Origin of the sequence: Burkholderia sp. JKS000303 (assembly GCF_002563755.1) — a bacterium.
GTDB lineage: Bacteria > Pseudomonadota > Gammaproteobacteria > Burkholderiales > Burkholderiaceae > Burkholderia > Burkholderia anthina_B.
On sequence record NZ_PDBZ01000003.1, the window covers coordinates 913,102 to 969,027 of the forward strand.

The 55,926-nt window shown below is 68.1% G+C and carries 53 protein-coding genes (2 of these 53 cut by a window edge); 24 read left to right on the forward strand and 29 right to left on the reverse strand.

Annotated elements, in window-relative coordinates; translation table 11 throughout:
* Window positions 1–173, reverse strand: partial view of an ornithine cyclodeaminase gene (locus BX604_RS32095; protein ID WP_098554808.1) — the start only. 907 nt of this gene lie to the left of the window's left edge; 173 of the gene's 1,080 nt are visible here — the first part of the coding sequence; the start codon lies at window positions 171–173; its stop codon lies off the left edge, out of view.
* Window positions 174–467: 294 nt separating this feature from the next.
* Here BX604_RS32095 and BX604_RS32100 point away from each other — a divergent pair, with 294 nt between their 5' ends.
* On the forward strand, window positions 468–899 hold the full coding sequence (locus BX604_RS32100; RefSeq protein WP_006479718.1) for an Lrp/AsnC family transcriptional regulator: 432 nt from the start codon (window positions 468–470) through the stop codon (window positions 897–899).
* A gap of 175 nt (window positions 900–1,074) precedes the next feature.
* Here the strand turns inward: BX604_RS32100 and BX604_RS32105 are convergent, their stop codons facing one another.
* From BX604_RS32105 to BX604_RS32115, 3 genes are read right to left on the reverse strand one after another with little or no spacing between them, the layout of a single operon-like run.
* On the reverse strand, window positions 1,075–1,956 hold the full coding sequence (locus BX604_RS32105; protein ID WP_098554809.1) for an NAD(P)-dependent oxidoreductase: 882 nt from the start codon (window positions 1,954–1,956) through the stop codon (window positions 1,075–1,077).
* Complete coding sequence (locus BX604_RS32110) at window positions 1,953–3,191, reverse strand: MFS transporter (RefSeq protein ID WP_098554810.1); 1,239 nt, start codon at window positions 3,189–3,191, stop codon at window positions 1,953–1,955. Before BX604_RS32110 ends, BX604_RS32105 begins: the two co-directional genes overlap by 4 nt.
* A 53-nt stretch (window positions 3,192–3,244) precedes the next feature.
* On the reverse strand, window positions 3,245–3,829 hold the full coding sequence (locus BX604_RS32115) for a TetR/AcrR family transcriptional regulator (RefSeq protein WP_179894931.1): 585 nt from the start codon (window positions 3,827–3,829) through the stop codon (window positions 3,245–3,247).
* 301 nt (window positions 3,830–4,130) lie between these two features.
* Here BX604_RS32115 and BX604_RS32120 point away from each other — a divergent pair, with 301 nt between their 5' ends.
* Window positions 4,131–4,577: a hypothetical protein gene (locus BX604_RS32120; protein WP_098554812.1), complete on the forward strand. Its 447-nt coding sequence runs from the start codon at window positions 4,131–4,133 to the stop codon at window positions 4,575–4,577.
* A gap of 36 nt (window positions 4,578–4,613) precedes the next feature.
* Here BX604_RS32120 and BX604_RS32125 read toward each other — a convergent pair whose 3' ends face one another.
* Window positions 4,614–6,053: a sensor histidine kinase gene (locus tag BX604_RS32125; RefSeq protein ID WP_098554813.1), complete on the reverse strand. Its 1,440-nt coding sequence runs from the start codon at window positions 6,051–6,053 to the stop codon at window positions 4,614–4,616.
* On the reverse strand, window positions 6,040–6,705 hold the full coding sequence (locus tag BX604_RS32130) for a response regulator transcription factor (RefSeq protein WP_098554814.1): 666 nt from the start codon (window positions 6,703–6,705) through the stop codon (window positions 6,040–6,042). The genes BX604_RS32125 and BX604_RS32130 overlap by 14 nt, the downstream gene beginning before the upstream one ends.
* 237 nt (window positions 6,706–6,942) lie before the next feature.
* Here BX604_RS32130 and BX604_RS32135 point away from each other — a divergent pair, with 237 nt between their 5' ends.
* The 4 genes from BX604_RS32135 to BX604_RS32150 all read left to right on the forward strand — a co-directional run bounded on the left by BX604_RS32135 (window position 6,943) and on the right by BX604_RS32150 (window position 10,052).
* Complete coding sequence (locus BX604_RS32135; RefSeq protein ID WP_098554815.1) at window positions 6,943–7,968, forward strand: ABC transporter substrate-binding protein; 1,026 nt, start codon at window positions 6,943–6,945, stop codon at window positions 7,966–7,968.
* Window positions 7,969–8,074: 106 nt separating this feature from the next.
* Entirely contained in the window at window positions 8,075–9,385 is a 1,311-nt protein-coding gene (locus BX604_RS32140) for an MFS transporter (protein WP_098554816.1), read from the forward strand.
* 95 nt (window positions 9,386–9,480) lie between these two features.
* The gene (locus BX604_RS32145) at window positions 9,481–9,756 is read left to right on the forward strand and encodes a YlcI/YnfO family protein (protein WP_098554817.1); all 276 of its coding nucleotides are present in this window, start codon (window positions 9,481–9,483) and stop codon (window positions 9,754–9,756) included.
* Window positions 9,753–10,052, forward strand: a complete 300-nt coding sequence (locus BX604_RS32150; protein WP_098554818.1) for a type II toxin-antitoxin system RelE/ParE family toxin — start codon at window positions 9,753–9,755, stop codon at window positions 10,050–10,052. The genes BX604_RS32145 and BX604_RS32150 overlap by 4 nt, the downstream gene beginning before the upstream one ends.
* 57 nt (window positions 10,053–10,109) lie before the next feature.
* Here BX604_RS32150 and BX604_RS32155 read toward each other — a convergent pair whose 3' ends face one another.
* Window positions 10,110–11,906 carry a sensor histidine kinase gene (locus BX604_RS32155; protein WP_098554819.1) on the reverse strand — a complete coding sequence of 599 codons (1,797 nt, stop codon included), beginning with the start codon at window positions 11,904–11,906 and terminating at the stop codon, window positions 10,110–10,112.
* On the reverse strand, window positions 11,903–12,550 hold the full coding sequence (locus BX604_RS32160; RefSeq protein WP_098554820.1) for a response regulator: 648 nt from the start codon (window positions 12,548–12,550) through the stop codon (window positions 11,903–11,905). The genes BX604_RS32155 and BX604_RS32160 overlap by 4 nt, the downstream gene beginning before the upstream one ends.
* Before the next feature lie 307 nt (window positions 12,551–12,857).
* On the opposite strand from BX604_RS32160, the gene BX604_RS32165 reads away from it, so the two are divergent.
* Both BX604_RS32165 and BX604_RS32170 read left to right on the forward strand, forming a co-directional pair.
* Complete coding sequence (locus tag BX604_RS32165; RefSeq protein ID WP_098554821.1) at window positions 12,858–13,310, forward strand: hypothetical protein; 453 nt, start codon at window positions 12,858–12,860, stop codon at window positions 13,308–13,310.
* A 102-nt stretch (window positions 13,311–13,412) separates the two neighbouring features.
* Entirely contained in the window at window positions 13,413–15,431 is a 2,019-nt protein-coding gene (locus BX604_RS32170) for a VTT domain-containing protein (protein WP_098554822.1), read from the forward strand.
* Window positions 15,432–15,446: 15 nt separating this feature from the next.
* Here BX604_RS32170 and BX604_RS32175 read toward each other — a convergent pair whose 3' ends face one another.
* The 6 genes from BX604_RS32175 to BX604_RS32200 form a co-directional block, all read right to left on the reverse strand.
* Window positions 15,447–15,776: a helix-turn-helix domain-containing transcriptional regulator gene (locus tag BX604_RS32175; protein WP_047901651.1), complete on the reverse strand. Its 330-nt coding sequence runs from the start codon at window positions 15,774–15,776 to the stop codon at window positions 15,447–15,449.
* Complete coding sequence (locus BX604_RS32180) at window positions 15,773–16,105, reverse strand: type II toxin-antitoxin system RelE/ParE family toxin (protein ID WP_098554823.1); 333 nt, start codon at window positions 16,103–16,105, stop codon at window positions 15,773–15,775. Before BX604_RS32180 ends, BX604_RS32175 begins: the two co-directional genes overlap by 4 nt.
* A 360-nt stretch (window positions 16,106–16,465) precedes the next feature.
* Window positions 16,466–17,020 carry an arsenate reductase/protein-tyrosine-phosphatase family protein gene (locus BX604_RS32185; RefSeq protein WP_098554824.1) on the reverse strand — a complete coding sequence of 185 codons (555 nt, stop codon included), beginning with the start codon at window positions 17,018–17,020 and terminating at the stop codon, window positions 16,466–16,468.
* A 191-nt stretch (window positions 17,021–17,211) separates the two neighbouring features.
* A complete protein-coding gene (locus BX604_RS32190) occupies window positions 17,212–19,692 on the reverse strand; it encodes an alpha/beta hydrolase fold domain-containing protein (RefSeq protein ID WP_098554825.1) in 2,481 nt (826 codons plus the stop codon).
* On the reverse strand, window positions 19,679–21,412 hold the full coding sequence (locus tag BX604_RS32195; RefSeq protein ID WP_098554826.1) for a GMC family oxidoreductase: 1,734 nt from the start codon (window positions 21,410–21,412) through the stop codon (window positions 19,679–19,681). The genes BX604_RS32190 and BX604_RS32195 overlap by 14 nt, the downstream gene beginning before the upstream one ends.
* The gene (locus tag BX604_RS32200) at window positions 21,409–21,651 is read right to left on the reverse strand and encodes a hypothetical protein (RefSeq protein WP_098554827.1); all 243 of its coding nucleotides are present in this window, start codon (window positions 21,649–21,651) and stop codon (window positions 21,409–21,411) included. The genes BX604_RS32195 and BX604_RS32200 overlap by 4 nt, the downstream gene beginning before the upstream one ends.
* 142 nt (window positions 21,652–21,793) lie before the next feature.
* Between BX604_RS32200 and BX604_RS32205 the strand changes: the two genes are divergently transcribed.
* The 3 genes from BX604_RS32205 (at window position 21,794) to BX604_RS32215 (ending at window position 24,914) form a co-directional block, all read left to right on the forward strand.
* Window positions 21,794–22,831: an AraC family transcriptional regulator gene (locus tag BX604_RS32205; protein ID WP_098554828.1), complete on the forward strand. Its 1,038-nt coding sequence runs from the start codon at window positions 21,794–21,796 to the stop codon at window positions 22,829–22,831.
* An 87-nt stretch (window positions 22,832–22,918) separates the two neighbouring features.
* Window positions 22,919–23,428, forward strand: a complete 510-nt coding sequence (locus tag BX604_RS32210; protein WP_098554829.1) for a GNAT family N-acetyltransferase — start codon at window positions 22,919–22,921, stop codon at window positions 23,426–23,428.
* 235 nt (window positions 23,429–23,663) lie between these two features.
* On the forward strand, window positions 23,664–24,914 hold the full coding sequence (locus BX604_RS32215) for a YbfB/YjiJ family MFS transporter (RefSeq protein ID WP_098554830.1): 1,251 nt from the start codon (window positions 23,664–23,666) through the stop codon (window positions 24,912–24,914).
* 42 nt (window positions 24,915–24,956) lie between these two features.
* Here BX604_RS32215 and hpaC read toward each other — a convergent pair whose 3' ends face one another.
* Complete coding sequence (gene hpaC / locus BX604_RS32220; RefSeq protein ID WP_098554831.1) at window positions 24,957–25,502, reverse strand: 4-hydroxyphenylacetate 3-monooxygenase, reductase component; 546 nt, start codon at window positions 25,500–25,502, stop codon at window positions 24,957–24,959.
* 318 nt (window positions 25,503–25,820) lie between these two features.
* On the opposite strand from hpaC, the gene BX604_RS32225 reads away from it, so the two are divergent.
* Window positions 25,821–26,453 carry a response regulator transcription factor gene (locus tag BX604_RS32225; protein ID WP_098554832.1) on the forward strand — a complete coding sequence of 211 codons (633 nt, stop codon included), beginning with the start codon at window positions 25,821–25,823 and terminating at the stop codon, window positions 26,451–26,453.
* A 161-nt stretch (window positions 26,454–26,614) separates the two neighbouring features.
* Here the strand turns inward: BX604_RS32225 and BX604_RS32230 are convergent, their stop codons facing one another.
* From BX604_RS32230 to BX604_RS32250, 5 genes are read right to left on the reverse strand one after another with little or no spacing between them, the layout of a single operon-like run.
* Entirely contained in the window at window positions 26,615–27,358 is a 744-nt protein-coding gene (locus tag BX604_RS32230) for an SDR family NAD(P)-dependent oxidoreductase (RefSeq protein ID WP_098555207.1), read from the reverse strand.
* A 56-nt stretch (window positions 27,359–27,414) separates the two neighbouring features.
* Complete coding sequence (locus tag BX604_RS32235; protein WP_098554833.1) at window positions 27,415–28,539, reverse strand: amidase; 1,125 nt, start codon at window positions 28,537–28,539, stop codon at window positions 27,415–27,417.
* Between the two features lie 42 nt (window positions 28,540–28,581).
* Window positions 28,582–29,115: a nuclear transport factor 2 family protein gene (locus BX604_RS32240; protein WP_098554834.1), complete on the reverse strand. Its 534-nt coding sequence runs from the start codon at window positions 29,113–29,115 to the stop codon at window positions 28,582–28,584.
* An 8-nt stretch (window positions 29,116–29,123) separates the two neighbouring features.
* A complete protein-coding gene (locus tag BX604_RS32245; RefSeq protein ID WP_011356094.1) occupies window positions 29,124–29,501 on the reverse strand; it encodes a hypothetical protein in 378 nt (125 codons plus the stop codon).
* Window positions 29,502–29,555: 54 nt separating this feature from the next.
* Window positions 29,556–30,749: an acyl-CoA dehydrogenase family protein gene (locus tag BX604_RS32250; protein WP_098554835.1), complete on the reverse strand. Its 1,194-nt coding sequence runs from the start codon at window positions 30,747–30,749 to the stop codon at window positions 29,556–29,558.
* Between the two features lie 136 nt (window positions 30,750–30,885).
* Between BX604_RS32250 and BX604_RS32255 the strand changes: the two genes are divergently transcribed.
* Complete coding sequence (locus BX604_RS32255; RefSeq protein WP_098554836.1) at window positions 30,886–32,442, forward strand: ATP-binding protein; 1,557 nt, start codon at window positions 30,886–30,888, stop codon at window positions 32,440–32,442.
* A 77-nt stretch (window positions 32,443–32,519) separates the two neighbouring features.
* Here the strand turns inward: BX604_RS32255 and BX604_RS32260 are convergent, their stop codons facing one another.
* Complete coding sequence (locus tag BX604_RS32260; protein ID WP_098554837.1) at window positions 32,520–32,906, reverse strand: 2-hydroxymuconate tautomerase family protein; 387 nt, start codon at window positions 32,904–32,906, stop codon at window positions 32,520–32,522.
* On the opposite strand from BX604_RS32260, the gene BX604_RS38745 reads away from it, so the two are divergent.
* Window positions 32,905–33,225: a hypothetical protein gene (locus BX604_RS38745; protein ID WP_143748161.1), complete on the forward strand. Its 321-nt coding sequence runs from the start codon at window positions 32,905–32,907 to the stop codon at window positions 33,223–33,225. The genes BX604_RS32260 and BX604_RS38745 overlap by 2 nt on opposite strands.
* Here BX604_RS38745 and BX604_RS32265 read toward each other — a convergent pair.
* Window positions 33,200–33,703 (reverse strand): aromatic-ring-hydroxylating dioxygenase subunit beta, encoded by a 504-nt coding sequence (locus BX604_RS32265; RefSeq protein WP_098555210.1) that lies wholly within the window; start codon window positions 33,701–33,703, stop codon window positions 33,200–33,202. The genes BX604_RS38745 and BX604_RS32265 overlap by 26 nt on opposite strands.
* Window positions 33,700–34,983 (reverse strand): aromatic ring-hydroxylating oxygenase subunit alpha, encoded by a 1,284-nt coding sequence (locus BX604_RS32270; protein WP_098554838.1) that lies wholly within the window; start codon window positions 34,981–34,983, stop codon window positions 33,700–33,702. The genes BX604_RS32265 and BX604_RS32270 overlap by 4 nt, the downstream gene beginning before the upstream one ends.
* Window positions 34,984–35,122: 139 nt before the next feature.
* On the opposite strand from BX604_RS32270, the gene BX604_RS32275 reads away from it, so the two are divergent.
* Window positions 35,123–36,040 carry a LysR family transcriptional regulator gene (locus tag BX604_RS32275; RefSeq protein WP_098555213.1) on the forward strand — a complete coding sequence of 306 codons (918 nt, stop codon included), beginning with the start codon at window positions 35,123–35,125 and terminating at the stop codon, window positions 36,038–36,040.
* A 60-nt stretch (window positions 36,041–36,100) separates the two neighbouring features.
* Here BX604_RS32275 and BX604_RS32280 read toward each other — a convergent pair whose 3' ends face one another.
* Both BX604_RS32280 and BX604_RS32285 read right to left on the reverse strand, forming a co-directional pair.
* Entirely contained in the window at window positions 36,101–37,081 is a 981-nt protein-coding gene (locus tag BX604_RS32280; RefSeq protein ID WP_098554839.1) for a PDR/VanB family oxidoreductase, read from the reverse strand.
* Window positions 37,082–37,235: 154 nt separating this feature from the next.
* Window positions 37,236–38,633, reverse strand: coding sequence for a spinster family MFS transporter (locus tag BX604_RS32285; RefSeq protein ID WP_098554840.1), 1,398 nt, complete (start codon window positions 38,631–38,633; stop codon window positions 37,236–37,238).
* Between the two features lie 407 nt (window positions 38,634–39,040).
* Between BX604_RS32285 and BX604_RS32290 the strand changes: the two genes are divergently transcribed.
* Window positions 39,041–40,171 (forward strand): porin, encoded by a 1,131-nt coding sequence (locus BX604_RS32290; RefSeq protein ID WP_098554841.1) that lies wholly within the window; start codon window positions 39,041–39,043, stop codon window positions 40,169–40,171.
* Window positions 40,172–40,203: 32 nt separating this feature from the next.
* Here BX604_RS32290 and BX604_RS32295 read toward each other — a convergent pair whose 3' ends face one another.
* Together BX604_RS32295 and BX604_RS32300 are read right to left on the reverse strand one after the other, a co-directional pair.
* On the reverse strand, window positions 40,204–41,235 hold the full coding sequence (locus BX604_RS32295) for a LysR family transcriptional regulator (protein WP_098554842.1): 1,032 nt from the start codon (window positions 41,233–41,235) through the stop codon (window positions 40,204–40,206).
* On the reverse strand, window positions 41,232–42,206 hold the full coding sequence (locus BX604_RS32300) for an AraC family transcriptional regulator (RefSeq protein ID WP_098554843.1): 975 nt from the start codon (window positions 42,204–42,206) through the stop codon (window positions 41,232–41,234). The genes BX604_RS32295 and BX604_RS32300 overlap by 4 nt, the downstream gene beginning before the upstream one ends.
* A 149-nt stretch (window positions 42,207–42,355) precedes the next feature.
* Between BX604_RS32300 and BX604_RS32305 the strand changes: the two genes are divergently transcribed.
* Together BX604_RS32305 and BX604_RS32310 are read left to right on the forward strand one after the other, a co-directional pair.
* Window positions 42,356–43,462: an NAD/NADP-dependent octopine/nopaline dehydrogenase family protein gene (locus BX604_RS32305; protein WP_098554844.1), complete on the forward strand. Its 1,107-nt coding sequence runs from the start codon at window positions 42,356–42,358 to the stop codon at window positions 43,460–43,462.
* Window positions 43,459–44,469, forward strand: coding sequence for a 3-hydroxybutyryl-CoA dehydrogenase (locus BX604_RS32310; protein ID WP_098554845.1), 1,011 nt, complete (start codon window positions 43,459–43,461; stop codon window positions 44,467–44,469). Before BX604_RS32305 ends, BX604_RS32310 begins: the two co-directional genes overlap by 4 nt.
* Window positions 44,470–44,495: 26 nt before the next feature.
* Here the strand turns inward: BX604_RS32310 and BX604_RS32315 are convergent, their stop codons facing one another.
* Window positions 44,496–45,833: an MFS transporter gene (locus tag BX604_RS32315; protein WP_098554846.1), complete on the reverse strand. Its 1,338-nt coding sequence runs from the start codon at window positions 45,831–45,833 to the stop codon at window positions 44,496–44,498.
* A 240-nt stretch (window positions 45,834–46,073) separates the two neighbouring features.
* On the opposite strand from BX604_RS32315, the gene BX604_RS32320 reads away from it, so the two are divergent.
* From BX604_RS32320 to BX604_RS32330, 3 genes are read left to right on the forward strand one after another with little or no spacing between them, the layout of a single operon-like run.
* The gene (locus BX604_RS32320; RefSeq protein ID WP_098554341.1) at window positions 46,074–46,343 is read left to right on the forward strand and encodes a PAAR domain-containing protein; all 270 of its coding nucleotides are present in this window, start codon (window positions 46,074–46,076) and stop codon (window positions 46,341–46,343) included.
* Window positions 46,344–50,201, forward strand: a complete 3,858-nt coding sequence (locus BX604_RS32325; protein ID WP_098554847.1) for a type VI secretion system Vgr family protein — start codon at window positions 46,344–46,346, stop codon at window positions 50,199–50,201.
* A gap of 1 nt (window position 50,202) precedes the next feature.
* On the forward strand, window positions 50,203–51,057 hold the full coding sequence (locus tag BX604_RS32330) for a hypothetical protein (protein ID WP_098554848.1): 855 nt from the start codon (window positions 50,203–50,205) through the stop codon (window positions 51,055–51,057).
* Window positions 51,058–51,299: 242 nt separating this feature from the next.
* Here the strand turns inward: BX604_RS32330 and BX604_RS32335 are convergent, their stop codons facing one another.
* Complete coding sequence (locus BX604_RS32335; RefSeq protein ID WP_098554849.1) at window positions 51,300–52,190, reverse strand: LysR family transcriptional regulator; 891 nt, start codon at window positions 52,188–52,190, stop codon at window positions 51,300–51,302.
* A gap of 102 nt (window positions 52,191–52,292) precedes the next feature.
* On the opposite strand from BX604_RS32335, the gene BX604_RS32340 reads away from it, so the two are divergent.
* The 3 genes in view from BX604_RS32340 to BX604_RS32350 are tightly spaced (at most 11 nt apart) and all read left to right on the forward strand, a layout consistent with a single transcriptional unit that may run on beyond the window.
* Window positions 52,293–53,846, forward strand: a complete 1,554-nt coding sequence (locus BX604_RS32340; RefSeq protein WP_098554850.1) for an AMP-binding protein — start codon at window positions 52,293–52,295, stop codon at window positions 53,844–53,846.
* An 11-nt stretch (window positions 53,847–53,857) separates the two neighbouring features.
* The gene (locus tag BX604_RS32345; protein WP_098554851.1) at window positions 53,858–55,045 is read left to right on the forward strand and encodes an acyl-CoA dehydrogenase family protein; all 1,188 of its coding nucleotides are present in this window, start codon (window positions 53,858–53,860) and stop codon (window positions 55,043–55,045) included.
* Window positions 55,042–55,926, forward strand: the 5' portion of a protein-coding gene (locus tag BX604_RS32350; RefSeq protein WP_098554852.1) for a CaiB/BaiF CoA transferase family protein. Its footprint extends 270 nt past the window's final position; the window shows 885 of its 1,155 coding nt (coding positions 1–885); its start codon is at window positions 55,042–55,044; its stop codon lies off the right edge, out of view. The genes BX604_RS32345 and BX604_RS32350 overlap by 4 nt, the downstream gene beginning before the upstream one ends.

The window sequence follows — 55,926 nt, forward strand, 5'->3', positions numbered from 1 at the left end:
ATCAGTTCGATCACGCCATTACGCGAATGGCAGGCCACGCGCGGCGACTTGTCGAAGTCGGCCCAGTGCAGGTAATCGGCGCGCAGCGTGTCGACGAGTTCGCGCAGGAACGGCGTGACGCCGGTTTGGGCGATCAGTCGGGCGGTGGCGGGAACGTCGAGGAAGCGGGTCATCGGTTTGTCTCCATTTTTTGCCGGATCGGATGTCCGGCGTTCTGGTCGACCGGGGCGGGCGCTGCGGCCCGGGCCCCGGCTCCATGAAAAGCGGCGTCGCGGCGGGTTCTGCCGGTCGATAGAGTCATTATTTCCGGGAGTCGAGCCAACAAAAAGACGGCAAAAGTGGCAGATTTATCGCTAGACTTGTCAAATTGCTTGCCATATCCGGCAGTTTGCTCAATTCATGCTGGTCGGAATGCGCAATGTCCGGCACGCTTGCGGCCGGTTCACGCTCAACAGGAAGGTTCGTTCATGATTACGCTCGACGACGTCGACCGGCAGCTCATCGCGCTGCTGCGCGATAACGCGCGGCTGCCGGTCGTCGCGCTGGCGAAGGAACTGCGCGTCGCGCGCGCGACCGTGCAGAACCGGCTGACGCGGCTGGAGAAGAACGGCGTGATCGTCGGCTATACGGTGCGACTCAAGCCGGCGGCCGAGCGGCACCGGATCCGCGCGCTGATGTCGATCGCGGTGCAGGGCAATCGCGGCGCGGAAGTGGTGAAGGTGCTGCGCGGGCATCCGAACGTCGCGTCGATCCACAGCACGAACGGGCGCTGGGATCTGGTCGCCGAGCTGCACGCCGATTCGCTCGAGCATTTCGATCGCGTGCTCGGCGCGATCCGGCTGATCGACGGGATCGCGAATACTGAGACGAGTATTTTGTTGTCGACGCACAAGGCGTGACGCGGCGGCCGCGGCCCGGCGTTTCCGGCGATGCCGGCCAGTGGCGCCCGCGGGCGCATGGCCGGGCCGATCGTATCGGGCAGCGTCGGACGCCGTGTTCGGCCGTGGCCGCGAGCCGGTTGCGGCAGCGCTTCGACTCAGGCTCGGACAACGCAGCGCCGCCACCGCCGCCGCTTCATGCGAGAAACGACGCGGCCATGTCTTTATCGCCGTGCCCCGCGTCGGCGGCTCGCTGAAAGCGCGCAAGGCTCGCATTCGCGATGTCCGCCTGCATGCCCGCGTCCCGGGCGGCCTGCGCGATCAGCGTTGCATCCTTCACCGCGTTGACGATCGTGAACGCGGGACGGAAGTCGTCGTTCAGGATCAGCGCACCCTTCGCCTGGACGTACGCGTTGTCCATCGGGCCGCCCGACACGACGTCGATCACGTGGCGCGGGTCCGCGCCGAGCGAACCGGCCAGCTTCAGGCTCTCGGCTACCGCGTGCGTCAGCGCGAACGCGTAGTGATTGAGCGCGAGCTTCAGCCGGCTGCTGGCGCCCGTCGACCCGTCGTCGGCGACCCAGACCGTGCGCCGGCCGATCGCGTCGAACACCGGTTGTACCTGGGCGCGCGCCGACGCCGGGCCGGATGCGAGCACCACGAGCTGGGCCTGCTCGGCCGGCTGCCGCGATCCCTGCACGGGCGCATCGTAGAACACGAGCCCGTGTGCCTGCGCAAACGCGGCGAGCGACGCGATGCCGCGCACGCCGACCGTGCTGATCTGCACCCACGGCGTGCCGCGCGCGAGTGCCGGCGCGGCGGCCTGCATCGCCTGCAACACGCTGTCGGCGTCGTTCAGCACGGTGACGACGACGTGTGCGCCGTCGACGGCGCCGGCCGGTGTATCGAAGGCTGCGACGCCGTCGATGGCGAGCGCGTCGGCCTTCGCGCGCGTGCGGTTCCACGCGCGGACGACGAAGCCCTTGCGGGCGAGGTTGCGGGCGATGGGCGTGCCCATCACGCCGACGCCGAGGACGGCGACCTGCGTGCGATTTTGCTGCGTCGTGGACGTGCTCATGAGGTTGCTCCTGTCGAACCTGTGGATGAATCGGAAGCGGAATCGGAAGCGGAAGAGGCGTCCGGGCGCATGGACGCGAGCGCGAGGATCAGGGCCAGCGCGGCGAGCGCGACGCCGACCCAGACCGACGACACGAAGCCGAGCCCGGCATTGATCGCCACGCCGCCGAGCCAGGGGCCGACGGTGTTGCCGACGTTGAAGGCCGACGTGTTGGCCGTCGTCGCGAGCGTCGGCGCATGCGGCGCTTCCGCGATCGCGCGGGCCTGCAGCGCGGGATTGATCGAGAACGCCGCCACGCCGAACGCGGCCAGCGCGGCGATCGCGCCGATCGGGCTGTGCGCCAGGATGCCGAACGCGGCCATCGTGACGGTCAGGGCCGCGAGGCCCGCGCAGAGGATGCCGCGCGGATGGCGATCGGTATAGCGGCCGCCGACGAGGGTGCCCGCGAAACAGCCGATCCCGAACAGTGCCTGCAAGGCCGGCACGCTCGCGCGGGAGAAGCCGCCGACCTCGGTGAAGATCGGCGAGAAGTAGCTGTACGCGGCGAACAGCCCGGCCTGGCTCAGCGCCGAGATGCCGAGCGCGAGCCACAACCGTGGCCGCCGGAACGACGCGAATTCGCGCGCGACGCCGTGATAGGGCGGTCGCGCCTGGGCGGGCACGACCCACGCGGTCGCCGCGAGGCTCAGCAGAGCCAGCACCGTGACGGCCCAGAAGCTCGCGCGCCAGCCGTACTGCTCGCCGATCAGCGTGCCGAACGGTGCGCCCGCGATGTTGGCGATCGTCAGGCCGCCGAACATGACCGCGAGCGCACGGCCTTTCGCGCCGGGGCCGGCGAGATCGATCGCGAGCAGCGAGCCGATCCCGAAGAACGCGCCCTGCGCAAACGCCGCGACGACACGCGAGATCATCAGCAATGCATAGCTCGTCGCGACCGCGCCGAGCGCCTGGCCGACCACGAACACGCCGAGCAGCACGAGCAGCGCCGTCTTGCGGCGCACGCGCAGAAACGCGAGCGTCATCGCCGGGCCGCCAACCACTACGCCGGCTGCATAACCGGAGATCAGCAGGCCGGCCGTCGGGATCGACGTGCCGAATTCATGCGCGAGCAGCGGCAGCAGCCCCGACACCATCACTTCGGTGGTGCCGATGCAGAACACGGTGAGGCCGAGCACGAAGACCGCGAACGGCAGCCGTGCCGCGGGGCGTGAAACGGAAGAAAGCGAGGCATCCATCGGGTTTCCTTTTTTGTGGAACGATCATTCCATAACAGGGCAAAATTTTTTGCTCAGCCGAGCGCGCGCAGTGTCCGGTCCACGATGGCGACCAGCCGCTTCCGGTCCTTGCCGACCGACGTTTTCGCGAGCACACGCAGCCCCTGCATCGCGTTGAACACGAACCATGCGAGATCCTCGGGGTGGCCGGCGGCGTCGATTTCGCCGGTTGCCTGCCCGCGCTCGATGGCCTCCTGGATGCCCGCGCGCATGATCCGGAAGTTCTCGCGCACCAGTTCCGCCACATGTGTGTCGCGGCTCGCGCGCTCGATCGCCGTATTCGTCGCGAGGCAGCCGCGTTTCCCGGCTGCTTTCAGATCGTCGTCGATCACGCCGACCAGCAGCGTGCGCAAGCGGTCCAGCACGGGGCCCGGCCCGCGCAGCAGGTCGACGTTCTCATGCGAGCGCCGGTTGTAGCGCAGCATGGCCTGCTCGAACAGGCCGTCCTTGTTCGTGTACGCCGCATACAGGCTGCCGCGGCCGAGGCCGGTGGCCTGCACGAGATCCTGTGCGGACGTCGCCTCGTAGCCGTAGCGCCAGAAGGTGTCCATCACGGCGTCGAGCACGGCGTCTTCGTCGAATTCCCTGGGGCGCGCCATCACATTTTCCGAGTTGTTGAATGACCATACCATAATCGGTAGGCACGCGGCCGTCAAGCGGGATGGCGGCGCCGGAAACACCGGTTCGCCCGGTGTCAGCATCAGCCGGTTCGCCCACGCGAAGATCGCGATGGCGTGCGACAGGTCGAGCATGTCCTCATGTGTCAGACCTTCGGCTTCGAGCGCGGCGATGTGGCTTGCGTCTACCGCGTCGGGCCGTTCGGTCAGCGCGGTCGTGCGCGGTGAAATGTGGAGTAGATTAGCGTTCTGTCGCGATCGACGCCACGGAGACTACCGCGCCATGTTGACCTATTCCACGCAGAAAGTCGGCTACGACTACAACCAGCTGGATCCCGAGGGCGCGACGGACTACGCGTCGTTCACCCAGGCCTTCGATGCATTCCCGTGGGTCGCGCAGCATACCGAATGGAACGTATTGCAGGACGGCCCGTTGCCCGCGCTCGTGCTGCAGCATGCCGGCGATCAGCGTGAATTGTGGATCAGCGCGCTGAGCGACGCGCATGCGGACGGCTTCCAGTTGAATGCCGTTTCCATGCGGATGAAGAAGGGGCTGTTCGGCATGGGCAAGGCGAAGCTGGAGCAGTACGTCGAAACGATCGACGTCAGGAAACGCGTCGACGTCGACACGTTGTGCCGCCTCTTTTGCGACCGCCACTATGACGAGCTGGACCGGCTGGTGGCACGACATGCGGAGCGCAACGCCGACGCTCGCGACAGCGGCAACTGAACGCCTGTCGCCCGTTGCCGTTCGACCGACCCCGCGTCAGGTCGTCCGGCGAACCGGCGCTTTGCTTGCGCGGGCCGTCGCCGGCTGCGGAAACGTCAGCACCACGGCAAACCCGCCCGCATCGGGAAACGCGAACCCCACCCGCCCGCCGTGCGCCTTCATCACTTCCTGCACGATCGCGAGCCCGAGGCCCGACCCGGTGCGACGCTCGGTGCCATCCGGCGCGATCCGCACGAACGGCTGCAATGCCGCATCCCAATGCTCGCGCGGAATGCCTTGCCCGTTGTCGGTGACGGTCAGCGTCACCGTATCGTCCGCGTTGCCAGCGGTGGCGACCGATACAACGATGTCGTCCGCATGCCCATGCAGCAGCGCGTTGTGCAGCACGTTCGACAGCGCTTCCTGAAGACTGATCGCATCGCCGTCGATCCACGCATGCGGTGCATCGCTCGCGAATGCAACGGCCACGTCGCGTTCATCGGCGAGCGGAATCGCGCGGCCGAGCACGTCTTTCGCGAGCGCGACGAGTTCGACGGGTTGCAGCGGCACGGCCTCGGTGCGATGGATCACCATCGCATGATTGAGCAACTGCCCGGTGAGCCGTCCGACATCCGAGCAGGTCGCACGCAGCGCATCGAGTCGCGCCGCGTGACGTGCCGGGTCGGCCTCGCCGTCGAGCAGTTCGATCTGCGCGTCGAGTCGCGCGAGCGGTGTGCGCATCTGGTGCGCGGCGTCGGCGATGAAGCGCTGCATCGCGTTGATCCGCTCGGCGAGGCGGCGCATCAGCCCGTTGATCGAACCGATGATCGCGTCGATCTCGCTCGGCGTGTCGACGGCCACCGGCCGCAGGTCGGCCGGATCGCGCGCGGCGATGATCGCGCCGATCTGCGCGAGCGGGCGCAGCCCGCGCCGGATCGCGAGGCCGCTCGCACCGATCGCGAGCACGCTCATCAGCAGGATCAGCGTCCACACCTTGATGCTCATGTCGTTGGTCAGCTGCTGGCGCGCGTTGGTTGTCTGCGCAACGGTGACGAGCGCCCAGCCCGGCGTGCTTTCCTCGGGCATGTAGCGCGCGATGGTCGCGGTGCGGATCCGGTGCCCCTGGTACACGGCGTTCGCGAACGCCGGGCCCTGTTTCGCGGCGGCGAGCGCCACGGGGCTCGCGAGATCGTTGTAGCCGGCCACCACGACGCCGCGCGAATCGACGACCTTGTAGTAGACGAGGTCGTAACGCGACAGCGTCGACAATGCGGCGACCGGCGGGTTCAGCGCGAGTACGCCGCCCTGGACGTACAGGTTCTCCGCGACCTGGATCGACGCGCCGGCAAGCAACTGGTCATAAGCGCGTTCGGCCGCGACGCCCGCGTAGTAGCGTGCGATCGCGGCCAGCGCGAGCGCGCCGGTCGCGACGACGAGCGCGATGAACAGCAGCGTGCGCCCGAACAGCGTCTTCGGGAACCAGTCAATGCGCGGCAATCTGATACCCCATCCCGCGCGCGGTGCGGATCTCGACCGAGCTGCCCTGCAGCTTCTTGCGCACGCGCGTCACGTATTGTTCGACGGCGTTTGCGGTCGGCTCGTTGCCGAAGCTGAACAGCTGGTTCAGCAGCTCGTCTTTCGAGAAAATCCGCTGCGGGCGGCTCGCGAGAATCTCGAGCAGCGCGAATTCCTGGCGCGACAGCGACAGCGGCTGGCCGTCGAGTTCCGCGAGGCGGCTGCTGCGGTCGATCACGAGGCCGCCGAGCGTCAGCACGTCGTTCGCATGGCCGCTGTTGCGGCGCAGCAGCGCCTGCACGCGCGCGTCGAGCTCGCGGTAGTCGAACGGCTTCACCAGATAGTCGTCGGCGCCGAGGCCGAGGCCGCTCACGCGGTCGTCGATCGCGGAGCGTGCGGTAACGAGCAGCACCGGCGTCGTGCTGCCCGATGCGCGCAGGTTGCGCAGCACCGCGAAGCCGTCTAGGCCGGGCAGGTTCGCATCGAGCACGACGAGATCGAAGCGTTCGACGCGCAGCAGGCCGTTCGCGGTCGAGCCGTCGGTTTCGAGATCGACGGCATGGCCGAGCCGCGTCAGGCGGCTGCGGATCGCCGCGCCGATTTCGGCATCGTCCTCCACGACGAGAATGCGCATGGTGCCGGTTCGCAGGTAGATGGGTTAGGGGTTTTCCCGGGGCCGGGATGTCAGCATTTTCTCAGACTCGCTCGATAACCTGTGTCGAGCCGGAACAAGCGAAGACGGCATTAATACCAGAGGAGACGGCAACATGCAGCATGTCACGGACCCGACGACCACGCGGCCGGATGCGTACGCAAGCGCGACGCCGGCGGTCGCGTTGCGGTCGGCCGTCTTCGGTCGCCGGGCGCGCGCATGACACCGTCGCTACGCCGCCGCGGGTTGATCGCAGCCGGCCTCGGCGTGCTGGGCGTGCTCGGGGCGCCGGCGCTCGTGCGCTCGACGCCGCGCACCGTGCGGATCTCGAAAGGCTATGGGGTGCTGTACCTGCCGCTGCTCGTGATGGAGAAGCAGCGGCTGTTCGAGCGGCACGCGGCGCGGCACGGCCTGCGCGAGATCGCGGTCGACTGGGTGCTGCTCGACGGCGGCAATTCCGTCAACGACGCGATGATGGCCGGCACGCTCGACTTCGCGGGCGCCGGCGCGCCCGGCTTCATCGAGCTGTGGGCGCGGGCGCGCGGCATTCCGAACGTCGAGGTGATCGGCATCAGCGGGCTGTCGACCACGTCACTGTCGCTCAATGCGAACCGTCCCAGCCTCGCGACGCTGCACGACTTCACGCGCGCCGACCGGATCGCGGTGCCGGGCATTCGCACATCGCTGTCGGCGGTCGTGCTGCAGATGGTCGCGAGCCGGCAGCTCGGTGCGCAGCATTTCGCGCAGCTCGACTCGATCACCGTGAACCTGCCGCATCCGCAGGCGATGCAGGCGCTGATCCGCCGCGAGAACGGCATCACCGCGCACTTCACGTCGCCGCCGTTCTCGACGCTCGAGTTGCGGCAGCCGGGCATTCATCGCGTCGTGAATTCGGTCGACGTGCTGGGCCCGATGACGCTCGACGTCGTGTTCGCGCCGAAGCGGCTCGTCGATGCGGAGCCCGCGCTGGCCGTGGCCTTCCTCGGCGCGCTCGACGAAGCGAATCGCCTGATCGCGCAGGATCCGCGCGCGGCGGCTGCGCTGTATGCGGCGTCGTCGGGCGTCGGCGTGTCGCACGACGACGTGATGCAGATGCTCGCCGCGCCCGACACGCGCTTCTCGGTGCGACCGAACCAGCTGATGGACTACGTCGAATTCCTGTATCTCGCCGGCACGATCAAGGCGAAGCCGCGCGCGTGGCACGAGATGTTCGCGCCGATGCTCGACGACTACCGGTCGGGCTGAGCGCCGCACGCCGCCCCCCATTCATCGACACATTTCCGCACCCGCGCGCGCGTCGTGCGCGGTGCCGATTCAACCGACAAGCAACCGATTCACGGAGGAGCCCATAGTGAATGCCACCGAAACCCTGGACCCCGCGTCCGCCGAAGAGCAGCGCATCATGTCGAAGATGGCGCGACGCCTGTTGCCCATCCTCGTCGTGATGTTCCTGATCGCGTTCATCGACCGGCAGAACGTCGGGTTCGCGAAACTGCAGATGGTGCACAGCCTCGGGATGACCGAAGCGGCGTTCGGCCTCGCGTCGTCGCTGTTCTTCATCGGCTACCTGCTGTTCGAGGTGCCGAGCACGCTCGCGCTGCATCGCTTCGGCGCGCGCGTATGGCTCGCGCGGATCATGCTGACGTGGGGCCTCATCACCGTGCTGATGGGCTTCACGACGTCGATGCCCGCGTTCTGTTCGCTGCGTTTCCTGCTGGGGATCGCCGAGGCCGGCTTCTATCCCGGCGTGATCTATTACCTGACGCTGTGGTTCCCGCAGAGCTACCGCGCGAAGGTGCTCGGCATCTTCACGCTCGGCAGCGCGCTCGCGAACATGCTCGGCTCGCTGGTCGGCGGCGTGCTGCTGGGCCTGAACGGCGTGTGGGGTCTGGCGGGCTGGCAGTGGGTGTTCGTGGCGACGGGCATCCCGGCGGTGATCGTCGCGATCGTCGTGTTCCGCGTGTTGCCGGCATCGTTCCGCGACGCGCCGTTCCTCGATGAACGCGAGAAGCAGATCGTCGCGGTCGCGCTCGAACGCGAGAAGCCGGCGCAGGCCGAGCATGCGCAGCCGTGGAAGGCGCTGCTCGATCCGCGCGTGATGCTGTTCGCGGCGACCTACATGCTGATGTCGACATCGCTGTACGGCGTGACGTACTGGCTGCCGACGATCGTGAAGTCGTTCGGCGTGTCGAGCGGCACGAACGGGCTGCTGAGCATGCTGCCGTGGGCGCTCGCGGTGCTGCTGCTGCTGTGGCTGCCGTCGAAACTGCGCCGTGCGAAGAGCATCCTGCGCACGATCGCGATCGTCGCGGCGCTCGGCGCGCTCGGCTTCCTGCTCAGCCTCGTGCTGCCGTCGACGCCGCTGCGCTTCATCGCACTCGTGCTCGGCGGGGCATGCATTCCGCTGCTGTATCCGTGCTTCTGGTCGATGCCGCCGCGTTACTTCACCGGCGCGCGTGCGGCGGCGAGCGTCGCGGCGATCAACTCGATCGGCAACCTCGGCGGCTTCTTCAGCCAGAACCTGATGCCGTTCGCGGGCAAGGTGACGGGCACGGCGTTCGGGCCGATGATCGTGCCGATCGTGTGCCTCGCGTTGCTCGGCGTCGGTGCGCTGGTCGCGTGGACGCGTTCGGAGCGGGGGATGGTGGCGGCGCGGGCGTGAGCGTTCTGGATGGTCCGGCTATAACGAACGGCGGACTGCCGTCGATTCGGGCGATGTGCTACCATGCATTACATCTGTAATGCATGGGGAATGCAATGAAAACGGCTACGATGCCCGCGCTGCGAGTCGATCCGCAGTTGCGTGAGGAAGCGGAATCGGTCCTGGCGGAAAACGAGACGCTGTCTGCATTCATGGAGTCGACGTTGCGCGATGGCATTGCTCGGCGACGCGTGCAGCGCGAATTCGTCGCACGAGGTTTGGCGTCGCGTGCCGAGGCGCAGCGCACGGGCGAATACGTCGATGCCGCCGATGTTCAGAGCGAGCTCGAGCGCATGCTCGAAGCCGCTCGTTCGAAGAAGGCGGCCGATTGAGCTACCAGGTCCGATATACGCGGGCGGCGCGTGAAGACTTGGTTCGACTGTACCGATATCTGCTCGAACGTGATGTGGACGCGGCAGCGAGGGCCGCGCAAGCAATTGAACGCGGCGTGGCCATGTTGCGATTGTTCCCGTTTACCTGCCGCAAGATCGATGAGCGCAATCCGTTTCTGCGCGAACTGATCGTTTCCTTCGGTACATCGGGCTACGTGCTGTTGTTTGAGATCGAAAGTGCAGAGCACGTCACGATCCTCGCCGTGCGGCATCAGCGAGAAGAAGACTATTACTGATCGCTACTGCAGCGGCAATCCCTTGCCGCCGCAACGGCTGCGGCCGCTCCAGCCGCTTCATCGCCCCATCCGCGAAGCCCCATCCCCGCCGTGCGCAATCGCCACATGCGCAGCTGCCACCGGAATATCCACCTCCACCGTCGTCCCTTCGCCGAGCGTCGTATCGATGCGCAGCGTGCCGCCGACGAGATACGCGCGCTCGCGCAGCCCCACCAGCCCGAACGATCCCGACTTGCGCGGCGCACCGGGATCGAAGCCCGCACCGTCGTCGCGAATCGTCAGCGCGATCGTCTCGTCCCGGTACAGGAGCGCCACGCTCGCGCTCGACGCGGCCGCATGCCGCGCGACATTCGCGAGCGCTTCCTGCGCGATGCGGAACACGGCCGTCGCATACGGTTCGTCGAGTTGCAGTTCGCCCGGCTCGACATGCAGCGTGCACGCCATCCCGTGACGGTGCCGGAAATCCTCGACGAGCCATTGCATCGCCGCCGCAAACCCGAGATCGTCGAGCATCAGCGGTCGCAGGTCCGATGCGATGCGCCGCGTGGCCGTCACCGCGTCGCGCGCGAGCGCATGCATCGCCGCGATCTTGCGTGCCAGCGGCGCATCGTCCTGCGGCACGTGATCGAGCAGCCATTCGAGATCGTTCTTCAGCGTCGCGAGCGTCTGCGCGAGCTCGTCGTGCAATTCGCGCGCGATGCGGCGCTGTTCGGCCTCGCGCGCGGTCGCGCTGATCGCCGCGATCTCGCGCAGATCCTCGCGCGACGCCTGCAATGCCCGCTCCGCACGCACGCGCTCCTCGACTTCGCGCCGCAGGTCGCGGTTCGACGCGCTCAACTGCGCGGTGCGCGCGGCGACGCGTTGCTCGAGCCGTTCGTTCGCGTCGTTGAGCTGCGCGCTCTTCTGCACGACCAGCAGATGCTGATAGCGCGCGCCGGCCAGCGCGCGCACCGTCTGCGCATGCAGCCGGCCGTTCTCGAACAGCAACGCGAACAGCACGACACCCGACGCGACGAGGCCGTAGGTTCGCCCCGCGTAGAAGCCGAGATCGAAGCGTCCGTGATTCAGCATCGCCGACAGCGCGATGTCGAACAGCCACGCGACGAGCACGATCATCACCCACAGGTCGAGCACGGAATGCGGGCGCCGCTGCCGCCACATCAGCACGAGTGCGGCGAGGTTCAGCACCCAGACGGTCGTGATCGCGACGGTCATCGTCGCGGCCATCCGGTTGCCCTGCATGATGCGCGGCAGCAGGTCGTGGCCGGTGGTCGCGAGCAGGGCGAGCGCGACGGTCGCGGCCGCGACCGACACGATGCAGAGCAGGATCGGAAGCGCCGCGCGGCGCTGCGTCACGGACGGCTGGCGCGCGCGCGGCGCTTCGCGCAGCAGCACGTACGCGGCGACCGCCAGCGGAAAGCCGCCGTGCCAGAACAGGTACAGCCACGCGGTGGTCTGTTCGCCCGCGCCGAGCAGGCCCGACGGCGTGAACAGGCCGGGGAAGCTCAGCATGTGCGTGCCGGCCATGAAGCCCGTGAACAGATAGCCGCCCGCGAGCGCGAGCAGCGATTTCTCGCGCAGGATCGCGTACTGGCCGAGCAGGAGGCCGGCCGTCACCATGTCGTTGACGACGATCGCCGACTGGTACACGGGAATGAATCCCCAGACCCGGGCAAGCTGCGTGCCCGCGAACGGGGCGAGCGCGGCGAAGATCACGGCCGACACGATCACCGTCGCGATCGCGAGCCGCCGCTCGCGCCGGCCCGGCGGCAGCGACGACATGAACATCCGCGACGGCTCCGACGCGTTTTCGTCGTCGTCGGTGGCGGGGCGGTAGCGGAATGCGGACGTCATGCGTCGTCGAGGCCCAGGTCGAGATCGTGCCGCACCGCGTAGCGCACCAGCGCGGCTTCGTGCGGCAGATCCATCTTCTCGAGAATGCGCATCTTGTACGTGCTGACCGTCTTCGCGCTCAGCGCGAGCTCGGACGCGATCCGCGTGACGGTCTGGCCGGCGACGATGCGGCGCATCACGTCGAGTTCGCGCGCGGACAGCCGTTCGTGCGGCAGCATCTCGGCCGGCGCGCGCAGCGTGCGCGCCAGGCTTTCGGCCGCCGACGGGCTCACGTAGACCCCGCCCGCGGCCACCTTGCCGACGGCTTCGACGAGTTCGGCGGTCGCGCTGTCCTTCGTCAGGTAGCCGGTGGCGCCGGCCTTGAACGCGCGCGCCGCATACTGCGTCTCTGCATGCATCGTCAGCACGAGCGTGCGCAGCGACGGCGCGCGCGTCTTGACGAGCCGGATCAGCTCGATACCGGTCGGTGCGGGCATCGACAGGTCGAGCAGCAGCACGTCGGCGGCGCGATGCTCGGCCAGCTCGAGCGTGGCCGAGCCGTCGCTCGCCTCGCCGACGATTTCGAAGCCGCCGGCCGTTTCCAGGATGTGACGCAGTCCGTCGCGCATGACTGCGTGATCGTCAGCCAGAATTACCCTGATCATCTAGCGGTCCTCTTCGGGATGACACCGCGGGCTGTTCTGCCGGTTCTCGCCGCGGCCGTTCTTCTGACCAATATATTCCGCCGAAGCGGGAAATGCTGCACCAGCGGCACATTTTTGAGACATCCTGGTGTGGATCGTATTCGGAAGCGAAATAATCGACGGGAAATGGTGCAAGCGATAGGGCTAGACAGGGCGGGTATTCCCGAGGATTCGCCGGGGTCGGGTGGGCGCCGAACCTCGCGGATTGCCCTGATTCAGAGATAAACTGGTGCCCGATTGACCCGTTCCGCCCCGAGGAGCCTCCACGATGATCGATCTCGCCGACATCCTGCCGTCCGCGCTGCCCGACGCCGTCGCGTGGGCCGTTGCGCAGGCGGCCCACGGGCTTGCCCAGGGCGTGCCGCTGACGCCGGCGCAGGCCGCCGATGCGCGGGCCGTGGGCGTCGCGCAGCCGGAGCGGATCCGGATCGTGGTCGCCGACCGGCTGCCGTTTCCCGACACGCCGGCACTGGGCGCGATCGCGCGCGACACCGGGCTGCTGTCGCCCGGGACGATCGGCCTCACGCTCGGCCATGCGGTGTTCGTGCTGCGCGGCCACGACACGCGACGCCTGCTGACCCATGAATTTCGCCACGTGCATCAGTACGAGGCGGCCGGCTCGATCGACGCGTTTCTCGCGCGCTATCTGCACGAGATCGCGACCGTCGGCTACCACGACGCGCCGCTCGAGGCCGATGCGCGCCAGCACGAATTCGACTGACGCCCCCGGCCGCCGCGAACGCGCGCAGACTCCGATGAACCTTCCCCACGCCACTGCGGGCCCGGCGCATGTCCGTCGCGCTGCCACGCCGCGCGGCCTGCGATGAGCGGCACGATCCACGCCTGGCTGGGCGCGATCGGCGCGCATCCGGCGCTCGTGCTGGCGATCGTGTTCGTGACGGCCTGTGCCGAGGCGATCGCATTGATCGGCACGGTCGTGCCGGCCGGCGCCGTGATGTTCGCGGCCGGCACGCTGATCGGCGCGGGCGCGCTCGACGGCTGGACGACGATCGGCGTCGCGGCCGTCGGCGCGATCGTCGGCGATGCGATCAGTTACGAGCTCGGGCGGCGCTACCGCAGCGCGGTGCGAAACGCTCTGGTGCGCGTCGGCTATGCGGATGCCTATTCACGCGGCGAGCAGTTCGTGCTGCGGCACGGCATCAAGAGCATCGTGCTCGCGCGCTTCCTGGCGCCGGTGCGTGCGGTCGTGCCGGTCGTCGTCGGCTGTGCGACGCTGCCGCGGCGCTCGTTCTATCCCGTCAACGTCGTGTCGGCGCTGATCTGGGCGCCCGTGCACGTCGCGCCGGGCATCCTGTTCGGTGCGTCGGCGGTGCTGGCCGCGGCGATCAGCGTGCGGGTCGCCGTGATCCTGCTGGTGGTCGCCGCGCTGGTCGCGCTCGTGTGGGTCGGCGTGCGCATCGCGCTGCGCCGCGGCTGGCCGTTGTTGCACCGCGCGATCGTTGCGTCCGTGCACGCGTGTGCCCGCCGCTGGCCGCGCGTCGGCGCACGGCTGCACGACGGTATCGCGCGGGTGCGCCGCCTGCCGGGCGCGGTGCCGGTGCTCGCGCTGCTGTTCGTCGGCTGCGTGTGGCTGTTCGCGGGCATCGTGCAGGACGTCGTCGCGAACGATCCGCTGATGCACGCCGACATCGCGCTGTATGCATTTCTGCAGAACCTGCGCACGCCGCCGGTGGACGCCGTGATGCGCGCGCTCGCCGTGCTGCACGAGCACGATACGGGGCTGATCGTCGCGGCCGCCTTTCTCGTCTGGCTGATGATCCATCGCTGCTGGCTGACCTCCGCCTGGTGGCTCGCGACGGTCGGCATCGCGGTCGTGCTGGTGCCGGTGTTCGGCGGCGGCATGCCCGGCACGACGCCCGCGAGCCTGCCGCCCGGCGCGCTGCACGTGCCGCTGCCCGATGCCGATGCGGCGTTCGCGATCCTCGCGAGCAGCGGCATGGGCTGGGTGCTGGTGCGCGACCGGCCCGCGCTGTGGCGCATTCCGGTCGCGACGGCGGTCGTGCTGTGGATCGTGCTCGGCGGCTTCGCGCGGTTGTACGTCGGCGATACGTGGTTGTCGGGCTTGCTCGGCGGCTGGAGTCTCGGGCTTGCCTGGTTCGCGCTGCTGGCCGGCGCCTATGCGTACTGGCAGGTGCGCGAGCACGTGCAGCCGAGAGGCGCATTCGTCGCGGTGCTCGTCGTGCTCGCGACGGCGGGCGTGTGGACCGTGCCCGCGCAATGGCAGCTCGATCGCGCGGCGCGTCCGCATGTCGGCGACGTCGTCGCGATGACCGTCGATCAGTGGCTGCGCGGCGGCTGGCAGCGCGTGCCGATGCGGCGCACCGAGATCGGCGGCGACCGCGAGGAATATCTGCCGCTGCAATGGTGCGCGACATCGGACACGCTCGATCGCCATCTGTCGCTGGCCGGCTGGCAGCGGGCGACGCCGTGGTCGCCGGCGACCGCGCTGCGCTGGCTGCTGCCGCAGGCGCCGGCCGAGACGCTGCCCGTGCTGCCGCGCTATACGCACGGCGAGAGCACGCGCCGCGTGTTCGTGCGTGTCGATCCGGCGCACCCCGACAGTCGCTTCGTGCTGCGGCTGTGGCGTTATCCGTATGTGCTGCAGGATGCGCTCGGCATGCGGCCGCTGTGGTACGGCGCGCTGTATCGCGAGACGCTGCATCGGCCCGCGCGGCTGATGACGATCGTGCGCACGACGACGATCGACGATACGGCGACGATCGCGCAGGCGCTCGCGATCGAGCCGACGATCGCACATCCGCCGGCGGGGATGCGTGCCGCGCCGGCGGACATGCTGCTCGTGTGGATGGTGCAGCCGTGAGCGCGCGGCGCGCGGTTACGCGTGCGCCGGCTGCGCGGGGACGACGGACAGGCGCAGGCCGACGGTCTTGAGCACCGCGAGCAGGGTTTTCAGCGTCGGGTTGCCGTTGGGCGACAGCGTGCGATACAGCGATTCGCGGCTGATGCCGGCTTCCGCGGCAACCGCACCGAGGCCGCCGTACGCTTCGGCGACCGTGCGCAGCGCGAGCAGTCCGGCCGCGCGGTTGTCGGGATCGTCGAGCGATTCCATCGCGACGCGCAGATAAGCGACCGCGAGTTCGCGATCGGCGCCGAGCTCGGCGACTTCGGCGTCGTGGTGCGATACCGCGCCTTTCAGCTTGTTCATGTTTGCCTCCGCTTCCAGTTCAACCAGTGTTCCTTTGCGCGCCGGATGTCGTCGGGTTGGCTGCGCTTGTCGCCACCGGACAACAGCAGCACCAGTGCGCTGCCGTATCGGCCGAAATACACGCGATATCCCGCACCGACATGGATGCGCAGTTCGATCACGCCTTCGCCGACAGCGTCGCAATCGCCGAAATTTCCGGTTTCCACGCGGCGCAGGCGTTCGCGGATCCGCGCTTGCACGAGTTTGTCGCGTACGGCGTTCAGCCATTCGGTGAACGGCTCGCGACCGTCGTCGCGCTGATAGCGAAGCAGTTCGAACTTGGAGAGCATTGTAACTTATAAGCTACATGAAGGGTATATGGGTAGCAACGTGATCGCACGGTCTGCCGGAAGAGGCGGAGCAAGCGCGATGCAGCGGGACCGACTGCCGAAAGCGAAGCGGGACGCCGCGTACCGATGCTGTGGCCGGAACGCATGCAGCGCCTTCGTCGTTCGGGATTTCGGGTGTTGAAGCCTGTTTCCCGAACGACGATCATTCTTTCATTCGGGGCGTGCGGTGACGATTCGGCCAAACGGCCGAACGCATTGGCGCGGGGAGTACGCGCCGTGCGGGGGGACTGCGGGGTGATCAACCTGCCGGGGCCGGCACCGCCGCGCAACGCGACGGGCGACCCGGCAGGTACAACCGCGTTACGGTTTCGCGGGCGCGGCCGTCGCGACCTTGTCGAGTGCGGCCGGGATGAACGCGTCGAGCTGCGCGGTCACCGATTCGTAGAAGTCGATCGGCTTGCCCCATGCGTCGGGCACGTCCTTGTGTTCGCCGGTCGCGTATTCGGCGAGCGTAAACACCTTGCCGGCCGCCGACGGATAGAGCGCGAGCACCTTTTCCTTGTGCTTGTCGGTCATCGTCAGGATCACGTCGGAATGCTTGATGTCGTTCGCGCTCAGTTGCACCGAACGATGCGCGGACGTGTCGATTCCGCGCCGCTTCATCAGGATCACGCCGTTGGCCTCGGGCTTTTCGTCGTAAGGATCCTCGTCGACCGCGCGCGAGATCACCGCGATATGCGCGTGCCGTTGCGCGATCAGTTGTCCTGCGATTGCTTCGGCCATCACGCTGCGTCCGGTATTGCCCGTGTCGACGAACGCGACCTTCTTCGGCTCGTCCGCGAACGCCGACGTCGCGCACTGGATGCCCAGGCAGCAGAGCAGGGCAAGCGTCTTGAGGGTGTGGCTTCTTTTCATGGGTGTCTCCGCCAGAGTGAGGTGATCGTCGCCGCGGCGGCGCGCCGAGGCTTGCGGAGATGATGCGCGGCCGCGCGCGCCGGAAAAAATAAACGGCCGGTTTTGGCAAGACGGTGTCGCATTGTTGCAAGCGGGGCGATCGGGGCCACGGCGCACCGCTGCCCCGATCGCGCTGCCTCACCGGTGCACGGTCATGCTGTCGCCACCGCGGCCACCCGTTCCGACGCAAACCCCGCCAGCGTGCGCAACGCATCGCGCGCCGAGCGCAGGTAAAACGCCTGCAGATGAAACACGTGCCAGCGCGCGGCATGAATTTCGAACCGGCACGGCACGCCGCACGCGAGCGCATGCTCCGCGAGCCGCTGCGCATCCGACAGCAGCACCTCCTGATCGCCGGCCTGCACCAGCATCGGCGGCAGGCCGCGCAGATCGGTATCGAGCGGGCCGCGCGCGGCAACCGGGCCGGCCCCGTGATACCAGCGCAAGCCTTGTTCGAGCCAGCCGCGCCGGATCATCGGATCGTCGTGGCGGCGCGACGCCAGCGTGTCTCCGCCCAGCGCCGGGTCCGTCACGGGCGAAATCAGCAGCAGCGCGGCGGCGGCCGGCTCGCCACGATCGCGCAGCGCAATGGCGAGCGCCAGCGCGAGCGCGCCGCCGGCCGAATCGCCGGCAATCACGATCCGGCACGGCGCGTAGCCCTGCGCGCGCAACGCGTCGTAGGCGGCCAGCGCATCGTCGAGCGCCGCGGGGCCCGGATGCTCGGGCGCGAGCCGGTAGTCGGGCACCCACACCGGCAGGCCGGCTTCGACGGCGAGCCGCGTCGTCACGCCGCGATGCGTATGCGGGCCGCCGAGGCAGAATGCGCCGCCGTGCAGATACAGCATCGCGCCGCCCGCATCGCCGTGCTTCGGCGCGACGACTTCGACCGGTACGCCATCGGCCAACGTCCGGTAGCGCAGTGTGCCGCTCGTGCCCGGCATCAGCGGCGACAGCAACGCGACGACACCGCGCTGCATGCGCGCGCCGAACGGCGGCCCGATCAGCGGCCGGAACGCGACGCGCAGAAAGCCGCGCAGCGACGCGGCGGCGAGCGCTTCCGCGCGGCCGGCGGGCGGCGCGACGACGACGCTGCGCGCGGGCGTCGGCGTCGGCGTCGGCGTCGGCGTGGCGCCGCCGGGCAGCGGCTGCGTGAAACGGTACGGGGACAGTCCGGCGAAGCGCGTGAGCCAGCGATAGGTCAGCGTGAAGCCGGGCCAGTTCGTGCTGTTGTGGCCCGACGCATCGACGTACCAGCTCTTGCAGCCGCTCCATATCGACCCGGCGAGCCGCTGTTGCACGTGCACGTTGAAGCGCCGGTAGCGGCGCGGATCGACGTCGATCGCACGCGCGCCGTCGCGCCGCATCGCGAGCACGCAGCGCATCACGTGCGCGATCTGGCTTTCGAGCATGTAGACGATCGAGTTGTGCCCGAGGTTGGTGTTCGGCCCGTACAGCATGAAGAAATTCGGAAAGCCGGGCACGGTGAGTCCGAGATACGCCTGTGCGCCGCGTCGCCACGCGTCGTTCAGATCGAGACCGTCGCGGCCCGTGATGCGCATAGGCGACAGGAACGCGGTCGCGGCGAAACCGGTGCCGTAGACGATCGCGTCGACCGGATGATGGACGCCGTCGTCGGTCTCGATGCCGTCCGCGGTCACGCGCCGGATGCGTTGTGTGACGAGCTCGACGTTGTCGCGACCGATCGCGGCGAGATAGTCGCTCGACAGCAGGATCCGTTTGCAGCCGATCGGATAGTCGGGCGTGAGCCGTGCGCGTAGCGCGGGATCGCGCACGTCGCGCGCGAGCAGCTTGCGAAACGGCCGGCCGACCACGAGATCCATCAGCCCGCGCAGCCGCATGAACGCGATCGCGCGCGACTCGTAGCGCACGTAGATCGACCCGCGATACAGCTTCATCGCCCACGGCAGCCGGCGGAACAGCGCGTGCTCCCACGCGCGATACGCACGGTCCGGACGCTGCATCACGTAGGCCGGCGAACGCTGGAACACGACGAGGCGCTCGACGTCGCGCGCGATCACGGGCACGAACTGGATCGCCGACGCGCCGGTGCCGACCACGGCCACGCGCTTGCCGGCGAGCGAATAGTCGTGATCCCAGTGCGCGGAGTGGAATGCGCGGCCGCGAAACGTGTCGATGCCGGGCAGGTCGGGCATCGCGGGGCGGCTCAACTGGCCGGTGCCGCTGATGAGCAGCGTGGCGCTGAGTGTCGTGCCGTCGGCGAGCGCGACATCCCACAGCGCGCGGGCGTCGTCATACCGCGCATCAGCGACTTCCGCGCCGAAACGCAGATAGCGTGCGAGGCCGTATTTGCGCGCGCAATGCTGCAGATACGCATGGATTTCCGACTGCGGCGCGAACACGCGCGACCACGCCGGATTCGGCTCGAACGAGAACGAGTACAGATGCGAGGGCACGTCGCACGCGGCGCCCGGGTAGTGGTTGTCGCGCCACACGCCGCCGACGTCGTGCGAGCGTTCGACGATCACGAAGTCGTGAACGCCGGCGCGTTGCAGCGCGATGGCCATGCCGATGCCGGCGAAGCCGGCGCCGATGATGATGGCCGACAGCGGCGCGGCCGATCCGGCCGAACGGAAAGCTTCAGGCGACGACATGGCGGGTTTCCTCCTGCTGGATCGGGATCGCGTCATGCGACACGCACGACGCGGGAACGGTATCGTGGTGTACCGGCGCAGCGGCCGGTTCGCAGCGGGTATCGGCGGGTGCGCGTGCCGCCGTGCGCTGCACGCCGCGCATCAGGTCGACGGCCTTCTCGGCGATCATGATCGTCGGCGCATTGGTGTTGCCGCCGATCAGCGTCGGCATGATCGACGCATCGACGATGCGCAGCCCCTGCATGCCATGCACGCGCAATTGCGGATCGACGACGGCGAGCGCATCGCGCCCCATCCGGCACGTACCGACCGGGTGATACACGGTGTCGGTGCGCCGGCGCAGCACGTCGCGAATCTCGTCGTCGGTCGTCGCGTTCGCGGTGAACAGGTCGCGCGTGGTCCATTGGGCGAGCGCGGGCGCGTCCATCAGCCGGCGTGTGAGCCTGAAGCCGGCAACCATGTCGCCGAGGTCGCGCGGATCGTCGAAGAACGCGGGATCGATGCGCGGCGCGGCGAGCGGATCGGCGCTGTGCAGCGTGATCGAGCCGCGGCTGCGCGGCCGCAGCAAGCACACGTGGCACGACAGCCCGTGGCCGGCATGCAGCCGGCGCGCATGATCGTCGACGAGCGCGACGACGAAGTGCAACTGGATGTCGGGCGCGTCGAGGTCGGCGCGCGTTTTCAGGAAGCCGCCGCCTTCCGCGAAATTCGACGTCAGCATCCCGCGCCGCTCGCGGCGAAAGCGCGCGAACTCGCGCAGCATGCGCAGGCCGCCGCGCACGGACACGCCCATCGTGTCGACGCTGCGCGCGCGGTAGCCGAGGATGAAGTCCGGATGATCCTGCAGGTTGCGGCCGACGCCGGGCAGATCGGCGCGCACCGGAATGCCGAGCCGCTGCAGTTCGCCGGCCGGGCCGACGCCGGACAGCATCAGCAACTGGGGCGTCTGCAGCGCGCCGGCCGCGAGCACGACTTCGCGCCGTGCACGCAGCGTGCGGACTTCGCCGTGCTGCCGCACCTCGACACCCGTGGCGCGCGTGCCGTCGAACAGGATGCGCAGCACCTGCGCATGGGTTTCGACCGTCAGGTTGTCGCGCCGGCCGATGTGGGGCAGCAGGTACGCGCGTGCCGCGCTCCATCGTTCGCCGTGCTTCTGCGTGACCTGGTAGATGCCGATGCCTTCCTGCTGCGCGCCGTTGAAGTCATCGGTGAGCGGCAGGCCGGCCTGCCGCGCCGCGTCGAGATAGCGCGCATGGAACGGGTTGCCGGTGCGCAGGTCGCTGACCCACAGCGGGCCGTCGCGGCCGTGCCACGCATCGTCGAAGCGCTCGTTGTGCTCGCTCAGGCGGAAGTACGGCAGCACGTCGTCGTAGGCCCAGCCGTCGTTGCCGAGCGCTGCCCAGCCGTCGTAGTCGACGCGATGGCCGCGGATATACACCATCGCGTTGATCGCGGACGAGCCGCCGAGCGCCTTGCCGCGCGGCTGGTAGCCGATGCGCCCGCCGAGCCCCGGCTGCGGCACGGTGTCGAACGCCCAGTTGTTCACGCGGGTCGGCAGCATCGCCACCGCGCCGGTCGGCACGTTGACGACCGCGCTGTCGCCGCGGCCGCCGGCCTCGAGCACGCAGACGGTCGCGGCCGGGTCTTCGGTCAGTCGTCCTGCCACGACGCATCCGCCCGACCCGCCGCCGACGACGATGTAATCGTAAGTCTTGCTCATGAAAGCGTCTCCCGATGGTCGATGGGGCATGCGATGCGCGTCAGCACGCGCGGCAGCAGGTCGAAGCTCTTGCCGTACGGCGGGTGGAACAGCGCGGTGCCGCTGCGGCGCGCCTGATGGCGCACGGGCGGGTGATGGCTGAATACGCGGATCGCGCGCGGCGGCGCAGGGTCGCGGGCGAATGCGTCGCGCTGGCGCTCGACGCGGGCGGCGAGGCGGGGTGGGCGACTCGGTCGCATGGTGTCTCCTCCTGGGCATTGGCGTCGTTCGGGCGACGATTGATGACGCCGATGGTGCGGCCCGCATGGGAAAACACCAATGCTGCTTCGGGACAATTGTTTTAGTATTTGGGCCAAATCGGCGCTTCGAGGGTTTCTCCGCATGAGCTTCTGGGACTTCACCCGGAGTCCGGCCAGCGCCCGGCTGCTGGTCGATTTCGGCGACGCGCGCGGCGTGTCGCGCACGAAGCTGCTGGCCGGCACGGGCCTCGCGGACGCGCAGCTCGACGATCCGAACGTCGAGGTGACGGCCGCGCAGGAGCTGCGGCTGACCGGCAACCTGCTGCGCGCGCTCGGGCGGGCGCCGGGCCTCGGCTTCGAGGTCGGGCAGCGCTATCACTTCTCCGCATACGGCGTCTGGGGCTACGGACTGATCGCGAGCGCGACCGCGCGCGACGCGCTGGCGCTCGCGATGCGCTTTCTGCCGCTCACGTATGCGTTTACCGTGATCACGTATCGCGAGGAACCTGGCGCGGGCGTGCTCAATTTCGGGGCGCCGGAACTCGACGCCGACCTGAGCCGGTTCCTCGTCGAGCGCGACATGACGGCCGCGGCCGTGCTGCTGCAGGAAATCGGCGGCGGCGATTTCGCGTTGTCGCGCTTCACGATGCAGGCCGCGGGCATCGCGGGTGGCACGGCATCGGTGCCGCGCATCGCCGGTATCGAGCCGGCGTTCGGTGCGCGCGCGAACACCCTCGCATTCGACCGCGCGTTTCTCGACCGGCCGCTGCCGCATGCGAATCCGCTGACGGTGTCGATGTGCGAGCAGATGTGCAGCCAGCTCGTCGACGCGCGGCGCGCACGCGTAGGCACGGCGGAGATGGTGCGGCAATATCTGACGGCGACGCCCGGCAATGTGCCGTTCTCGCTCGAGGACATGGCGCGGCTGATGAACACGAGCCCGCGCACGCTGAAGCGCCGGCTGCAGGACGAAGGCACGACGTTTCGCACGCTGCTCGCGCAGGCGCGCGGCGCGATGGCCGAGACGCTGCTCGGCGACGCGCATCTGTCGCTGACGGAGGTGGCCGAGCGGCTCGGCTTCAGCGACCTGTCGAGCTTTTCGCAGGCGTTCAAGCGCTGGTATGGCGTGCCGCCGGGTACGTATCGCAGCGGTCTGCTGCGCGACGGCGAATCGTACTGATTCGCACGGGTTTGCGCCGAGTCGCGCAATGCCGTGCGCGTGGCGTGTCGTCCACGCTTCCCTCAACCTGATGATGAAAGGCCCCGCATGATCACGATTCGCCCGATGATCGAAGACGATTTCCCGCGCTTCTGGCCCACGTATCAAGCGATCGTCGCCGCTCAGGAAACCTATGCATTGGATCCGGCGCCGACGCGCGAAGCGGCCCGCGCGCTGTGGCTCGACGCGTCGCTCTGCACGTGGGTCGCCGAAGAGGACGGCGTGCTGCTCGGCTCGTACTACCTGAAGGCGAATGCGGCCGGCCCCGGCAACCATGTGTGCAACTGCGGCTACATGGTCAGCGAGGCCGCGCGCGGCCGCGGCGTTGCCCGCCTGATGTGCGAGCACTCGCAGCAGGTGGCGCGCGAGCGCGGATTTCTCGCGATGCAGTTCAACTTGGTGGTCGCGACGAACGAGGTCGCGATTGCGTTGTGGCGGAAGCTCGGCTTCGACGTCGTCGGCCGCCTGCCGCGCGCGTATCGCCACGCACGGCACGGTTTCGTCGACTGCCTCGTGATGTTCAAGTGGCTCGGCGACAAGGCGGCTGCCGACGCCTGATTCGACGTCGGACGGCGAATGCGCCGTCGAACCCGATCCGCTCGTCGAGCATGAGCGTGCCGCACGTGAAGATCAGGGCGAGGGAGGGGACTGCCGTGCGCCCGCCGTCGGTGTTCCGGCCCCGGCGATCCCGGCGATTTTCTGGCACCATCTGACGACTTCGTGCGCCGGTTGCGACCGCGCGCACACACCGCCGTCCCGGCGGGATGATTCGAACCACGACGGAGACACCCCGATGCGCGCAGCGCCGCAACCGGAGCACGCCGGCCACGCACGGCCGGACGCCGGCGCAAAAGACCCCGACCGCATGGCCGCGTGGCGGCTCGCGATCTGCCTGTCGCTCGGCAGCGCGATCGCACTCGGTCTCGCACGTTTCTCGTATGCGCTGCTGCTGCCGCCGATGAAGGCCGATCTCGGCTGGAGCTTCGCGCAGGCCGGCGCGCTGAACACGGCCAACGCAGCCGGCTACCTGATCGGCGCGCTCGCATTCCCGTTCCTGTCCAGACGCTGGCGCACCGGCACGCTGCTGGCGGCCGGCTGCGCGCTCACGGCGGTGCTGATGGCCGCATGCGGGATCACGTCCGGCACGAACGCGCTGCTGATCGCGCGGCTCGCGACCGGTATCGGCAGCGCGCTGATCTTCATCAGCGGCGGCTTGCTGGCCGCGCGGCTCGCGTCGGCGTCGCCGCGCGATGCGGGGCTGCTGCTCGGGCTCTATTACGGCGGCACGGGATGGGGGATCGTCGCGTCGTCGCTGCTGGTGCCGGCGACGCTCGCACATGGCCTGCACGGCTGGCAGCCCGCGTGGTTCGCGCTCGCGTTCGCGTGCGTGCTGTTCTCGATGCTGGCCGTGTCGGCCGCGCGTCGCATCGAACGCGGGCATGCGGCGCCGGCCGCGCCGCGCGACGGCACCGCGCCGGCCGTGAGCGCGAGCCCGGCGCGCTTCGCGCTTGCGCTCGGCGGCTACGGCCTGTTCGGCGTCGGCTATATCGGCTACATGACGTTCATCGTCGCGCTGCTGCGCGGCGCGGGGATGAGCGGCACGGTCGTGTCCGCGTTCTACGTGATGCTCGGCATCGCCACCGTCGTGTCGGCGCGGCTATGGTCGGGGCTGCTCGACCGGATGCGCGGCGGCCAGGCGCTGGCCGTGCTCAATGCGCTGCTCGGCGTCGCGACGCTGATGCCGGCGATCTTCGTGCATCCGGCGGCCGCGTTCGCATCGGGCGTGCTGTTCGGCGCGACGTTCCTGTCGGCGGTCGCGGCGACGACCGCGTTCGTGCGTCACAACCTGCCGCCGGAAGGCTGGGCAAAGGGGATCAGCGCGTTCACGACGATCTTCGCGTTCGGGCAGATCGCCGGGCCGGTCGCGATCGGCTGGGTGTCGGACAGCGCGGGGCTCGCGCGCGGGCTGGTGTATTCGGCGCTCACGCTGTTCGCGGGCGCCGCGCTGGCGGCCGGACAGCGCGCGTTGCGGGCGTCCGCGTAGCCGGCACGGGGTCGCACCGGGCGCCGCGGCGCGCGAGCCACGTTACTGCACGCAGGCCGTGCGCGACACGCGATGGAATGCGCGGCTGAAGTAGATGAGGCTGTCGCCGTCGTGGCGCACGCGGATCGACGTCGCTTCGATGAACATCACCGAATGCGAGCCGACTTCCTTCATCTCGGCGATCGTGCCCTGCAGGCTCGCGAGCGCATCGCGCAGCACGGGTACGTCCTGCTCGCCGCGATCCCACACCGGCAGCTCGAAGCGCCGCTCCATCGGCAGCTCGGTCATCCCCGCGAAATGCTGCGCGAGCAGTTCGTGCTCGGCCGGCAGTACGTTGATGCACACGTGACGATTGCGCTCGAAGATCGCATGCATCGCGCTCGACCGGTTCAGGCACACGAGCAGCGTCGGCGGCGCGTCGGTGACGGAGCAGACGGCGCTCGCGGTGATCCCGCAGCGGCCGTGCGGCCCCGCGGTGGTGATGACGTTGACGGCCGCGCCGAGGTGGGCCATCGCTTGCCGGAAGGCCTTTTGCGCGTCGGTCGGTTCGGCGCGCGCCGGTTGCGGGGTATCGGTCGTTGCGGACATGGGCGCTCCTGGTTGGATGAGGGTGGCAACGCATGGGCGTTCCATATGTAAACGGACCCTAGCGTACGTCGCGAAAATGCCGCCGACCATTCGCACGAACGATGACGAAGGTGGCGTTCGCGCCAACGTATCTAAAGGTTCTACCTAGATGCACGGCACGCTGCGCGAAAAAAAGTGCGATTGTGCGTTCGCGCGGTACGTCAAGGGGTATTCAGCGGATTTTCGGCTCGCTATGATGTGCCGCATACCCCGACGAACGACGCCTGCCGCACCCGCGTCGCGCGTGATACCGATACCGATATTTTGCGAGACACCCCGATGACGTCACCCGCTCCGATCGTATACATCGTCGACGACGACAGCGGCATGCGGACGTCGCTCGCGTGGCTGCTCGAATCGGTCGGCATCGCGTCCGAAGGATTCGCGAACGCGGCCGATTTTCTTGCGCGCTTCGACGTGAACCAGCCCGCGTGTCTGGTGCTCGACGTGCGGATGCCGGAGAAAAGCGGTTTCGACGTGCAGGCGGAATTGAATGCGCGCGGCGCGACGCTGCCGGTGATCTTCGTCAGCGGACACGGCGACATCCCGATGTCGGTGCGCGCGCTGCAGAACGGCGCGATCGATTTCGTCGAGAAGCCGTACAACTCGCAGCAGATGCTCGAGCGCGTGCAACGCGCGCTGCGGCTCGCGCAGCAGCGGCACGCGGTCGACCGGCGTCATCGCGAGCTGCGCCAGCGGCTCGATGCGCTGACCGCGCGCGAGAAGGAAGTGCTGCGCGGCGTCGTCGACGGCAAGGGCAGCAAGCAGATCGCTTCGGACCTGTCGATCAGCGTGAAGACCGTCGACGTGCATCGCGCGAGCATCAAGGAGAAGCTCGGCGCGACGTCGATCGCCGCGCTGGTGCGCGACGTAATGGTCGTGTGGGGCGACGACGGGGAGTCGTCGCGCTGACGGTCGGGCCTGCAAGCGGACGGGCTTGTGCGTGCAGGTCGCGTCGCGCGAAGCATGCCAGGCACGCGACGCAGCCGACGTGCGGGCACCACGCACCACATGCACCACATGCACCGCGCACGGCACCGGTCGACACCGCGCGCTCGATGCCTGCCGCCCGTTCAACGCATGTACAACCCGCCGTTGATATCCCAACATGCACCGTTCGCGAAATGCGCATCGCCGGACGCGAGCAGCACGGCCGCATCCGCGACGAAGCCGGCCGACCCGAGCTTGCCGCCCGGCAGGCTCGCGAGCACCTGGCGCAACTTTTCCGGCGCGACGCTTTCGTGGACGATCGGCAAATCGAGCGGGCCCGGCGAGATGGCGTTGACGGTCACGCCCTGCGCGGCGAGATCGCGTGCGAACACCTTGGTCAGCGTCAGCGTGCCGCCTTTCGCCGCAGCGTAGTGCGCACCCGTCGCCGAGCCGCCGTTCTGCCCGGCGAGCGACGCGATGTTGACGATGCGGCCCGCGCCGCGCGTCGCGAAGTACTGGCCGAACACCTGGCAGCCGAACAGCACGCTGCGCAGGTTCACGTCGATCACCTGGTCGAACTGCTCGGCCGTGATCTCCATCGCGGGCACGACCTTCGACGCGCCCGCATTGTTCACGAGCACGTCGATCGTGCCCCAGCGTGCGACGAGCGCATCGCGCGCGGCTTCGAAATCGCGTTTCGACGTGACGTCGAGCGGCAGTGCGATCGCGCGTTCGCCGCTTGCATCGAGTTCGCGCGCATGCGCGTGAATGGCGTCGGCGGCGATGTCGGCCAGCGCGACGCGATAGCCGGCCGCATGAAAGCGTTCGGCGATGACGGCGCCGAGCCCGCGCGCAGCGCCGGTGACGAGAACGACTCGGTCTGACATGGTGCGTGATTCCCTGGTTCGCGGGCGCGCATCGGACGCGGCGCCCGCATCGTGGTTCATGCGGCGAGCGCCGCTTCGAAGTGCGCGGCCAGCGCGCACACCTGTTCGTCCGTGCCCTTGCGTCCGACGATCTGCAGCCCGGCCTTCAGCGGCGTGCCCGCGAGCGGCAGCGGCAGGCTGAGCGCCGGATGGCCGCTCAGGTTGAACGGCCGGATCAGCGACGACATCGCAATCACCGATACGCCGTCGCGTGCCTGCTGCAGCGTGATCGGCAGCGCGGGCAGCGTCGGCAGCACCAGCACGTCCGCGCGTTCGAGCGCAGCGTCGACCTGCGCGGTGAAGCGCGCGCGCACGGCTTCGGCTTCCGCGAGCGCGGCCGGTGTCGTCGTCGCGGCGGCACGCAACCGTGCATCGAGATCGGCGCCGAGCTTGCCGGTTGCGACGAGATGACCGAACGCGCGCGACGTTTCCGCGTTGATGACCGAGAGCCCTGCCGCGAACGCGGCGGCCATGTCATCGAGCACGACATCGTGCGAACGCAGCCCCGATGCGCGCACGGCTGCGTCGAGCGCGGCGGCGATGGCCGGATCGGCGTCGACGATCACGCGCGCGATCGTGCAGCCGGCAGCGGGCGCTGCCGCACGCACCCGGTCGAAGCCGGGCGCGATGGCGGCCATCACGGCCGCGAGCGTGCGGATATCGCGTGCGAACGGCCCGACGCAATCGAGCGTGGTATCGGCGGGCGCGACGCCGCGCCGCGATACGCGGCCGAACGTCGGCTTGAGGCCCGTCACGCCGCAGCAGGCGGCCGGCCCGCGAATCGAGCCGCCGGTGTCGGTGCCGAGCGCGGCGTCGACCGTGCCGAGCCCGACGAGCGACGCCGATCCGCTCGACGAGCCGCCCGGAATGCGCGTTGCGTCCTGCGGATTGACCGGCGTGCCGGTGGTGTCGTTGATGCCGGTCATGCCGAACGCGAGCTCGTGCATGTTCGCCTTGCCGGCGATCTGCCAGCCGGCATCGAGCAGCAGCCGGACCACGTCCGCGTGCTGTGCGGCGGGCGGCGCGTCGGCGAGCGCGCGGCTCGCCGCGCGGGTCGGATGGCCGGCGATGTCGATCGTGTCCTTGATCGCGATCGTCGGGCCTGGCCCGCCCAGCGTGAAGGTGTCGATGAAGCCTGTCATGGTGCGATGGCCTGCGATGGTGTGCGATTGCGGTGAAGGGGTTCAGGACCGCGGCGCGGCGGCGAGCGGCCACGGGCCGTCGAGCACGCGCTCGGTGCGGAAATGGCGGATCAGCCAGGCCGGGCCGTCGCCCGACGGTGCGAAATCAATCGTCAGCCGGGCGGCGATCAGCTCGGCCGTGCCGTCAGCGTAGCGCGATGTCTGCAGCATGATCCAGCGGCCGCGCGCGCTCGCACGCTCGAGGTCGATCTCGATCGACTCCGACGTCAGGAAATGCAGGTTCGCCGCGAAATGCGGATCGGGCGGCAGGTAGCGGCGCAGCATCGCGACGATCGCCTCCGTGCCTTCGAGCCGGCCGAACTTGCTCGCGTACTGCGGGCCGATGCCTTCCCATATCGCATCGGGCGTGAACAGCGCGGCGAGCGCCGGGCCGTCGCCGGCATCCTCGGGCACGTCGCACAGCGCCATGTAGCGCGTGATCGTCGCGCGCACCGCGCGTTCGGCGTCGAGCGCCGCGACGCGCCGCACGAGCGCGTCGAGTGCTTCGATCGTACGCGTCGAATCGGGACCGGTCATCGCGTGCCTCACGCCGCGGGCTTCGCGGCCGGCGGCACGGTTAGCGCACGGCCGACGCGCGCCTCGATCTTGCCGTAGCGCCACAGGTTGTATTCGCCGACCGGCGTCGTGCGATACAGGTTGCACACGGCGACCGTCGTGTCGAAGTCGGCGACGTCGGCCATGATGTAGAACGTCCACGGCGCACCGTCGGCCTGGCCGACGACGAGACGATCGTCGTCCATCACGCCGAGCACGCGCACGCCGGGCATCGCCTCGACGGCGGCGAGCATCGCGCCGTACGCTTGCCACACTTCGCCGATCTTCTCGCGCGGCAGGTCGAAGAAGTTCTGCGACACGCCGCAGCAGAACAGGACGCGCAGCGGCAGCGGATTCGAATCGGACATGACAGGTTCTCCTGAAGAATGGGGTTCGGTTGCGTCGAAGCCGGTCGACGCGGCTTACAGATAGCCGGGAAACGGCGTGACGCCGGTAAACACCGCACCGGCGCCGTCGAAGTTGCCTTCGCCGAGAAACGCGTGCTGCGTGACGACCATCGCGTCGCGCAACAGCCGCTGCAGCGGATGCGTGCGATAGATCGCGGCCGTGCCGCCGAGACGGTATGCGCGCTCGACCACGCTCGCGCCTTCGCGGGCGATATGCGTGGCGGCGAGCCTCAGCAGGCTGACCTGCTCGGCCGTCACGGGGTTCCCGGCGAGGATCGATTGCCAGACGGAATCGGTCGCGTCGTAGAAGAACGCGCGCGCCGAGCGCAGTTGCGCCTCGGCCTTCGCGAGCTCGATGCGGTAGTACGCGCGATCGGCGAGGCGCGGTGCGCCGGTGGTCGTCTGGCGGCCGCCCGACATGCGGTTCACGACGTCGAGCGCCGCGCGCGCGAGCCCGAGGTTGACGACGGCGAGCACCTGCGCCGCATAGGCGACGGTCGGGTAGCGGTACAGCGGCTCGTCGACGGTCGGCTCGCCGCCGCGCACGAAGGTCCACGCTTCGGGCACGAAGCGGTCGTCGACGCGCAGGTCGTGGCTGCCGGTGCCCTGCATGCCGACCACGTTCCAGTTCTCGACGATCTGCACGTCGCTTGCGCGGAACACGGCCGTGCGCGGCTTGTTCGGCGCGGCGTCCTGTGCGCCGGGCACCGCGATGCCGACGCCGAGCCAGTCGGCGCCCTTGCAGCCGCTCGCGAATTTCCACGTGCCGTTCACGCGCCAGCCGCCGGGCGCCGATTGCGCCGGCTGCACGGGGAACAGCCCGCCCGCGAACACCTGGTCGGGGCCGCTTGCGTACAGCTCGGCCTGCGTGTCGAGCGGCAACGCGGCGAGATAGACGTTCGCGGAACCGAAGCTGGCGACCCATGCCGCGGAACCGTCGGCGGTCGCGATCCGCTCGATCAGGTCGAGGAACGCGGTCGGCGCGAGCGCATCGCCGCCGAAGCGGCGCGGCGTGCCCGCGCGATAGATGCCGGCTTCCTTGAACAGCGCGATCACGTCGCGCGGCACGTGCGACAGGCGGTCGAATTCGTCGCGGCGCGCGGTGACGATTTCGAGCACCGCGTCGAGCGGCGACACGCGCGCGGCCGCTTCGCGGACCGCATGCGGCGAGGGGGACGCGGCGTCGATGGCGAGGGCGGCGTTGGGCATGGCTGTCTCCTGGGGATAGGGTTCGATTGCGGGGCAAGACGATGGAGCCAGTCTAGAAACACCGAAAAACCGCAGCAATTGGTGCGTAAGGCCGCGCGACTGGTGGCGCTCCGTGCCGGACTAAAGAAATCTTCAGATGCGGGCCGCGCACGCCGGTGCTATGTTGAACATCCGGCCGCGCGACGCCGCGCGCCTTCATCCGAATCCGATCATGAGTTTCCCCGACGAAGACGATTTCCACCGGCTGCTCGACGCGCTGACCACCTGCGTGCTGCTGCACGACGCGCATACCCGGGCGATCGTGTGGGCGAACCGCGCCGCCTGCATCGCGCTCGGCTTTTCCGTCGAGGAACTGCTGCCGCTGAAGGCGCCGGACATGACGCGCCCCGAGCCGAAATACCGGCGCGAGATCGCGGTGAGCGCATGGGATCGCGCGCTCGTCGACGGGCCGCAGGTGTACGAATGGTGCTATCGGTCGCGCACGGGCGTCGACATGCTGTCCGAGGCCACCGCGACCTACGTGCCGCTGCGCGGACGCGATGTCGTGATGGTGCAGTTCCGCGACATCAGCGCGGAAGAGGCGGTTCGCCAGCAACTGCGTCGCTACGAGGCGCGGCTGCGCGAGTTCATGCAGGATCTCGACGAAGGGATCGCGGTCGTGACGCCGCATGGCGGCGTGCAGTTCATCAGCGAGTCGGGCCGCCGCGTGCTCAGGCTCGCGCCCGACGAAGCGCTCGGCGAGGTACTCGACTACTGCTCCGAGGCCGATCGCGACCGGCTCGTCGCGCAGTTGCGCGACGCACCGTCGGCGTGCCCGTCCGCGCCGCAGCGCTACCGGATCGTGCGGCGCGACGGCTCGCCATGCTGGTTGCGCATCCTGTGCCGGCAGGTCGAGATCGAAGGCGATCTCGACGGGCTGCTCGTACAGTTCCGCGACGTGAGCGACGAAGTCGCGATCGAGGACGCGCGGCGCGCCGAGGCGCGGATGCTCGAATACGCGGGGCGCTACAACGCGATGGGCGAGATGGCGAGCGTGATCGCGCACGAGCTGAGCCAGCCGCTGGCGGCCGTGCGCAACTTCATCGAGGGCGCGGTGCAGCGGCTGAACACGCGCGGCGCCGTCGACGATGCGATCTGGGGGCTGCGCAGCGCCGATCGGCAGGCCGAGCATGCGGCGTTGATCATCAAGAGCGTGCGCGAATTCATCGTGAAGCGCGAACCGGTCGTCGCGCTTGCCGACCTGCGCGAGATCCTCGCCGACGTCGCGTATTTCATCGAACTGCGGGCGAAGGAAGCGGGCGTGACGGTCGCGATCGTGCAGGCCGACGCGCCGCTGCCGATTCGCTGCGAGCGCGTGCTGATCGGGCAGGTGATGCTCAACCTCGCGTTCAACGCGATTGAGGCGTTCGCCGGCTGCGAGCGTGCGTCGTGCACGCTGACGCTCGGCACCGCGAACGTCGACGGGTACGCGGAGCTGCGCGCGATCGACAACGGGCCGGGGATTGCGGAAGGTGCGCACGACCGGCTGTTCGACGGCTTCTCGTCGTCGAAGGCCGGCGGCAATGGAATCGGACTGTCGCTGTGCAAGAGCATCGTCACGCGTCACGGCGGGCGCATCGTCGCGAGCCCGGCCGCGGGCGGCGGGCTCGACTGCCGCGTGACGCTGCCACTTGCCGGCGCAGCGCACGCATAGCCGCTGCATTGCATCACGGCCGCGAAGGACATCACGGCAGGGCGGCGGCGCACGATGGCGCGACGCCCGGCCCATGATCAGCGCCCCAGCGACCGTGCGGTCTGGCCGCCGATCCCGAAGTCGGTGTTCGGGATGTCCTTGATGATCACGCGCGTCGCCTGCAACGGCGCGTCGAGCACGTTCGCAGCGGCGTCGGAAAGCGCTGCGATCAACGCGCGCTTCTGCTCGTCGGTGCGGCCGGCGATCAGGATCGCGACGATCACCGGCAGCGACGGCGGCGCGCCATCGGCTGCCGTGCGGCCGCCGAGGCCGATATGTGTCGCCGGCAATTCGGTGAGCAGCACGCGCACCGATTCGATCGGCGCGCCGATCGCGTCGACGGTCGCGTGGCTGAGCCGTGCGATCAGTTCGGCCTTGCGGGTGTCGTCATGGCCGGCCGGCAGGAAAACTTCGAGTGTGGGCATGGTCGTCGGGAAAGGTGAAGGTGACCGGCTCACCGTTGCGCTGGCGATGGTGAACCGGCGGCCGCTCACAGGTGAAGGTGCCCGGCTCACCATTGCGTTGGCGACGGCGAACCGGTGGCCGCTCACAGGTGAAGGTGCCCAGCTCACCGTTGCGCTGGCGATGGTGAACCGGCGGCCGCTTACAGGTGAAGGTGTCCGGCTCACCGTTGCGCTGGCGACGGCGAACCGGCGGCTGCTCACAGGTGAAGGTGCCCGGCTCACCGTTGCGCTGGCAATGGCGAACCGGCGGCCGCTTACAGCAGGAACCCGATCGCGCTGAGCGCTTCGGTCGAGTCGATCAGGCGCACGACCTTCTCCGCGATCCGCATCTCGCCGTCGGCATCGACCTGCAGCTTGTGCGTGACGTCGGCCGCGAACAGCGTCGCGACGCCGCGCTTGTACGCGACGACCACCTGCGCGGACTTCAGCTCGACGATGCCGGCGCTGCCGCTCTCCAGCGTGAAGCGCGACACGGTGCGCACCGTGCGCGCCGCGTCGGCTGCCGACGCCGAGTAACCCGACACCATGCGCTGCACGCGCTTCTCGCGCATGTCGTGATCGTCGAACACGTAGTTCAGCGTGGCCGCGAAGTCGGTCGCGTCGGGATCGATCGGCACCACGTAGTGGCCGGCCGGGTCCCACAGATCGAGCCACGCGCGATAGTCGCGGCGATCCAGCATTTCGGCTTCACGCCATACGAATTCCACCGCACGGGCGAAGGTCTGCTCGGAAAGGAGGGCGTTGCGGTCGTCCATTATTGTTGCTCCATCATCTTGCGCCATTGCTGGTAGGCCTCGCGCATGCCGGTCTCGTCGGTCGCATGCGCGGTCTTTTCGCCGTTCGCGGCGGTCGTCTCGCGGTTCAGCCCGCGATTCACGAGGATCGGCACGTCGGGGCCCGCATGCGCGCCGCGCTGCACGCGCTCCCACGCTTCCGCGTCGTCGGGGCTGCCGAAGCCGAACGGGCCCTGGAAATGCTCGTGGATGCGCAGCCGTTCGCGGTTCGCTTCGTCCGGGCCGCCGTCCATCGCGAGCGCGACGTGACGGATCTCGGTTTCGTTCGCGGAGATCGGCCGCAGCACGCGGAAGAACGCCATCGACAGCGCGAGGTTCGGGAACAGGTTCAGGTTGAAGCCCACGCCCATCAGCGAGCGCACGATGCGACGCACCTCGTCCGGCGTGTGGCGCTCGGCGAGCTTCGCCGCGAGCGGCGCGAAACGTTCGGCCAGCGGCGCGCCGTCGTCTTCGTCGAGATCGACCAGCTCGGGCATCAGCACCGCGAGGCTGTGGCCGTTGCCGAGCGAGCGGCAGAACGCATCGTCGCTCGTCATGAAGCTCGTGATCGCGGCGGCGGTTTCGTCGTCGATCGACTTCATCCACGACTTGTGCACGACCGGGAAGTGATAGAGATCCGTCGTGTTCTCGAGCTGGATCTTCCAGTTGCCCTTGAACTTGAACTTGTGCTCGCCGTTCGCCTTGATCGGGTAGCCGGCGCCCTGCTTCATGAACAGGTCGATCCACGGCTTCGCGCCGCCGAGGAAATCCTCGAGCGGCTCGATGTCGTCGTTGAAGCTCGCGAAGATCAGACCCTGATACACGCCGACGCGCAGTTTCACGAGCGGCAGGTCGCCTTTCTCGCACACGCCTTCGTAACCGTCGCCATACGGCAGCGCGCGCAGCGTGCCGTCGAGCGCATACGACCAGCTGTGGTACGGGCACGTGAAGCCCTTCGCGTTGCCCTTGTGCGATTCGCACACGGTCGCGCCGCGATGGCGGCAGCGGTTTTGCAGCACGTTGATCTCGCCGGTCTTGTCGCGCACGACGATCACCGGCTGGCGGCCGATCGTGGTCGTGATGAAGTCGCCGGGCTTCGGCAGTTCGCTCTCGTGCGCGACCCAGATCCAGGTGCGGTAGAAGATGCGGTCGAGCTCGGCTTCGAACAGCGCCGGGTCGTGATACATCGCGGGCGCGATGCGGTCGGGCTGCGCGAAGCCATGCAACGCGCGGGTGTCGATCGTCTGGTAGGAAGTGTCGCTCATCGTCGTCGTGGGGAAAGAGTCGCGAAATCGGGCCGCGCTGTGCGCAGCGTCGGGAGACCAGTCTCGTCTTCTGCTACATATCCGTCAAATTGATCTAAAATTGCCAATCAAATAAATACGGCAAATGATGGAGGTCACGATGACATCGGTCGATCATCTCGATCTGAACCTGTTGCGGGTGTTCCAGGCGATCGTCGAGGAACGCAGCCTGACCAAGGCCGGCGAGCGGCTCGCGCTGTCGCAGCCGGCCGTCAGCTATTCGCTCGGGCGGCTGCGCACGCTGTTCGACGATCCGCTGTTCGTGCGCACGCGCGCGGGGATGCAGCCGACGCCGGTCGCGCTCGAACTCGCGGGCATCGTCGGCAAGGCGCTCGACATGGTGCGGGTGGCGCTGCGCTATGCGGAGCGGTTCGATCCGGTGTCGAGCACGCGCACGTTCCGGCTGTCGCTGTCGGATGCGGGCGAGATGGCGTATTTGCCGGCGATCTGCCAGGCGCTGCGCGAGCGCGCGCCGCGCGTGACGCTGAGCGTGCAGCCGCTGCCGGTGGAGGAGATCGAGGAAGCGTTGCGCGCGAGCCGGCTGGATTTCGCGATCGGCAACCTGCCGGAGCTGATGCCGCGCACGCGTCACCAGGTGCTGTTCGAGGAAACCTACGTGTGCATGACGGGCCGCCGGCGCGGGGTGCCGACCGGCACGGCGCTGAGCCTCGAGCAGTTCGTGCGCGCCGCGCACGTCAACGTGAAATCGGTCGAGCACAGCCACCACGCGCTCGACGACGCGTTGCGCGCGCAGGGCGTGGGCCGCAACATCGCGCTCGAAGTGCCGCACTTCGTCGCGCTGCCGAGCGTGCTGTCGGTCACCGATCTCTATGCGACGCTGCCGAAGCGGCTCGCGCAGATCCTGAACCGCGACAACGCGTTCCGGCTGTACGACCTGCCGGTGACGCTGCCGCCCGCGCCGGTGACGATGCACTGGCACGAGCACTTTCACGAGGATGAGGGGATCGCGTGGATGCGCGCGCTGCTTGCCGAGATCGTCGAGCGGTTCGACGCGTGACGGCCGCGCGCGCCGGAACGTCGGTACATCGACGCATCAGCGCATCAACGCATCAACGCATCAAAGATCGAGGACGAGCACCGCCGAGCGAGCTCGCGACACGCAGCAGCAGATCACCGTGTTGCTCGCACGTTCGGCCTTGCTCAGGCAATGGTCGCGATGATCGGGTTCGCCGTCGATCACCGGCACCATGCAGGTGCCGCACACGCCTTCGCCGCATGACGTATCGACCTCGATGCCGATTTGCGCGAGCGCGTCGACGATCGACGTGTCGGGCGCGACGCGCACCGACTGGCCGCTGCGCTGCAGGCGCACTTCGAAGCCTTCCGCCGGGGCGGCATCGGTCGCGGCGTCGGCCGCGACCGGTTCCGCCGCGAAGCGTTCGAGATGCATCGCGTCTTCCGGAATCCGCGTGGCCGCCGCCGTGACGACCGCATCCATGAACGGGCCGGGGCCGCACGTGTACACATGGGCGTGCGCGTCGATCGCCTCGATGCAGCGGCCGAGTTCGGCCGCGAGCGCGTCCGGTTCGATCCCGTAGTGGAACGTCACGTGCGACGCGAACGGCTCGGCCGACAGTTCGTCGGCGAACGCCGCGTGTTCGCGGCTGCGCGCGAAGTAGTGCAACTGGTAGCGCGCGCCGCGCTGTTCGAGCGCGTACGCCATCGACAGCAGCGGCGTGATGCCGATCCCGGCCGCGATCAGCACGTGCTCGCTCGCCTGATCCGTCAGACGAAACAGGTTGCGCGGCGCGCCGATCGACAACTCCGCGCCGACGCACACGTCGTCGTGCAGCGAGCGCGAGCCGCCGCGCGACTGCGCTTCCTTCTTCACCGCGAACAGATAGCTGCCGCGTTCGTCGGGGCGGCCGCACAGCGAGTATTGCCGCGTGATGCCGGACGGCGCGGTGACGTCGATATGGGCGCCGGGTTCGTACGCATCGAACGGCTGGCCGTCGACGCGCGAAACCCGGAAACAGCGGATGTCCTGCGCCGCGTCGATCAGCGCGTCGATCCGGACCTGGTGGCGATTCGCTTGCATGGGGTGTTCCGTGGGGAGGGGGAAAACCGGCGCGGCAGAGTCCGCGCCGTCATGCGATCGAGAATAGGGATGGGCATCGCATAAATCAAATTGATTAAAAAGCGATGCCTGAATCAGCGGGATGGATAATGGTTGGCGAACGGGGCGATGCCGCTCAGCGCGCGGCAACCGCGTCGCCGCGGTCGGCGACCGGCGCGACCGACGCCGACGCATGACCGCGTTCGCGCTCGAGGCTGCGCCGATACTGCCGGCATCCGGCCGCGAGCAGCAGCGCCGCGAGCGTGGCCGCCGCGACGTTGACGATCGACATCGAATGGCCGACCGCGGCCGGCACGCCGAACACGCGATCGGTGAACAGCGCGACGACGGTCGTGCCGATGCCGAGCGCGATCAGGTTCGACACGAGCAGGAACAGCGCGGAGATCTGCGCGCGCATCTGGTTCGGCGCGAGCGTCTGCATCGCGGCGGTCGAGGTCGGCATCGGGAACGACGCGAAGAACATCGCGACGACGAGCATCGCGAGTGACGCCGGCAGGCTGTCGAGCTGCGTGAACAGCGTGGCCGGAATCACCATGCACGCGGCGCCGATCGCGCCGGCGCGCATCGGCGCATCGGTGCGGCCGCGCCGCAGCAGCCAGTCGTTGAGCCAGCCGCCGCAGAACACGCCGGCCGTATTCGCGACGAGCAGCACGATGCCGAGCGTGTAGCCGGCTTCGACGGCCGTCATCCCGAAGCGGCGGATATAGAACGCGGGCGTCCAGCTCAGCAGGCAGTACAGCGTCATCGCATAGAACGAGAAGCCGAGGTAGTGGCACGTGAAGGTCGCGCGATGCGTGCCGACGAAGCGCAGCGAATCGCGCATCGACACGCGCCGCACGGCGCCCGAGCGGTCCTGCGCGAGCCCCTTGCGCTGCGGATCGCGCACGGTCGCGGCGAACAGCAGCGCGACCAGCAGGCCCGGCAGCCCGACGATCAGGAACGTGACCTGCCACGCGTGCACCTGCCCGACGACCGGGAGCGTGAACGCGCTCGCATGCTTGAGCAGCGCGATCACGTAGCCGCCGATCAGGAACGCGACGCCGCCGCCGATGAACGAGCCGAGCGAATACACGGCGATCGCGCGGCCGAGCTTCTCCTTCGGGAAGTAGTCGGCGAGCATCGAATACGCGCCGGGCGACAGCGCGGCTTCGCCGACGCCGACGCCCATGCGCGCGATGAACATCTGCACGAAGTGCTGGCTCATTCCGCACGCGGCGGTCGCGACGCTCCACAGCGCGATGCCGATCGAGATGATGCGCGGTCGCGCGTAGCGGTCGGCGAGATACGCGACGGGCAGCCCCATCACCGCGTAGAACAGCGAGAACGCGAAGCCGTTGAGCAGGCTGAACTGCGTGTCGGAGAGGTGCAGGTCGCGCTTGATCGGTTCGATCATCAGGACGAGCACCTGGCGATCGACGAACGAAAAGACGTAAGCGAGCATGCAGATGACGACGACATACCATTCATACGTATAGCGCTTGCCGTCGGCAGCGCGGGCCGTGGATGCGGACATGCGGATTCTCCAGGAGCGGTGGGGAAGCGCGGCGCCGGCGTTGCGGGCCGGGCGCCGTCGCGGCGCGAAAGCGTGCGGGTGACACGTGTCGGAGACGCAGCGTAGTCGGCCAATTTCGGCCGCCATAGCCGGAGTGACAGCCGCGCCACACGGACCTTTACCGACCCGGGTAAAGAAAACACCGAGGCCGTGTGCGCGGGCCGCCGCGCAGCGCGCGTGCAGCGGGGCGCGCGCGCATCATGCGGCGCATCTATAAGCGTTATAGACCGGATTGCGTCGACGTCCGAAATTGTCGTTCCTAGACTCGGCCCGTTTTTGATCGGCAGCGTTCGCATGCGAAAGCGAACGCGCTTCACAACGAACGGCGCGATGCCGACGGGCGCCGCAATTTCTACGGGACAACGCTGATGAACCATCCGAACGGGCGAGCCGACCGGCTTGCCGTACCGCTTGCCACGCTGGCCGCCGCACTGCTGGCGTGCGCCGCGCAGCCGGCCTTCGCACAATCGAGCGTGACGCTCTACGGCCGCATCGACACGTCGATCGAATATGCGAACGCCGGGCCGAACCACGTGACGCGCATGGGCAGCGGCAACCTGTGGGCATCGCAGTGGGGGTTGAAGGGCGTGGAGGATCTCGGCGGCGGCTACGCGACGATCTTCAAGCTCGAGGACGGCTTCAACGCGGCGAGCGGCGCGCTGTCGAACAGCAGCGCGCTGTTCGGTCGCGAGGCGTGGGTCGGCATCACCGGCCCGTTCGGCGGCGTGCAGTTCGGCGAGCTTTACACGATCGTGCACACGACGCTCGTCACGTACAGCCTGCCCGGCCTCGGCGCGGGGCTCGCATGGGGCAATGCGACGAACAACTTCGTCGGCCCCGCGTTCCTGCGCGTGCGCAACTCGATGCGCTACACGTCGCCGCGCTACGCGGGGTTCATGCTGCGCGCGATGGCCGCGCGCGGCACCAACGGCGCGGCCGGCCAGCCGGCAACGCTGGGCGACACGTATGGCGCGGGCCTCAACTACGCGCGCGGCGGCTTGTCGGTCGACATCGACTACATGCAGCAGAAGTTCAGCCCGGTCGCTGCGTCCGCGCTCGGCGACACGAGCCCGGCCGCGAACGGCAACTACACGGTCGGCGCGATCTCGTACGACTTCAACGTCGTGAAGGTCGCCGCGCTCTACATGCGCCATCGCGGCGGCCCCGACGTCGCAACCGCGATCGACAGCCAGAGCGCGTATCCGCACAGCGACACGATGGAACTGAGCGCGACGGTGCCGATCGGGCGCGCGTCGCTGCTGCTGAGTGTCGGCCACTATCGGAAGGTTGCAGACAGCGCGGGGAACGCCGATTCGTACGGCATTCGTCTCGACTATCCGTTGTCGAAGCGCACGGTGCTGTACACGGGCGCCGCGATGGTGCGCAACGGCGCGCACGCGCGCTTCGTCGTGAACGGCGCGGCAGGCGGCGGCGTCGCGGTCGCGAATCCGGGCGCGACCGCCAGCTCGATCGTCGCCGGCATCCTCACGTCGTTCTGAGCGACGCGGTTCGCCCGCGCTTGCCGGTGCCGCTACGCACAGGCGGGCGGGTGCGGCGCGAGCCATGCGTCGAACGGCGCCTGCCCGCCGATATCGAACAACTCCAGCAGCAGCGCGCGCAACCACCGATGGCCCGGGTCCGCATCGAAGCGCCGGTGCCAGTACGCGTTCACGGGCCATTCGCTTGCGCCGGCGATCTCGTACAGCGCGCAAGGCTGCCGCGCCGCGAACGTGATCGCGACGGTTTCCGGCAGGATCAGCGCGTAATCGCCATGTTCCAGCAGCGCCGGGACCACCATGAAATCGGGCAACGCCGCGCGCACGCGCGGCATCAGCCCGTGCCGCTCCAGCAATTGCATCGACTGCGGATGCGATGTCACGGCGACCAGGCGCAGCGTGTCCGGCGCGTCGCCGTCGAGCACGAAATCGTCGGGTAGCGCGACACGTTGCGCGGTGCGGCGCGGCATCAGCAGCACGCAGCGTTCGTGCAGCAATGCGGTGCGCTGGAAGTGACTCGACGCGTCCGCGAAATGTCCGAGCGCGAAATCGATGCGCCCCGATTCGAGCGCGACGTTGAGCTGGCATTCGTCGACGTGCAGCGTCTCGATCACGGCGCCGGGTGCTCGCCGGTCGAATGCCGCGAGCAGCGTCGGCAGGAACGCGCTCGCCGCGAAATCGCTCATGTGCAGCCGAAACACGCGCTGCGTGCTGTCCGGCGCGAAGCGCGAGCCTTCGTCGAGCACGTCCTGCAGGATCGCGAGCGCCTTGTCGACCGACCCCGCGAGCCGCTGCGCGCGCGGCGTCGGCTCGACGCCGGTGCCGGTGCGCACGAACAGCGCGTCGCGGAACATCAGCCGCAGCCGGCCGAGCGCGTAGCTGACCGACGGCTGCGTGACGCCGAGCCGCAGCGCCGCGCGGCCGACGTGCCGTTCTTCGTAGACCGCACGAAACGTCTTCAGCAGGTTCAGGTCGAGGTCCTGCACGCGCAGGCCGTCGGGCGCGTCGGCGTCGGGCGACGGAGCGTCGGATCGGGCCGGTGGCCGGCCGGTTGCAGCGTGTGTCATGGTGCTTGCCTCGCGGTGACGGAAGGCGCATGGCCGTAGCGGCGCGCATACGCTTTCGCGAAATGGCCGAAGCCGTGGATGCCGTGCGCGATCAGCACGTCGGTCACGCTGCGCGCGTCGCCGCGCAGCAGCACCGCGTGCACGGCGGCGAGCCGGCGCTCGCGCACGTACGCGGCCGGCGTGGTGTGCAGGAACGCGCGAAACGCATGCTGCAGCGTGCGCGGCGCGACGCCCGCGACGGCTGCCAGCGCCGCGAGCGCGAGCGGTTCGCCCAGGTGCGCGTCGACGTAATCGCATGCGCGGCGCACGTGGGCCGGCAGCGGCGGCGTGCCGCGCGCCAGCGCGTCGCTGTACGAATGCGGCAGGTGCGTGAGCAGCAGCGACATCAGCCACGCGGTGAGGTCCGCGCCGAACGCCGCCGCCGATGGGCCGATGCCCGGTTGCGCGCCGAGCCGGCACAGGTATTCGAAGGTCGGCGGCACGAGCGCGGCGCCCGCGCCCGTGCCGCCGGCCGAGAGATCGAATTGCAGCGGCTGCGCGAGCGTCATGTGCAGCATGTCCTGCAGCTTGCGTTCGAGTGCGCCGCGTTCGAGCCGCAGCACCAGGTTGCGGCAATCGGGGCTGGTGCTCAGGCGGCTCGCGAGCGCGGGCGACGACACGGTCAGCTCGCCCGGGCCGGCGCGTGCCACGCGATGGCCCGAGCGCAGCTCGCAGGTGCCCGACAACGTCAGCCGGAACAGGAAATGATCGGCATCGTCGCCGAAGTCGATGTGCGTTTCGCGGCCGTAGCAGAGTTCGAGCAGCGCGCCGTGATGCAGCGGCACCTCGTACAGTTCCGCCTGAAACGGATCGCGGCCGCGCGCGGCCATCCGGTGCGGCCCGAGCCGGTGCGCGACCGCGCGTTCGACTTCGTCGGGCGCATGCAGCGTGCCGAGCCGGTTCGGGGCATGTCGGGAAAGGGCGATATCCATGCGCTGGCCTCGTGTCGGATGCATTGGCGCGGCGATTCCGGCGTCGCCGCGATTGCGTTGCGCGAACGGGCGTGCCGTTGCGCGTTTTGAAGCGACGCGGCGGAGCCTGCCGCGTAGTCTCGGAAACATTCACTCACCGGGAGACAACGATGAAGGTATGTGTACTGGGCGGCGGCCACGGCTGCCACGCGGCGGCGATCGATCTGTTCGAGAAGGGCCACGACGTGACGTGGTGGCGGCGCGATCGCGAACCGCATGCGCGACTGCGCGAACTTGGCGCGTTGCAGGTGACCGACTATCGCGGCAAGCGCACCGTGCCGCTCGGCGACGCGCCCGGCGCGATCCGCCTGACCGACGATCTCGCGGCCGCGCTGCGCGGCGCGCGGCTCGTCGTGGTGCCGTTGCCGGCCACGTCGCACGATGCGCTTGCCGCGCAGGTCGCGCCGCTGCTCGAAGACGACCAGGTCGTGTTCCTGCCGCCCGGCACGTTCGGCAGTTTCGTGTTCGCCCGTGCGGCTGCCGATGCCGGCAACCGCGCACGCGTCGCGTTCGCCGAGACCGGCACGCTGCCTTACCTGGTGCGCAAGCACGGCGACAACGATGTCGTGATCAGCGCCTACGCGACGCGGCTGCCGACCGGCGTGTTTCCCGCGCATGCGGCCGGCTGGGCGTTCGACGTGCTGCGTGCCGGTTATCCGTCGGTCGAGCCGGTCGAGGACGCGCTGTCCGGCGCGCTGATGAACGCAGGTCCGGTGATCCACCCGCCGCTGATCCTGATGAACGCCGGCCCGCTCGAACACTTCGATGCATGGGACATCCACAACGAAGGCACGCAGCCGTCGATCCGCCGCGTGACGAACGCGCTCGATGCGGAACGCATCGCGGTGCGTGAAGCGCTCGGCTACCGCGCGCCGCATTTCCCGCTCGCGGACCACTACGCGACCGACGGCGACGAATGGATGTATGGGCGCGGCGCGCACGGCAAGCTGACCGATAGCGGCGACTGGCGCGAGAAGATTGATTTGCGCGCGCATCGCTACATGCTCGAGGACACCCGGATCGGGTTGTCGTTCATCGTGTCGTGCGGGCGTTTCGCGAACGTGCCGACGCCGGTCGCACAGGGGCTGTTGAGCGTCGCGTCGGCCGTCACCGGCCGCGACCTGTACGCGGAAGGCCGCACGCTCGACGGGCTCGGCGTTGCCGCGCTGTCGCACGATGCGATGCGCGCGCTGCTCGATGCGGGGTACGCCGCATGACGGCCGCCACCGACGTGACGCGTGTGCACGTGCTCGGCGCGGGACGCATGGGGCAGGGGATCGCGCTCGTGTTCGCGTTCGCGGGCCTGAACGTGACGCTGATCGACTTCAAGCCCCGCGACGCGCATGCGTGGCGCGCATTCGAGGACCGCACGCGTACCGAGATCGGGCGTCCGCTGCACGCGCAGGTCGCACTGGGCCGGATCGACACGGCGCAGGCGGAGGCCGTCGTCGCACGCATCGCGCTGGTGGCGCGCGACGATGCAGCGCATGCGGTGCGCGACGCCGGCCTCGTGTTCGAGGCGCTGCCCGAAGTGCTCGACGCGAAGGCCGATGCGCTGCGCTGGCTCGGCGAGCATGTCGATGCGCGCACAACGATTGCGTCGACGACGTCGACGTTCGTTGTCACCGAGCTGCAGCGCCATGTCGCGCATCCGGAGCGGATGCTGAATGCGCACTGGCTGAATCCGGCGCTGCTGATGCCGCTCGTCGAGATCAGCCGCAGCGACGCGACCGACCCGCGCGTCGTCGCGGCGCTGGCCGCGCTGCTCGAACGGGTCGGCAAGAAGCCGGTGATCTGCGGGCCGGCGCCCGGCTACATCGTGCCGCGCATCCAGGCGCTCGCGATGAACGAGGCCGCGCGGATGGTCGAGGAGGGCGTCGCGAGCGCCGCGGACATCGACGCGGCGATTCGTACCGGCTTCGGCCCGCGCTTCGCGGTGCTCGGCCTGCTCGAATTCATCGACTGGGGCGGATGCGACATCCTGTACTACGCATCGAAGTATCTGGCCGGCGAGATCGGCCCGCGCTTCGCACCGGCCGACAGCGTCGTGCGCAACATGGAGGCCGGACGCGACGGCGTGCGCACGGGCGCCGGGTTCCACGACTATGCGCAGGTGGACGTGCCGGCATACATGCGGCAGCGTCTCGGTGAATTCGCGCACCTGCTCGATCACCTCGGGCTCGCGCCCGAGTTCGACGCGGCGCGGCGCGAACGCGGCGCCTGAACGTTGCGCGGCGCGCGGCCGTGCGGTCATGCCGCGTCGCCGCGCGAGTCGGCGGCCGGCACGGTGCGCGTTTCGCGCATCACGCACAGCGTGACGACGGTGACGAGGCCGAGCGCGACGAGGAACAGCGACACCGGCCACGATGCGTGATAGCGCGCGAGCAGCGCGGTCGCGATCAGCGGCGACATCCCGCCCGCGAAGATCGACGCGACTTCATGACCGAGCGCGACGCCCGAATAGCGCACCTCGGTGCTGAACAGCTCGCCGACGAGCGCGGGCAGCGTGCCGATCATCGCGCCGTGGCTGACTGCCGTGCCGACCGTCAGCGCGAGCCACACGAGCGGCGTCGCACGCGTGTCGAGCAGCCAGAAGAACGGGAACGCGCACGCGACGAGGCTCAGCGCGCCGATCAGGTACACCGGCTTGCGGCCGATCCGGTCGGACAGCCGGCCCCATGCGAGCATCGCGCCCATTTCGACGATCATCGCGATCATCACGCCGGTCAGCATCACGCCGTTCGGGATGCCGACGTACTTGCCGTAGACGAGCGAGAACGCGAGGAAGATGTAGGCGCCGCCGTTTTCAGCGACGCGCAGCCCCATCGCGAGCAGGATTTCCTTCGGATGGCGGCGGATGCACTCGACGACCGGCAGATGCGTGTGCGCGCCGCGTTTGCCGGCCTGCTCGAAGTCGCGGCTTTCCGGCAGGTGGCGGCGGATATAGATGCCGATCGCGAAGATGACGATGCTCGCGAGAAACGGCAGCCGCCAGCCCCACGTGCGGAACAGGTCGTCCGGCAGCGCCTGTGCGGCGAGGAACGCCGCCGACGACAGCACGAAACCGCCGCCCACGCCGAGCTGGCTCCATGCCGCGTAATAGCCGCGCTGCGCGGGCGGCGCGTTCTCGCTGATCATCAGCACGCCGCCGCCCCATTCGCCGCCGGATGCGACGCCCTGCAGCAGCCGCAGCACGACGAGCGCGGCCGGCGCCCACAGGCCGACCTGCGCGTAGGTCGGCAGCAGGCCGATCGCGAACGTCGACATGCCCATGATCAGCAGCGTCCACACGAGCGACGCCTTGCGCCCGTAGCGGTCGCCGATGTGGCCGAACACGATGCCGCCGAGCGGGCGCGCGACGAAGCCGAGCGCGAACGCCGCGAACGCGGCGAGGCTGCCCGCGAGCGGCGATGCGCCGGGCGGAAAGAACACGTGGCCGAACACGAGCGCGGCGGCCGTGCCGTACACGAAGAAGTCGTACCACTCCATCGCGTTGCCGGCGACGGAGGCGATGACGATCCGGCGAAGCTGCCGGTCGGCGAGCGGCCGGGCGGCGCTCGGGGATTGCACGGTATCGGTCGGGTACATGGCGGACTCAGAAGGGGGCGGGCGCGTGCCGTCTTTCGGATCCATGCGGCACTGCGGGCTAGTGTTGTCGGCGCTGCCGACCCCGGTCAAATCCGCAGAAAAAGGGGAGTGTCATCACTCCCGCTGATGATGGGGGCGTACCCGCCTCACGATCAAGATCGGAAAAATCGTATTCATCCCATAGGCGACGCTGTATTTCCGCGTTATCAATCTCGTTCCACGTGATATGCGAGATCGCTGATGAAAAATGCACAAGGCCATGAAATGGTTCGCTTAGGAGACGCCACTGACCACGGCGGCGAAGTGATCGAGGCGGCCGGCGATTTGAAGCATATGGGAGTTGCCGTTGCGCTGGACGGTCACGCAGTGAAATGCCCCCGATGCGGCGGCGTGTTTCCACTATTGGCAAGCGGTTCGCGCAAACATCGCGGCCGGCGCGTCGGGTTTCACGGCGACAAAACCGCTTGCGGTGCGACCGTCATCGGTCAAGGCACAACGGGGGCGGTGTAAATGGCGATGTTTCCTCAAGCTCGCACGCTGTCACTCTCGGGCGAGGCGCTGCCGACCTACGGCATGGAGGCCCTACCAGTATTCGTTCCCGTACGCTTGCAGGGCACTGAATCCATCGGCCGAATCGATGAATGCCGCTACCTCGTCACGCTGCGAACCGACGACGCCTATGCAGTCTCCCCCAGTCGCACCGCTGATGTTGATCTAGACAAATTGGTTGGCACGGAAGTCACCGTGTCGATCCAGCTTGAAGGCAAAGGGCAGTTCATTCCGGGGCTCGCTGGTGCCGCTGGACTGGGCAACATCGGTGCGGGCACGCGCGAAATAACGGGACTGGTTGAAGCCGCCCGCATCGCCGGTCAGGATCGCGATGCAATCCTGTACGAACTGGAACTGCGCCCATGGCTCTATCGCGCGACACTGACGAAGGATTGCCGCCTGTTTCAGGATATGACCGTCGTTGAAATCACCGATGCGGTGCTGTCGAAATATCCGTATCCCGTCGACAAGCGTCTGGGTGCATTCCTGGGCGTCTACCCGACACGCGACGTGCAGCGGCAGGCGTTTGAATCGGATTGGGCGTTCCTGCAACGCCTATGGGAAGAATGGGGGATCTGGTGGTGGTTCGAGCATGACGACGGTCATCACCGTCTCGTCTTGTGCGATTCCATGGGCGGACACCAACCGCACGGAAAGGCCTACGAAACGCTGCGCTATCTGCCGCCCGATGGTCAGCGTATCGATGAGGAACACATTCACGCGCTGTCCGTGACCAGCCGCCTGACGCCCGGACGCGTGACCGTGACGGATTACGACTACACACGCCCGCGCGCCAATGTGGCCGCCACGGTGGACGACCCTCGCTCGACCGCGAGCGCTGACGGAGAGATTTACGGTTGGGGCGATTACAGTCAGCCGCTCGCGGGCGCGCAAGGTCTGACGGGCCAGCCGAACGATACGGCTCGTGAATCGCGTCACTTCGCAAACGTTCAACTTGAGGCGCAGCGTTGCGCGGGGCGGCGCGCGAACGGGAGAGGGAATCTGCGCGGCCTGACGGTCGGATACACCTTTACGTTGACCGGCTATCCGCAGCAGGCCGCGAATCGTGAATACCTCGTCGTGTCGTGTACGCTCGACATCGAGGAAGTCGCGGGGCGGACCGGCGGCGCGCAGACCTATCGCGTTGACGCGCAATTCGAATTGCTGCCGACGAACGAACCGTTCCGCCTGGAACGCGGCGTTCGCAAGCCCGTCATGAGCGGACCGGAGAAGGCCATCGTCGTCGGCCCTGCCGAACAGGAAATCTGGACGGACCAATACGGCCGGGTCAAGGTGCAGTTTCAATGGGATCGGCAGGGCCGGCACGACGAGCATTCGGGTATCTGGCTGCGCGTGCTGTCGCCGTGGCAAGGCGCGGACATGGGCGCGACGTTCCTGCCGCGTATCGGCCATGAAGTGGCCGTGTCGCACTATTACGGCGACCCGGATTTGCCGGTGATTATCGGCAGTGCCGTCAACGCGTTCCGCCAGCCCGCGCTGGACCTGCCGCACAATCATGCGCTGTCGGTGCTGCGCGGCAAGGAGCTTCACGGCACCGCATCAGGTCATCTCGCCATCGACGATACGCGAGAGCAAATCCAGACGCAGATCGCCAGCGACGCGGGCACGTCGGTGCTGAGTCTCGGCAACCTTCGGCGCATCACGCGGAAGAAAGGCCGTGCCGACGCGCGCGGCAAAGGCTTCGATCTGCGCACCGACGACTGGGGCGTTGTCCGGGCGTTGAAGGGTTTGTTCGTGTCGACGGACGGCCAACCGGGCGGCCCCGGCCACGCCAAGGACGCCAAGGAGGCAATGGGTCGGCTGACGCAGGCGCGCGAACTGCAGGAAAGCCTGACGAATCTGGCGCAACAGCACGACGCACAGCAACGTGGCACGGACCAGAGCGATGTCATCCGTGCAATCAAGGCGCGTAACGATGCGATTCGGGGAACGCCGTCCGGCGGCGCGGATGACTTCCCGGAACTGACGGAACCGGACATTGTGATGGCCGGGCCGGCGGGGATCAGCCTCGCGGCCGAGCGTAGCGCCCATATCGCGAGCGGAGAGGATGTCGCGATCACGAGCGGCCGGCATGTCGGGATTGCCGTGGGGCGTTCGCTGTTCGCGAGCGTGTCGAATGCGTTCTCGCTATTCGTGCACAAGGCGGGCATGGCGCTTGTCGCCGCAGCGGGGAAAGTGCGCATCGAGGCGCGGACCGATGGTATCGACGTAACCGCCAAGAAGGCAATCCGGATCACGAGCACGGCCGACAGTATCCACCTGCATGCGGCAGAGGAAATCGTGCTGCACGCCGGCAGTACGGAGGTTCGCATCAGCGATCGGGGTTACGTGGTGCGGACGGCCGGCGAACATACGATCTATGCCGGCAGTCATCAGACAGACGAAGGGCAGGTGCGACCGATGCGCCTGCCGGTCACACCCGACAATCCGGGGCAGTATGCGGCGCACTTCGTGCTGTTGGAGCATGACAGCGGGTTTGCGCTGCCGAACCAGCCGTACCGGGTCACGCTCGACAACGGACGCGTGATAGAGGGCGTGAGTAACGCGCTGGGCGAAACGGATGTGGTGACGAGCCACGACATCGCGTTCGGCACGGTGGAGCTGCTGGCGGCGAGCGACCCGGACAAGGTGATTGCGGTGAACCGGGCAGCCATCGTGCGCGACAACACGACGCCCTACACCGCCCAAGCGCCGAACGCCGACAAACGCACCACGACGATCAAGGGCAAGAAGGTCAGCACCCCGGAACAGGGGGCGACGTCCGCGAGTCAGCCGGCCGCGTTCGCGAGCTGCGATCCGCTCAACTTCGGGTTGCGCTTCCATCATTTCATCGATGGGGCTAAACAGGACGATACGCCTCCGGACATGCCGGTGCGCCGGGATGTCGAGTATCCGGTGACGAAGGCCTATACGGCGGCGATCAAGAAGGCGCTTACCGGGATCGAGTGGGGCAAGTTCAATACGTCGTTGAGCGGCGAGATATCGGACGAGGCGAAGGAAAGTATCGCGCTCGCGGTTGGCAATGTATTGAATACCGCCCTTGCGGCCGGGCCATTTGGATTGCCAAGAGGTTCTGCAAGTGACCCGATGAAGTCAAATGGTGCGACTCCCAAGATCGATATTGTTAATGAAACGGAAGGTGCTGCCAAATACAACATGCGCCCGGATGTCAGTGCGTCATTTGTTGGCAGATACTGGGTAATAGCTATCCAGGAGAGAGAAGTAGCGAAAATCGTAACGTCATCGAATAATGCGACCGCCTTGGATGGTGCCTTGAAGGCATTCGCGGATTTGCTTTATCACGAAGCGCGACATTGCCAGCAGGCGTTCTGGATGATGGCGCTATTTAGGCAACATCCATCCGATTACGCAATGTTTTCCCATGCAACAAAAGTTTACAAGGACAGCACGCGCGCGGATGTCTTCAACGGAGCTCAAAAAGCTGTTATCCCAGATGACGTGCGCGTGATGGCGGGGTTGCATCGCATGTTGATATTTAATTATTACTGGATGATTTCGCATATGCAAAATCAGGCGGGAGGAGTCTATATGAAACCCGATGTGCCGATCGCACAGGCTGAGGTGTGCAAGCTGTTGAGAGTGTCGCCAGAAACGGCGGCCAAGATGGTGAATTTCGAAGAAGGTTACCGGAGCCAGTTACATGAGGAAGATGCTTATGCGTGTGCAGAGGTGGTGCAAGCCTATTGGGACCGCCCTGATCGTGCTTTCGTGCGCAACCCCGGTACATGCACTGGAGAATACGATGCTTCACTTAACGCCATTGGGGGACGGATTTAAAATGCAGACGACCGCCGAAGAGCAGCGTGCCATGCTGAGCACCATCCTTAAAACAGCAATGGCGATTCTGCGCGATGATGCACCATACGATCCCGAACATATTGTCTTCGGAGCAAATTACACAACGTGGACGCATCCTCCCGCAAAAGGATTTCTTTATAAATATGCAAATCGTGCGCTGCACGGGACGAAGATTGAATTTTCCACTGGCGACGATCCGGAGGATTATAGTGAGGATCGCGATAAGGTGAAAATCGTTCCGGCTGGGGTAAGAATTGTCGTGGATGCAAGGGTTGCCAATCTATCTGACACGGAAATCAAATCGCTCCTCCAGCTAGAGGACTATTGGGTTGATGGGGATGGAAATCGTGAATATGGGAATGAAATAACGACGCGCACTCCCGACGCCCCCAATTTGCAGTCCTTTCGCTACCGATCAAAAGATATTGCAGGGAGTAAATTCCCGATCGACGTCGATCTTGGTTACATCAATCCGGTGGATGGATCATTTCCGCAGCGATTGTGGATAGTCGAGATACGCCGCACATACAAGATTTTGACACCGGAGGAACGCGAACAGCGCCGCTTGGAAGAGCAGCAAGCGAAGCGCCACAAATACGGGCTGATGAATCTGTGTACGGGGATGCTGTGCCCTGAAACGGGGATCTGGCAGGGATACACGAAAACTTCCAGTTCAGATATTCATATGATCCGGAAGGGGCATAAATTCCCCGATGTCCGCACGCTAACCCCTCGGGAGCAAGCGGAGCGAAACCAGTACACGAACTTGTTTGAGCCGGGTCGGTGGATGTGGGTGAAGGAATACGTGGAGCCGGAATGGATGAAGGAAGGCTGACCTGGAAATCGCAGCATGGGCAGCCCGACCGTATACCCACGCGAGCGCTCGGCCGCGGATCACGCGTGTAGTCGTGTGCGCTGGACGGGTCATGGATGTTCGACCTGAAGCCGCGCGCGATCTCAACATATCCCGGTGTATCGCTTCTGGCTTTCACGCAATGTGGCAGCGCGCTCAGCGACACGTCGCTCAACGCCTTGCCACGTGGAGTGCCATCACTCCCGCAAATGATGGTCGGCGCGTTACCCCACGCTCTCCCGCAACAGCGCGATCATCCGCTGCGCGAGCGGCGGCACGTACGCCCCCGCCCGATGCATCGCGCCGATGCGCCGCCCCAGTTCTAGTTCGCCGTCCCGCAGGTCGAGTGCGCGCAGCCCGGTTGCCTGGCCGAGCGCATCGGCGCCGCCGACGCACAGCAGCGACGTGCCGTGCAGCAGCTGCAGCAGCGAGGTGTTGCCGAAATCGGTCTCCACGCGCAGGCGTGGCGGCGGCAGCCCGCGCGCGCGGAATGCATCGTCGATCCGGTGCCGCACCGGAATCGTCGTTTCCGGCAGCAGCCATTCCTGGCCGGCGAGATCCGCGAGCGTGAGCGCGCGCTTGCGCTGCAGCGGGTGGGCCGAGTCGGCGAGCACCGTCAGCCGGTCGTCGAACAGCGCGATGGTGGCGAGCCCGGCATCCGGCTGCTGCGGTTCGGGCGCGACGACGAGGTCGAGTTCGCCGGCTTCGAGCAGGTCGAGCAGTTCGCGCGCGAGCCGGCAGCGCAGCCGCAGCCGGGCGGCGGGCCGCTCGCGGATCAGTTGCCGGCACGCGCCGAGCACGAACGCGTTCGGCACGGTCGGCGAATAACCGATCCGCACGACGCCCTGCTCGCCGCCGCGGATCGCGCGCATCTCCTGCATCGCATCGTCGAATTCGAGCGCGATCCTCTGCGCGCGGGCGATGAAGCGCGCGCCGGCCGACGTCGGCGTCATCCCGTTCGCGGTGCGCTCGAACAGCGTCACGCCGACCTGCGCCTCCAGCCGCTGCACGGCCTTGGTCAGCGCGGGCTGCGACAGCCCCAGCGCCTCGGCCGCCTTGCCGATGCTGCCGTGCCGCTCCACGGCCAGCAGGTATTCCAGATCGCGCGTGTCCATCGGTGGGATTCCTGTCGGTTATGACTTTATATCCAGTTATGCATTGTGGTGATGCCTTGGCATCTTACAGACTGGCGGCACTGTTCGACCAGGAGATTCACTTTGAGCTTCACCTACTTCCTGCGGCGTGCCGCCCGCTATTGGGGCAGCCAGCCCGCCGTGATCCACCGCGATCGCGCCGTCACGTATCGCCAGCTGGACGAGCGCTCGACGCGGCTCGCCAACGCGCTGCGCGGCCTCGGCTTCGCGCGCGGCGAGCGCATCGCCGTACAGGCGCGCAACTGTATCGAGCTGGTCGAGATCGAATGCGCGCTGTACAAGGCCGGCCTCGTGAAGGCCGCGCTGAACCCGCGCTTCACGGCGACCGAAGCCGCGGACGTCGTCGGCAACTGCACGCCCGTCGCGTACATCGGCGGCCGTGGCTACACGGACTACACGCCCGATTCGCCTGGCTTCGGCTCGGTCGAGCGGTTCGTGTCGCTCGACGGCGCGGTGGCCGGCTACCTCGACTACGAAGCGTTGGTCGCGAAGGGCAGCGATACGGCGCCCGACGACACACCGGCGCCCGACGATCTCGCGGTACTGCATTTCTCGTCCGGCTCGACGGGGCGCATCAAGGCCGCGATGCAGAGCTACGGGAACCGGCTCGCGTCGCTGCGCAAGATCGTGCTCGGGATGGACCGTCCCGCGCAGCCCGGCGACCGCCTCGCGCTGATCGGTCCGGTCACGCATGCGTCCGGGATGCTGATGCAGCCGTACCTGTTCTGCGGCGCGACGCTGGTGCTGTTCGACGCGTTCGAGCCCGCGCATTTCCTCGCGGAAGTGGCGCGCCAGCGGATCACGCACACGTTCATGGTGCCGGCGATGGTCAACATGCTGCTGAATGCGCCCGAACTCGCGCAGGCCGACCTGCGCAGTCTGAAGGTGCTCGGCTACGGTGCGGCGCCGATGGCGCCCGCGCGCATCGAGGAAGCCTGGGCGCGCATCGGTCCCGTGCTGTCGCAGGGTTACGGCGCGAGCGAATCGACGTCGGGCGTCACGCGGCTCAGCATCGCCGATCACGCGTACGCGCTGCTGCACGACCGCGAGCGGCTCGCGTCGTGCGGCCGGGCGCTCGGCGAGACCGAGGTGCGCGTGGTCGACGCAGCCGGCCGCGAAGTCGAAGGCGATGCGATCGGCGAGATCGTGATTCGCGGCGCGGACGTGTTCCAGGGCTACTGGAACGCGCCGGCGCTCACGCGCGAGGTGCTGGTCGACGGCTGGCTGCATACGGGCGATCTCGCACGCACCGATCGCGACGGCTTCATCTATCTGGTCGACCGCAAGCACGACATGATCATTTCGGGCGGCTTCAACGTGTATCCGACCGAAGTCGAAGCGGCGCTGTACCGGCATGCGGACGTGCTCGAAGCGTGCGTCGTCGGCGTGCCCGACGACAAGTGGGGCGAGGCCGTGAAGGCCGTCGTCGTGCTGCGCTCGAGCCGCGTCGCGCAAGCCGCCGATCTCGTCGCGCACTGCCGCGCGCAGCTTGCCGACTACAAGTCGCCGCGCTCCGTCGATTTCGTCGCGGAGCTGCCGAAGAACGCGAGCGGCAAGATCGCCCGCAAGCTCGTGCGCGAACCGTACTGGCGCGGTGTCACGCGCCGCGTCAACTGAAGGAGCCCGCCATGTTCGATCATCTGCAACGCCCCGAATTCGTCGCGCTACGCGCGGCCGTGCTGCGCTTCGTCGACGACGAACTGCGCCCGATCGAGCGCGATCTGCAGCTCGGCGCCGAGGACGTGTGGCCGCGCGACGTGCTGCGTCGCGTGTGGCAGCGTTCCGCCGCGCTCGGCTTCTATACCGCGAGCCTGCCCGTCGAGATCGGCGGACAGGGCCTGTCGATCGCCGAGGTATGCGCGCTGAAGGCCGACCTCGCCGCATGCGGCGCGGCGCTCGCGCCGCACGTGCTCGGCGAGCTCGGCGGGCCGCCGCGCATCGGCAACATGCTGAAGTACGCGACGCCCGTGCAGCTCGAGCGATATTTCAAGCCGGTGATGCGCGGCGAGAAATCGACCTGCTTCGCGCTGACCGAACCGCATTCGGGCTCGGATGCGATGAGCATCCGCACGACGGCGGTCGAGGACGGCGATTCGCTCGTCATCAACGGCACCAAGCATTACATCAGCGGCGCGCCGTTCGCCGATTTCGCGATCGTGATGTGCGTGACCGATGCGGCCGCAACGCCGCCGCAGATCACGGCCGTGCTCGTCGATCTCGACCTGCCCGGCGTGAGCGTTCAGCACGAGTACGTACCGATGTCCGGCCAGCACATCGACGCGGACATCCGCTTCGCCGACGTGCGCGTGCCGCGCGAGAACGTGTTCGGCGGTGTCGGCAACGGGTTCAAGCTCGGCATGTCGCGCATCAACGTGAACCGGTTGCTGCATTGCCCGACGATGCTCGGCCTCGCCATGTCCGCGTATCGCGCGTCGCTCGACCATGCCCGCACGCGGCGACAGTTCGGTGGCCCGATCGCGCGGTTCCAGGCGATCCAGCACATGCTCGCCGACATGGCCGCCGCGCTGTGGGCGTGCGAAAGCATGATCGCGCACACGGCCGCGCTCGCCGACTCGGGCGCCGACCTGCGGATGAAGGCGTCCGCGTGCAAGCTGTACGTGTCGGAGCGCTGCTTCGAGGTTGCGGACAAAGCCGTGCAGATCCACGGCAACGTCGGCGTGACGCGCGGTCACCCGGTCGAGCAGACGTTCCGCAAGCTGCGGATGTTCCGGATCCTCACGGGCACCAGCGAGATCCAGCGCAACGCGATCGCGAAGGCGATCCTCGAGCCGGCCGGCGCGGGGCGTGACGCATGACGGCCACCGGCGAAGCAGAAGGCGCACGTGATGCGTGGTCGGCCACCGCAGGCGAGGCGCCAGCGTGGTCGTGCCTGCGAGGCGTGCGGATCGTCGATGCCGGCCAGTTGCTGCCCGGGCCGCACACCTGCGCACTGCTGCGCCAGCTCGGCGCCGACGTGATCAAGGTCGAGCCGCCGGGCGGCGACGCGTTGCGGCACTTCGGCGGCGACACGTTCGCGCAGTTCAACCGCGGCAAGCGTTCGATCGTGCTGGACCTGAAAACACCGGACGGCCGCGCGCGCTTTCTCGAACTCGTGCGCGATGCCGATGCGGTGGTCGAAGGCAACCGGCCCGGCGTGATGGCGCGGCTCGGACTCGATTACGCGACGCTGGCCCGCGTGAACCCGCGCGTCGTGCTGTGTTCGATCACCGGCTACGGGCAGGACGGCCCGTATGCGCATCGCCCCGGCCACGACCTGAATTTCCTTGCCGACGCCGGTTACTGGTCGGTGCCCGCGCAACTGCACGACACCGTCTCGCGGCCGCGCGTGCGGCTCGCCGATCATGCGGCGGCGCTGCATGCGGCGCTCGCGCTCGCGGTCGCCGTGATGAGCGCCCGCGCGAACGGGGTCGGCCAGCATCTCGACGTCTCGATTCACGACGCGATGTTCGCGTGGACCGCCCCGGCCGCGTGGGCGCTGCGCATGGGCCGCGATACGCCGGACGCCGCCCGCTGGGTGATGCCCGACAACGACCTGTTCGAGACCGCCGACGGGCGCCACATCGTGCTCGCGACGCTCGAGGACAAATTCTGGGCCGCATTCGCCGACGCGCTCGGCGATGCGTATCCGGCGCTGCGCGACCCGTGCTTCGCGCAGCGCGCGGGCCGCCAGCAGCAT

Coding starts and splice junctions, on each gene's coding strand:
- BX604_RS32105 (WP_098554809.1), bottom strand. CDS start 1,956: ATGAGCACGTCCACGACGCAGCAAAATCGCACGCAGGTCGCCGTCCTC.
- BX604_RS32270 (WP_098554838.1), bottom strand. CDS start 34,983: ATGAGCGACACTTCCTACCAGACGATCGACACCCGCGCGTTGCATGGC.
- BX604_RS32310 (WP_098554845.1), top strand. CDS start 43,459: ATGACGGCCGCCACCGACGTGACGCGTGTGCACGTGCTCGGCGCGGGA.
- BX604_RS32240 (WP_098554834.1), bottom strand. CDS start 29,115: ATGACCGGTCCCGATTCGACGCGTACGATCGAAGCACTCGACGCGCTC.
- BX604_RS32290 (WP_098554841.1), top strand. CDS start 39,041: ATGAACCATCCGAACGGGCGAGCCGACCGGCTTGCCGTACCGCTTGCC.
- BX604_RS32305 (WP_098554844.1), top strand. CDS start 42,356: ATGAAGGTATGTGTACTGGGCGGCGGCCACGGCTGCCACGCGGCGGCG.
- BX604_RS32345 (WP_098554851.1), top strand. CDS start 53,858: ATGTTCGATCATCTGCAACGCCCCGAATTCGTCGCGCTACGCGCGGCC.
- BX604_RS32275 (WP_098555213.1), top strand. CDS start 35,123: ATGACATCGGTCGATCATCTCGATCTGAACCTGTTGCGGGTGTTCCAG.
- BX604_RS32120 (WP_098554812.1), top strand. CDS start 4,131: ATGTTGACCTATTCCACGCAGAAAGTCGGCTACGACTACAACCAGCTG.
- hpaC (WP_098554831.1), bottom strand. CDS start 25,502: ATGTCCGCAACGACCGATACCCCGCAACCGGCGCGCGCCGAACCGACC.
- BX604_RS38745 (WP_143748161.1), top strand. CDS start 32,905: ATGGTCGTCGGGAAAGGTGAAGGTGACCGGCTCACCGTTGCGCTGGCG.
- BX604_RS32210 (WP_098554829.1), top strand. CDS start 22,919: ATGATCACGATTCGCCCGATGATCGAAGACGATTTCCCGCGCTTCTGG.
- BX604_RS32185 (WP_098554824.1), bottom strand. CDS start 17,020: ATGAAAAGAAGCCACACCCTCAAGACGCTTGCCCTGCTCTGCTGCCTG.
- BX604_RS32130 (WP_098554814.1), bottom strand. CDS start 6,705: ATGCGCATTCTCGTCGTGGAGGACGATGCCGAAATCGGCGCGGCGATC.
- BX604_RS32330 (WP_098554848.1), top strand. CDS start 50,203: ATGCAGACGACCGCCGAAGAGCAGCGTGCCATGCTGAGCACCATCCTT.
- BX604_RS32115 (WP_179894931.1), bottom strand. CDS start 3,829: ATGGCGCGCCCCAGGGAATTCGACGAAGACGCCGTGCTCGACGCCGTG.
- BX604_RS32245 (WP_011356094.1), bottom strand. CDS start 29,501: ATGTCCGATTCGAATCCGCTGCCGCTGCGCGTCCTGTTCTGCTGCGGC.
- BX604_RS32155 (WP_098554819.1), bottom strand. CDS start 11,906: ATGACGTCCGCATTCCGCTACCGCCCCGCCACCGACGACGACGAAAAC.
- BX604_RS32225 (WP_098554832.1), top strand. CDS start 25,821: ATGACGTCACCCGCTCCGATCGTATACATCGTCGACGACGACAGCGGC.
- BX604_RS32100 (WP_006479718.1), top strand. CDS start 468: ATGATTACGCTCGACGACGTCGACCGGCAGCTCATCGCGCTGCTGCGC.
- BX604_RS32165 (WP_098554821.1), top strand. CDS start 12,858: ATGATCGATCTCGCCGACATCCTGCCGTCCGCGCTGCCCGACGCCGTC.
- BX604_RS32190 (WP_098554825.1), bottom strand. CDS start 19,692: ATGTCGTCGCCTGAAGCTTTCCGTTCGGCCGGATCGGCCGCGCCGCTG.
- BX604_RS32135 (WP_098554815.1), top strand. CDS start 6,943: ATGACACCGTCGCTACGCCGCCGCGGGTTGATCGCAGCCGGCCTCGGC.
- BX604_RS32325 (WP_098554847.1), top strand. CDS start 46,344: ATGGCGATGTTTCCTCAAGCTCGCACGCTGTCACTCTCGGGCGAGGCG.
- BX604_RS32295 (WP_098554842.1), bottom strand. CDS start 41,235: ATGACACACGCTGCAACCGGCCGGCCACCGGCCCGATCCGACGCTCCG.
- BX604_RS32255 (WP_098554836.1), top strand. CDS start 30,886: ATGCGGGCCGCGCACGCCGGTGCTATGTTGAACATCCGGCCGCGCGAC.
- BX604_RS32280 (WP_098554839.1), bottom strand. CDS start 37,081: ATGCAAGCGAATCGCCACCAGGTCCGGATCGACGCGCTGATCGACGCG.
- BX604_RS32315 (WP_098554846.1), bottom strand. CDS start 45,833: ATGTACCCGACCGATACCGTGCAATCCCCGAGCGCCGCCCGGCCGCTC.
- BX604_RS32160 (WP_098554820.1), bottom strand. CDS start 12,550: ATGATCAGGGTAATTCTGGCTGACGATCACGCAGTCATGCGCGACGGA.
- BX604_RS32110 (WP_098554810.1), bottom strand. CDS start 3,191: ATGGATGCCTCGCTTTCTTCCGTTTCACGCCCCGCGGCACGGCTGCCG.
- BX604_RS32195 (WP_098554826.1), bottom strand. CDS start 21,412: ATGAGCAAGACTTACGATTACATCGTCGTCGGCGGCGGGTCGGGCGGA.
- BX604_RS32285 (WP_098554840.1), bottom strand. CDS start 38,633: ATGTCCGCATCCACGGCCCGCGCTGCCGACGGCAAGCGCTATACGTAT.
- BX604_RS32170 (WP_098554822.1), top strand. CDS start 13,413: ATGAGCGGCACGATCCACGCCTGGCTGGGCGCGATCGGCGCGCATCCG.
- BX604_RS32320 (WP_098554341.1), top strand. CDS start 46,074: ATGAAAAATGCACAAGGCCATGAAATGGTTCGCTTAGGAGACGCCACT.
- BX604_RS32260 (WP_098554837.1), bottom strand. CDS start 32,906: ATGCCCACACTCGAAGTTTTCCTGCCGGCCGGCCATGACGACACCCGC.
- BX604_RS32200 (WP_098554827.1), bottom strand. CDS start 21,651: ATGCGACCGAGTCGCCCACCCCGCCTCGCCGCCCGCGTCGAGCGCCAG.
- BX604_RS32205 (WP_098554828.1), top strand. CDS start 21,794: ATGAGCTTCTGGGACTTCACCCGGAGTCCGGCCAGCGCCCGGCTGCTG.
- BX604_RS32215 (WP_098554830.1), top strand. CDS start 23,664: ATGCGCGCAGCGCCGCAACCGGAGCACGCCGGCCACGCACGGCCGGAC.
- BX604_RS32250 (WP_098554835.1), bottom strand. CDS start 30,749: ATGCCCAACGCCGCCCTCGCCATCGACGCCGCGTCCCCCTCGCCGCAT.
- BX604_RS32335 (WP_098554849.1), bottom strand. CDS start 52,190: ATGGACACGCGCGATCTGGAATACCTGCTGGCCGTGGAGCGGCACGGC.
- BX604_RS32180 (WP_098554823.1), bottom strand. CDS start 16,105: ATGCTCTCCAAGTTCGAACTGCTTCGCTATCAGCGCGACGACGGTCGC.
- BX604_RS32235 (WP_098554833.1), bottom strand. CDS start 28,539: ATGACAGGCTTCATCGACACCTTCACGCTGGGCGGGCCAGGCCCGACG.
- BX604_RS32300 (WP_098554843.1), bottom strand. CDS start 42,206: ATGGATATCGCCCTTTCCCGACATGCCCCGAACCGGCTCGGCACGCTG.
- BX604_RS32230 (WP_098555207.1), bottom strand. CDS start 27,358: ATGTCAGACCGAGTCGTTCTCGTCACCGGCGCTGCGCGCGGGCTCGGC.
- BX604_RS32145 (WP_098554817.1), top strand. CDS start 9,481: ATGAAAACGGCTACGATGCCCGCGCTGCGAGTCGATCCGCAGTTGCGT.
- BX604_RS32175 (WP_047901651.1), bottom strand. CDS start 15,776: ATGAACAAGCTGAAAGGCGCGGTATCGCACCACGACGCCGAAGTCGCC.